Consider the following 55,959-nt stretch of genomic DNA (forward strand, 5'->3'; position numbering starts at 1 on the left):
GCCAAGTACCGCAAGGTCCAGAGGTGGAACCGGATCGACGGCCAGGTGCAGGCTACGATGCGCAACGGCAAATTGGACGTGTTGCGGCAGGGCCAGGACGGCACGTACTTCGCCTTTGTCCCCTGGTCGCAGGTCGTCAAGCTGACCACGCCCGAGGCGATCTCCGCGTGGCTCGAGCATCCCGAGGGCGGCGTGACGGCGGCGCCCGACGCGCTGGCCGGCCAGTACGTGCTGCCGCCCGAGGTCAAGGCGGCCATCTTCCGCTACCTCGCCCAGCAGCCGGGCATGAAGGTCAACCCGGACGCGGTCAACCTCGACGGGCATCCGGCGATCGGACTGGGCCGGTTGATGGAGGGTTACCTGTCGCAGGAACTGCTCTTCGACAAACAGACGTACACGCTGATCGGCGAGCGTCTGATCGCGGTCAAGGACGAGCGCGGCACCGGCGACGGGCGCAAGGGCGACCTGTACCGGCAGGTGATCTATCGCAAGATGGCCATCGTCGACCGCCCGGGCGAGACCGGGTGAGCCCCGGGGCGCCGGCTGCGCGGGACTCAGCCGACGTCGGTGACGGTCAGCCGGCCGTCCTTCGTGCCGCAGATCAGGGTGTCCGCGACGGCCGTACAGCCCTGCGGGCCGACGGCCTCGACGATGCCGCGCAGCTGCAATCCGCCGGTGGCCAGGTCGATCCGGTCGGCCGCGACCCGGCGTCCGTCCGGGTTGACCGGGCGCAGGTAGTACTCCGGGACGGAGCCCACGGCGTCCCGCACGGCGGTGCCCGCGCCGAGGGACAGCACGACCGCGCCCGTGGCGGTGTCGATCAGCGCAAACCCGCCGTGGTCACCGCTGTGGGCCAGCACCCGGTTCTGCCCGGTGACCGGTACGGCGTCGACGAAGCCCGCCGCACGCCAGCGGACGGCGCCGGTGTCCGGGTCGAGCCCGACGGTGGCGGTGCCGTCGGCGAAGCACAGCACGATGCCGCACGCACGGGCCGCGGGTCCGGTCACGATCTCGTCGGTCGCCGACTGCGCGTACCGCCAGCGCTCCCGCAGCGTGTCCAGGTCGTACGCGGTCACCACCGCCCGGTCGGTCTCCATCCGGTTGACGAACAGGAAGCCGGACTCGGCCACGAGGCCGTTGCGGACGGGTACGCCGTTGCCGTTCTCCACGCGGCCCTGGGAGAGCAGAGCTCCGTCACTCAGGCGCAGCACCTGGACCCGGCCGTCCGGAGTGGCGGCCACGATCCGCTGCCGTTCGGGACCGACGACCGCCCAGGACTCGTCACCCTCGATCGCCCGCGACCAGATCCGGCTGCCGTCGGCCATCCGTACCAGGATCAGCGTCCGGTCCGGCTGCCTGAGCAGGGCGGTCCCGGGCGTCGCGGACACGATGTCGCCGGGCAGCCGCCACATCTCTGCCCCCGTACGCGGATCGAGCGCGACCGTCCCCTGCAGCAGGATCGGGACCAGCACCGCACCGGGCACCCGGGCCGTCATCCGGCCGCGCGGCATCGGCAGCCCCTTCGACCAGCGGACCGCCCCGCTGCCCAGCTCGTACGCCGTGACCTGGGAGCCCACGTTGATGGACTGGACGAACACCGTGTCGCGGGCCGCGTCGGCGAGGCTGGTCGGACTGAAAGCGACGCTCCACCGGGGCCGGATCACGGCAGACCCGGAGACGGCCGAGCCGGTGAGTGTCACCGCGCAGAGGACCGCCACGGCGGCCGCGGCCCAGCGCACGACGACGCGGTGATCAAGACGGCGTCGTGCGGGTGCCGGTGCCGTCGCGGGGGAGCCGGGATCACCCAGCTCGATGATGGTCATGACGAGCCCATTCCCTCATCCAACACCCGGTATCCACGGACCGGTACCCCGCCGATGTGCATGGTCAGGGCAGCCGGCGCCGCCCGGCGAAGCCCAGGCTCTAGCCGAGGCCGAGGTGCCTGGCCAGGATGGCCACCTGGTCGGCGAACCGGTTGAGGAATTCGGGCGAGCGCGGGTCGGTGCCGCTGGTGCCCTCGATGACGTGCGGCAGCGTGGTGGGTGCCATGGTCATCGCCATCAGCATGACGACCAGGCAGGCCGGGTCGAGATCGGCGGGCAGGTCACCGGCCTCCTGACGCTTGCGTAGCTCGTTGATGGTCTCGGCGAACATGTCGGTCGACGGGCGCGCCTCGGATCCGGCGTACTCGAGCCCGGTCCAGGCCAGCAGGCGGACCCCGTCCGGGTTGTGCACTGCCTCCAACGCGAAGCGGCGCAGCTGCTCCGGCAACGGCATGCCCGCCGGCGCCAACTGGGCCTGCCGCTCCTGCCACTGCCGCGAAATGGCCTGGTACAGGCCCTCTTTGCCATCGAAGTAGTACGAGATCAGCTGGACGTTCACCCCGGCGCGGGCGGCGATCGCGCTGACCCGGGCGCCCGCGTATCCATGCGCCCCGAACTCGGCCGTCGCGGCGTCCAGGATCAGCGCGCGGCTGCGTTCGGAATCGCGGTGCCGCTCTTGCGCCTTGGGCGACCTTCGGGGTGTCGACGCGGACATGGGCGTGATCATACCTTCGCTCGGCTGTGTTACGCATACACATGAGTTAGTCAAACGAACGCTTGACAGCGTCATCGCTCCGGCCCACCATGGGGGCATCGCAGGCAAACCAAGGAGGATGTATGCCGGACAGCTCAAGGATTCTCATCGCCGGTGGCGGTGTCGGCGGCCTGGCGCTCGCGCAGGCACTGCACCACGCGGGGCTCGATGTCGTCGTCTACGAACAGGACCCGACACCCCGTACCCGGAAGCAGGGTTACCGGATCCACCTCGACCCGACCGGCAACGCCGCGCTGGCCGATTGCGTCCCGCCGGAGGTCCTGGCTGTGCTGCGCCGCACCAGCGGCCGCAACGGCGATCTGGTGACGACCTTCACGACCGAACTGCGGCAGGTGTTCACGCAGCACTTCCCCGGCATTCCCGCCGATCAGCTCACCGCCGTCGACCGCAACACCTTCCGCCAGGGCCTGCTCACCGGCCTCGACGACGTCGTCCGGTTCGGGCACACGGTGTCCGGCTATCAGGTGACCGGCTCGGGACGGGTGCGGGTCGAGTTCGCCGAAGGCGGCAGCGACGAGGGGGATCTGTTGATCGGCGCGGACGGCGTCGGGTCGGCCGTCCGGCGCCGGTTGCTCCCCGAAGCGGTGCTGCACGACTTCGGCCTACGGTGTGTGTACGGCCGGATGCCCCTGACCGCCTCGTTGTCTCCCGAGGAATTCGAGCGTGGTCTGTGCTGGGTTTCGGCCGGCAGCACGTGCGGCGCCGGGTTCGGCACCGTCCGGTTCCGCACCCCCGTGGACGAGACGCCGGACTACCTGATGGTCACCCTGGTCGCGACCCCGGATCATCTCGGCGTTACGGACGACAGGTTGTTCCGCATGTCGTCGGAAGAACTGTGGGAACTCTCGACGACCACCGTCGCCGACTGGCATCCGGCCATTCGCGACATCTACGCCCACGCCGACATCGAATCGTTCTTCCCGATCACGTTCCGGATCAGTGAATCGATGCCGGCGTGGGCGCCTGGCCCAGTCACCCTGCTCGGCGACGCAGTCCACACCATGCCGCCCACCGCAGGTGCCGGAGCGAACACCGCGCTGGCCGACGGCGCCACGCTGGCAGCTGAGATCATTTCTGCGGCACGAGGCGCGAAATCGTTGGTGGAAGCGGTCGCGGCTTACCAGGCCGTCATGCTGCCGCGTGGTTTCGCTGCCATCGACCGCTCGCGGCACCTGGCGGCGCAGATGTTCGCGGCGACCTGATCAACCGCTGATCAGCCCGTTCTGTGCGGTCAGGATCCGAGCTGGATCCAGTGGGCGATGGACGGCACGCCGGTCTGGTCGGTCAGGAAGAGCATGTACCAGCCGGGCGGCGCGAGGTTCGGGTTGCCGACGACGGTCGCGAACAGGCCGGTCGCGTCCCGCGCCCCGATGTCGAGGTCGACGAGGCGCTGGCCGCTGTCGAAGGAGTGGGTGGTGACCCCGCAGGAGACGAGGCTGGCCCACTTGATCCGCCCGGCGTCCGGGGTGCTGATGCGGATCTGGTCGCCGTAGCGGCAGGCGTCCGGCGCGGCGATGATCGTCGGGCGTGGACCCCGGAAGAGGTACGGCGGACTGAACACCTCCACCCGCATCTCCTCCTCCGGATCCGGCGGCAGGAACTTCACCTGACTGCCACCCTCCGGGTTGCCGCCGGCGGCGACGACCCGGCCGTCCGCCATCAGCACCGCCGTCGAGTGGTACAGGCGCGGGACCGTGGCGGTCGCCGCCACCCGCCAGGAATCGGTGGCCGGGTCGTAGATCTCCGACTGCAGGCGGGCGAGTGGCTCGTCCTCCTGCTTGAGCGAGCCACCGCTGACGAACACCGTGTGGTCGGGCAGCACGACGGCGTTCAGGTGGATCCGGCCGAGGCCCATCGGGGTCGCCTCGGCGTACTGGGGATCGTCCGCCTTCAGGTCCACAATGCTGACCCGGTCAGTGGCGTGCGTCTTGTCGGCCTTACCCTCCGGCCCGCCGCCGCAGATCAGCACCCGCTGGTCCTGGGCCGGGGGCAGCAGAACGCTGGCGGCCTGGTTGCGCAGCTCCGGTTCCAGCAGATCGGGCACCGGCCGCATCGGGTTCTGGGGACGGCCGGGGTCGAAGACGAACGGCTCGACGGGCAGGCCGTCGTCCATCCGGCCACCGGAGAAGAAGATCTGCCCGTCCGCCAGCAGGAACAGGTGGGCGTAGAGCGGCAGGCCGAGGAAGCCTTGCGGGAACGCGATCTCGGTCCACGTGTCGGCGTCCGGATCGTAGATCTCCATGACGGCCCGGGACCCGCCGCCGCCGTGCTCGTCGAGGCCGGTGGCAGCGAGGACCCGGCCGTCGCCCAGCGTGATGAGCGTCGGGTACCAACGCCCATGTTTCATGGGCGCCGCGAACGACCAGGTCCCGGCGGCGGGGTCGAAGACGGCGACGTCCTTGCGGCCGGTGAACGGCCCGTAGTTCGCGGTGCCACCCGCGGCCAGCATCCGCCCGTCCGGCAGGAACGAATCGCCCCCGCAGAACAGGTCGAACGGTCGCCCGCCGGCGGTACGCAGGGTGGGCGGGTGGACGAAGGTGTCGTCCGGCGGCGTCCAGCGGGCGGAGACCGGCACGCCCTTCGCCTCGTCGCCGAAGTCGGGCGAGTCGAAACGAACCCTGCTGCTCCCGGAGCCGGCGAAGAACAGCACGTCACCGCCGGGCAGCAGCGCGGTGTGCACGGCGAGGACACCGGAGAGGAAGGTCTTGACGTCCCAGCGCCCGCACTCGGCCGGGTCCTCGTCGAGGTCCAGCACCATGTACTGGCCCGCGTTCTGGCCGGGCGGGGCGTCGACATTGAGAGCGAACAGCTTGCGGGCCCCGTCGAGCGTGGCGACCGCGATGCCACCGCCCTGGTTCTCCCAGGAGAACCAGTTCGGGACGCCGAGCCAGTCCGGGCCCCACTCGGTCACTCCGCCGTTGTCGTCGAAGCCGCGCCCGATCCGGAACAGCGCCTGGTTCTGGCCGCTGACCCCGGGCAGCGCCGGGGCGTCGTCGACCTGGAAGACGACGAGCTCCGCGGCGCCGTTGCCGGTGACGTCGGCGACTGCCACGCCGGCACCCTGATTCTCCCAGGAGAACCACCCGGGGACGTCGATCCACGGGCTCCAGCCGCCGGTGATCCGGCCGTCGCGGTCGATCCCGCGGCCGATCCGGTAGACGCCGCGGTTGGCTTGCGGCCCGTCGTCCACCATGAAGACGACAAGGTTGCGCCGGCCGGCCCCGTCCGGCGGCGTGACGGCGATCCCGGCCCCCTGGTTCTCCCAGGAGAACCAGTCGGGGACGTCGATCCACGGGGTCCAGCCGCCGGTGGCCTGGCCGTCGCGGTCGAGCCCGCGGCCGATCCGGTAGAGGCCACGGTTGGCCTGCGGCCCGTCGTCGACCATGAGAACAACCAGGTCGCGGCCGCCGCCGAGGTCGGTGACGGCCACATCGGCGCCCTGGTTCTGCCAGGAGAACCAGTCGGGGACGTCGACCCACGGGGACCAGCCGCCGGTCACCACGCCGTCCGCGTCCAGCGTACGGCCGATGCGGTACATGCCGCGGTTCTCCTGCGGTCCGTTGTCGACCAGGAAAACCACCAGGTCGCGAGCGCCGTTCGGATCCGCTGCGACGGCGATGCCCGCGCCCTGGTTCTCCCACGAGAACCAGCCGGGGACGGAATGGAATGTCTGCGGCATGAGTCGGCCCTCCTAGGGCTGCTCGGCGAATCGAATCAGCTGCGCCATGTCGAAGCTGCCGTCGTCGCCGGCCAGCGGCGCGACGGGGCGGAAGTCGGGTCGGCCGGGGTGAGCGGCTCGATGCCCGTGACCCGGGCGACCGTGGTGCCGGCGGGCAGCTCTGGCCGCAGGCCGCGCTGCAGGTTGCTTCGGGGGCCCGGATCATGGAATGGCCGAACCGGTACGCCGCCGCCGAGGCAACCATCCCGATGACCTTTGTTGTGGAATTGCAGTATGGTCAGGTGCAAATGCGAAATGAGATGTTCTCATCGTTGCGCGGGCTGCCGATCAATGCCGTGCCGAAGAAGACCTTTGGCCGTGCGGCATCCGTCTGAAGCGTCCGGCTGGGAGTGATGCTTCGGCTCGGTCGGGGTGGTCATGGCCGGACGACCTCACTCGGCCGGCCGATATCTCGGCATCCCGGATATCCAGCTGATCAACCATGATCGTCTCCGCTCATCACGGGTTGCCAGAAGCCGACCGGACTCCGCCGGCGGAGATCAGAAAATGCTGACCGGCGAAGCACGGGAATCGGTCATCGAATTACTCCCGCTCGCTGATAATTTGATCTCCGGGTGCGGTAGGGACCGTGCTGGGGGCAACCGGCGGCATAAGAACATCGTCACCCTACGACCGTTTCCCGCGATCATTTATCCTGTGTCCCGCAGCTGACAGGCGCCCGCGCGGGACCTGCCCGACAATGGTCGGCATCGCCCCAATTCACATTTTCTTTTTGGCACATGGCGCCGGAGCGAGGGGTCAGTCGATCAGCGCGGTCGCCAAACGCGGTAGCCGGCTACCGCCGTCTGGGTGGCGGTGGCGGTGGCGGTGGCGACAAATTACGCCGCCGCGGTCACCGTGGCCCTCGATCGCCCGTATGGCGTCGTCGTGCGGCGCCGGCTCTTCCAGCTGATGGTCGTGTTGTCAGGCGGGCTGAAGCTGCAGGGTCGCGGATCGAGGACCGTCCTGAATGAGGTGGTCGACAATGCCGGCGTACTGGCTGTACTTGCGTCGGTAGGCCGTGTCGACGGTGGGCAGGTCGGCTTCGGTGGCTTCGGTGAAGGTCACGTCGGTGGCCTTGCCGCCGGAGATGATCTGACCCGTGCCGGTCGCGGTCGCGCCACGGAACCAGGCGGCGGTACGTCCGTTGGTGGACCGGATGAACACGCGGCCGCCGTCACGCACGATCCAGATGGTTGTGGGGCGCCGCAGCGAGCCGTCCTGCCGGCGGGTGATCACCTGCACCTCTTGAGGCCCGGCGATCTGCGCTGCTTGTTGGTCGGTCCAGTCCGTCATGGTCGTGCACTCCTTGTGCTGCTCTGCATCAGCGGGTGTTGGTGCGCGGGCCGTGGTACTGCTCGTCGGTGACCGGCTCCTGCCAGGCGGTTTCCGGGGTGCCGTCGCCGGTTCCTTCCCACATGGCCAGGTGTGCCATGAAGGTGTCGGGGGCGGCGCCGTGCCAGTGGTCTTCGCCGGGTGGGCAGGTGACGGTCTCGCCGGGGTGGGTCTCGATGATGGTGCCGTCCCGGGTGCCGATCAGGGCGGTGCCGGACACCACGTGCAGGGCCTGGCCGAGGACGTGGGAGTGCCAGTTGGTGCGGGCGCCGGGGGAGAAGCGGACGAGGTTGACGCGCATCCGCGACGGTTGCTGGCCGGCGTGGATGACGTCCCACCAGACGTCGCCGGTGAACCAGTCTGCCGGTGCCTTGCTGGTGTTGCTCTGCTTGACGAGTTCCATCGTGGTCTCCAGTCGGGGGTTCAGCGGCGGCGGGCGGTGGGCTGCAGTGACGGGCTGACCCAGCCGTTGTCGGCCGGGTTCAGGGTGACGCCGGGCGCCACGATCTGATCGATGCGGTCCAGCACGTCGGTGGTGAGCTCGATGTCGGCGGCCGCCAGCTGGGACTCGAGGTGGTCCGTGGTGCGCGGGCCGATGATCGCTGAGGTGATGCCGGGGTGGCGCAGGACGAACGCGATGGCCATCTCGACCAGACTGATCCCGGCCTCGTCGGCGAGCCGGCCCAGCGCGTCGGCGGCGTCGAGCTTGCGCTGGTTCTCCGGCAGCGCCATGTCGAAGCGGTTCGCCAGCCGCTGACGAGCGACCGACATGGGGCCGGTGCTGTCGGCGTCCTTGCGGTAGCGGCCGGAGAGCCAGCCGCCGGCCAGCGGGCTGTACGACAGCACGCCCATCCCGTACCTCTGGGTCAGCGTCAGGATCTCGTTCTCGATGCCGCGGGTGAGGATGGAGTACGTCGGCTGCTCGGTGACGAACCGTTCGCGGCCGCGGTCCCGGGCGACGTACTGGGCCTCGACGAGCGCTGAGGCGGGAAAGGTCGAGTGGCCGAGGTAGCGGACCTTGCCGGCCCGGACGAGGTCCGTCAGCGCACCGAGGGTCTCGTCGAGGTCGACGGCGGGGTCGTAGCGGTGCATCTGGTACAGGTCGAGGTAGTCGGTGCCGAGCCGGCGCAGGGAGTTTTCGACCGACTGCATGATCCACCGGCGCGAGCCGCCGCGGTGGTTGGGGTCGTCGTCGAACGGCATGAAGAACTTCGTGGCCAGGACGACCTCGTCGCGGCGCCCCGCGAGGGCCTTGCCGACGATCTCCTCCGATTCACCCTGGGAGTACACGTCGGCGGTGTCGACGAAGTTGATCCCGGCGTCCAGCGCCCGGTGGATGATCTTGATGCTCTCCTGGTGGTCCTTGGTGCCCCACTCACCGAACATCATCGTGCCGAGGCACATCTTGCTGACCTGGACGCCGGTGCGCCCCAGCGGACGGAATTCCATTTCGGGTCCTTTCAGTCGGCGATCACGGGCGGACGAGGACTTTGAGGGCCTGCCGTTGGTCCATGGCGCGGTAGCCGTCCGGGGTCTGGTCGAGGGAGAGGGTGCGGTCGAAGACCCGGCCGGGCTGCAGCCGGCCGTCGAGGATGTCGGGCATCAGTTCCTCGATGTACGCCCGTACGGGTGCCGGGCCGCCGGTGAGGGTGAGGTTGCGGCCGAACAGGCTGGCGAAGCCGATCGGGGCCTCGTCGTACTGCGGAACGCCGACCCGGCTGATGACACCGCCGGCGCGCACGACGCCGAGGGCCTGCTCGTACGCGGGCAGGTGGCCCACGCATTCCAGCACGGTGTGGGTGCCGTCGCCGCCGGTCAGGTCGCGGACCCGGGCGATGCCTTCCTCGCCGCGCTCGCCGACGACGTCGGTGGCGCCGAACTCGCGGCCCAGGTCGGTGCGGTCCTTGTGCCGGCCCATCAGGACGATCTGTTCGGCGCCGAGCCGCTTGGCGGCCATCACGGCGAGCAGCCCGACGGCGCCGTCACCGATGACGGTCACGCTGGTGCGCGGGTTGACGCCGGCGCGGACGGCGGCGTGGTGGCCGGTGCCGAACACGTCGGACAGCGTCAGCAGAGACGGCAGCAGGTCCGAGTCGGCGGCGACGGGCAGCTTGACGAGGGTGCCGGCGGCCTGCGGGACGCGGACGGCTTCCGCCTGCCCGCCGCCGGTGGCGTCGGCGGGGATGAATCCGCCGTGCCGGCAGGAGGTCTGGACCCCTTCGCGACAGAAGTCGCAGGTGTTGTCCTGGAAGGCGAACGGGGCTACCACCAGGTCACCGCGCCGCAGACCGGCGACGTCGCGGCCGAGTTCCTCGACGACGCCGAGGAACTCGTGGCCCATCGGTGTGCCCTGGTCGGAAGCGGGCAGGCTGTGGTACGGGTGCAGGTCGCTGCCGCAGATGCAGGACAGCACGACCCGGACGACGGCGTCGGTGGGTTCCTTGATCACCGGGTCCGCGACGGTGTCCACACGGACGTCGCCGGCGCCGTACATGAAGGTGGCACGCATGGTGATTTCCTTTCCGACCTGCACAGCTGCGGTGCGCTGACGTCGTAGCGGGCGGCGATGTCGGCGATCTCGGGGTGGTTGACGATCAGGCCGTGGGCGAAGGGGGAGTAGGCCTCGACGACGATGTCGTGAACTTCTCCATGGCCTTTCAGATCTGCCGGTTCTCCTCGCGGCAGTCCTTGCCCATCTGATCCCACGGCCAGGGCGCGTGGATCAGGTAGAGGTCGAGGTAGACCTGCTCGCGGGGGATGCCGGAGTCGCGCACCGCCCGGCCGACGTCGATGTGGCGGTAGCCGAGCCGCAGGCGTCGGCGACGGCGTGGTAGCACTCGTCACCCTCCTTGAGCAGCCAGGTGCCGAAACCGACCCGCGGGATCCGGTCGCCGTTGCTGAGGGCGAAAGTGTCGGTGAGGGCGCTCATCAGTGCTCCTGGGTTTCGGTGGGTGACGTGGCCGGGTCGGCGGTGGCAGCCCAGCTGGCAATCAGGTTGAGGGCGTCCTGGTCGGGTGAGCCGGGTTGCGCGCTGTAGGCGTTGAGCCGCAGCCCCTGGTCGGCGGTGAGGTCCATCGACTCGTAGGTGAGGGTGAGGTCGCCGACCAGCGGGTGGTGCAGGCGTTTGACGCCGGAGCGGTGCAGCCGGACATCGTGGGCGGCCCACCAGGCCCGGAACCGGTCGCTGCGGGTGGACAGCTCACCGATCAGGTCGGTCAGGTCCTTCTCGTACGGGTGACGACCGGCCTCGCCCCGCAGCAGCGCGACGACGTCCTCGGCCAGTTGTTCCCAGTCGCGGTAGAAGTCCTGGGAGGCGGGGTCGAGGAAGACGAACCGGGCCAGGTTCGGCCGGCCGGTGGCCCGGAAGACGGGCGCGAACACCGCGCGGGCGAGGTGGTTGGCGCCGAGGATGTCGAGGCGCCCGTTGCGGACGTACGCCGGTGCGCTGGTCATCGCATCCAGCAGCTGTTGCACGGCCGGCCGGACCGTGGCCGTCGGGCGGCGCCGCATGGCCCGCGCCCGCGGGCTTGCGTTGGCCTGCCGGGCCAGGTCGTACAGATGGTCGCGTTCGGCCTCGTCCAGGCGCAGCGCCCGGACCAGGGCGTCGAGGACGCTGTCGGACACGCCGGAGAGGTTGCCGCGTTCGAGGCGGGTGTAGTAGTCGACGCTGACCCCGGCGAGCATGGCGGCTTCCTCGCGGCGCAGCCCGGGCACCCGACGGCTGGTGCCGTAGGCGGGCAGCCCGGCCTGCTCGGGAGTGATGCGGGCCCGGCGGGAGGTGAGGAAGTCGCGGGTCTCGGCGCGGTGGTCCATGGTCATCGGTTGGTCATGCTTTCAGCCTGTTCCGAGTACCGCCCGCCCTGGATGTCGACCTGCGCGGTGGCGGTGTTGATCTCGGCGAGGTCGTCGCTGGTGAGTTCCACGTCGGCGGCGCCGAGGTTCTCTTCCAGGCGGTCGAGGCGGCGGGTGCCGGGGATCGGGACGATCCACGGCTGCTGGGCGAGCAGCCAGGCCAGGGCGATCTGCGCGAGGGTGGCGTTCTTACGGGCGGCGATGGTGCCGAGCAGCTCGACCAGGGCCTGGTTGGCTCGGCGGGCGCCGGCGTCGAAGCGGGGGATGGTGGTGCGGATGTCGCCGGGCGTGAAGGCGGTGTCGGTGGTGATGGTGCCGGTGAGGAAGCCCTTGCCGAGCGGGCTGTAGGGGACCAGGCCGATGCCGAGCTCGGCGCAGAGCGGGATGATCTCGGCTTCGGGGCGCTTCCACCACAGCGAGTACTCGTTCTGCAGGGCGGTGACCGGCTGCACGGCGTGCGCGCGGCGCACCGTCGCGGCGGCCGCCTCGGACATGCCGAAGTGCCGGACCTTGCCGGCCGCGATGAGTTCCTTGACGGCGCCGGCGACGTCCTCGATGGGCACGTCGGGGTTGACGCGGTGCTGGTAGAACAGGTCGATGTGGTCGGTGCGCAGCCGCTTGAGGGAAGCGTCGGCGACCTGCTTGATGTGCTCGGGGCGGCTGGACAGGCCGGTCTGCTTGCCGTCGGCGTCGAACGCGAAGCCGAACTTGGTGGCGATGACGACCTGGTCACGGACCGGCTGCAACGCCTCGCCGACGAGCTCTTCGTTGACGAACGGGCCGTAGACCTCGGCGGTGTCGAAGAACGTGACGCCGCGCTCGACCGCGGCGCGCAGCAGGGCGATGTTGGCGTCGCGGTCGGGGCCGGGGCCGTAGCTCTGGCTCATGCCCATCGCACCGAAGCCGATCGCCGAGACGTGCAGGTCCTTGCCCAGGGTGCGGGTCTTCACAACAAACTCCTTACCGGGTGATCTCGTCGAGGGCGCGTAGCGCGTTCAGGGTGCGGGGGTAGCCGACGAACGGGAGCAGCTGGGTGATGACGGCGAGCATGGTGGCGCGGTCGTTGCCGACGTTGAGGTTGGCCTGGACGTGGCCTTTGACCTGCGGGTCGGCGCCGCCGAGGGAGATCAGCATGGCCAGGGTGAGCAGCTCCCGCGTCTGCAGATCGAGGCCGCCGCGGGTGTAGTGGTCGCCGAAGCAGTTGGCCGACAGCAGCCGCTGGATGTGCTGCTCGTCGTCGGGTGCGTTCGCGTACAGGGCGTCGACGGTCTCGGCGCCGACGATCTCCTTCTGCACGGCCAGGCCCTTCTCGGCCCGGGTCCCGGGGCTGGTGGTCGACTGGCCGGGCAACGGCAGGTCGATCCCGCGCTCGGTGAGGACCTCGTTGGTGGCGTGCAGGAAGTCGAAGACCTTGCCCATGCCGGCGTACGGGATGGCCTGGTAGACGATCTCCTTGGCCTCGACCGGGGTGACGCCGGCGGTCAGCGCGGCACCGAGCATGACCCGGTACTCACGCAGCGCCTGCCCGGCGATCAGCGCGGCCAGCTGCGTCATCAGCCGGGTCCGCGGGTCGAGGTCGCTGTGCCGCAGAACCTCGTCGAAGGCGAAGTTGTCGAAATACTCGATCAGCTCCGGATCGGTGACCGCGAGCGTCGACACGTGGCCGGGAAACAACTCGTCGTGGTTCTTGCGCGCCGTGTCGCTGATGGCCATGGCCAACCCCTCTCGTGGTCGTCGAGCAAACGGTAGAGCCAACCTGAGCAGGCCTGGCAGGTTCTGGCATTACCTGTCTGCCGCCGGCGAAACGGCCGGAGGGAGGTAACACCAGAACCTCCCTGGACCGCGGTCGGGGTGCATATCGTCGTCGACGGCGGTATCCACGGTGACGTACCAGTTCGGGGGGACGATGCTGATTCCGGCATCGGCGCTCTTCTGGGGGCTGCAGTTCGCCTTCCTCAACCCGGCGCTGGCGCTGCTGCTGGTCACGGTCTTCCACGCGAGCCCGGGCGAGGTCGGCTGGGCCTTGGCGATCTACAACACCGGCGGATTCGTCGCCTCGCTGCTGGTTCCCGCGTACGCCGATCGGGCCCGCGACTACGTGCGGCCGATGCTGGCCTGCGGAGTGCTGACGCTCGCCCTGGCCGGCGTGCTCGCCACGACCACGTCGCTGCCGGTCGCGGTCACCGGCCTGGTCCTGCTCGGCGGGCCGGCCGGCGTGGGCAGCTCGCTGCTGTTCGCCCACCTGAAGCACACCGGCGCCGCACCGGGCGACGTGGTGCGTACCCGGGCATTGGTGTCGGTCGCCTGGGTCGCCGGGCCGCCGCTGGCTGCCGCCCTCATCGGCGGGTTCGGTCCGCGGTCGATCCTGGTGGCCATCGCCGCGGTCGCCGTCCTCAACATCGCGACGACCGCGGCGATGCGCGGCTCCGTCTCGTCTGCGAGCGACGCGCCCGCGGAGGAGGGGCGGGTGCCGCGGGGACATGTCGCCGCGGTGGTTGTGGTCTTCATCGCGCTGCAGGCCACCAACAGCGCGACCGTCTCGGTGATGAGCCTGTTCGTGACCGACCGGCTGGGCCTCGATGTGGCCTGGGCGGGCGTCGCGCTCGGCGTCGCCGCGGGGCTGGAGATCCCGGCGTTGCTGTTGATCGGCAAGCTCACCGGTCGCGTACCCGGGCCGTTGCTCCTGCTGTCCGGATGCGTGGCCGGGATGGGCTATTACGCCGCCATGGCGTTCGCTCACGGGCCGGCGCTGTTGCTGGCTCTGCAGGTGCTCAACGCCTGGTTCTTCGCCACCGTCGCCGGCGTCGGGCTGACGCTGTTCCAGCAGATCATCCCGCGCCCCGGCGTGGCCGCCGGCCTGTACGCCAACACCCGCCGGCTGGGCGCCATCGCCGCCGGCCCGCTGATCGGGCTCGGCTCGGCGACCAGGCTCGGCTACGGCGGGGTGTTCGCCGCCAGCGCCGTGATCACCGTGGCTGCTCTGGTCGGCCTGCGATTGGCGTCCACCGAAAAACGGTCGTCGACGCCACCATCTGGGGCAGCCGCGGCACCTGGAACCTGCAACTGACCACCACCTACGAGCTCCGCGGCGAGGCGTGGACCGCTGTGCGGACCGTCGCGACGACGTTCTGATGACGTTACGACCGGCCGGGCCGTCCTGCCGCAAGGCCTGGCTGCGCCGGGTCGGCTTGCTCTGGGGGTGTCTGGCAGTACCCGGTACAGCCGTCACTGCCGGCCGGCCCGGCTTCGCGGTTGCCTGGGGAGGTAACCGGCGAACACCGACTGGGAAGGGGCGCCTGCGGTGCCTGCGTCACGCCACACCAGGATGATCCTGGCGATCATCTGCCTCAGCTACTTCATGGTCATCCTCGACAACTCCATCATTTTCACCGGACTGCCCCGCATCGAGGCGGCCATGCACTTCACCCCCACCGGCTTGACCTGGGTGCAGGACGCCTACACCCTCGTCTTCGGCGGTCTGCTGCTGCTCGGCGCCCGCTCCGGCGACATCGTGGGGCGGCGGCGGATGTTCATCATCGGCCTGGTGCTGTTCGCGTTGGCGTCACTGCTGGTCGGCCTCGCCCCGTACACCTGGTGGTTGATCGCCGCCCGGGCCTTCCAGGGCATCGGCGCCGCCATCCTGGCGCCGTCGTCGCTGTCGCTGCTGACCGCAAGTTTCGCTGAGGGCCGGGAACGGGCGAAGGCAGTGGCCGCGTACAGCGCGGTGGCAGGGATCGGCGCCAGCGCCGGCCTGGTCGTCGGTGGTGTGCTGGCTGACCTGATCTCGTGGCGGGCCGGGTTCTTCCTCAACGTACCCATCGGGGTCACGATGGTTTTCGCCGCCCGCCGGTTCATCGGCGAGACGGAACGCCGCCAGGGCCGTTTCGATCTGGTCGGCGCATTGTGCGCGACGCTGGGCATGACCGCGCTGGTGTTCGGCATCGTCGACGCCGCCGAGGCCGGCTGGACCGCGCCGAGCACCGTGATCGCGATCTCGCTGGGGGTGGTGCTGCTGGCGGCGCTGGTGATCAACGAGGCCCGGGTCGAGCAGCCGATCATGCCGCTGCGGTTGTTCGCCGACCGCCGCCGCACCGGCGCCTATCTGGTCCGGATGCTGTATCTGGGCGCGATGATCGGATTTTTCTTCTTCACCTCGCAGTACCTGCAAGGGGTCCTCGGTTTCAGCCCGCTCGCGGCCGGGATCGCGTTCCTTCCGATGTCCGCTGTCAACTTCGCTGTGGCGGTGCTGGTCAACCGGGTCATCGGGCGGTTCGGGGCCGTGCCCGTACTGATCGCCGGGGTCGCCGCCACCCTGGCCGGCATGGCCTGGCTCAGCCGGGCCGGCGCCGGCAGCGACTACCTGCTCGAGGTCGCCCTGCCCATGGTGCTCATCGGCGCCGGACAGGGACTCGCGTTCGCCCCGATGACCTCCGCCGGCCTTGCCGGTGTCAGCCCCGCGGACGCGGGCGCCGCTTCCGGGCTGATCAACACGTTCCACCAGCTCGGTAGTGCGCTCGGCCTGGCTGTCCTGGCCGCGATCGGCTCGGCCGCCGTCCCGGCCGGAACCGGCGGCTCCGCGGCGCTCGTCAACCGGGTCCACGCCGCGCTGACCGGTAGCAGCGTCCTGCTCGTCATTGCCCTGGCGCTGGTCATCGGCCTCATCGCCACCCGGCCGGGGCGCCCGTACGCCGCAGGGATGCATTCCGAGCCTCGGCCGAGGCGCGAGTACACCGGCGTCTCAGTGGAGTGACCAGCGCCGAAGGGGTGTACTGACAGCCCACCGCTTGCCGGCGCGATCCGGCCTAGCCTGGGCAGTATGGACAACCGTGACGAGGTCAAGGCTTTCCTCAGCTCCCGCCGGGCCAAGATCACCCCGGAGCAGGCCGGGCTGACCAGTTACAACCGCAACCGCCGGGTTCCCGGGCTGCGCCGGAGTGAGGTCGCGGACCTGGCCGGGGTCAGCGTCGAGTACTACGCCCAGCTCGAGCGGGGCAACCTCGCCGGTGCCTCGGACAGTGTCCTGGAGGCCCTGGCCCGTGCGCTGCACCTTGACGAGGCCGAGCAGCTGCACCTGGCCGCCCTGGCCCGCGCGGCCGGACCCGGCCCGCGAGCGCGCCGGAAGCCGTCGGCGCCGCAGGTTCGTCCCAGTGTGGCGCGTGTCCTGGAGCTGATGAGCGACGTGCCGGCGTTCGTCAACAACGGCCGCGGCGACGTCATCGCCGCGAATCCGCTGGCCCGGGCCTTGTATGCGCCGATGTTCGACGATGCCGCCGGCCCGGTGAACCATGCGCGTTTCGCGTTTCTGAACCTGCGGGCGCGGGACTTCTGGCGGGACTGGGAGCGCATCGCCACCACGACCGTGGCGATGCTGCGGGCCGAGGCCGGCCGGGACCCGTACGACAAGGCGTTGACCGATCTCGTGGGGGAGTTGTGCACGCGCAGCGAGGAGTTCCGGGCCCGCTGGGCCGCCCACGACGTACGGCTGCACAGCACCGGGATCAAGCAGTTCCGCCACCCGGTCGTCGGCGAGCTCGACCTGAACTTCGAGACCATGGACCTGACCGCCGACCCGGGTCTGTCCATGACCCTGCTCAGCGCCCCGGCCGGATCCGCTGCCGACGACGCCCTGCGGCTGCTGGCCAGCTGGGCCGCCGCGCGCGTCCGGGCACCGGCGAGTTCCGAGCCCCGCTAGCCGGCACGAGAGGTGGGCTGCCAGTACACCTGCCAGCAGCAACTTCTCCCCGCCTCCGATCGGCGGTTTCCTGAAGCACATGAAGATCGCCCACCTCGGAAGCCTGAACGTGTCCCGCATCGGCCTCGGCGCGATGACCATGGCCGGCACCTATACCAGCGAAGGCCGCCTCGACAACGCCGAGTCGATCCGTACGATCCACCGCGCCCTCGACCTCGGCGTCACCCACCTCGACACCGCGGAGATCTACGGCCCGTTCCTCAGCGAGGAGATCGTCGGCGAAGCCGTCCGGGGCCGTCGCGACCAGGTGAAGATCGCCACGAAGTTCGGTCTGGTCTCGCACGCCGGCGGCGGCCCCGGCGTGACCGACAGCAGCGCCGCGAACGTGCGGGCGGCCGTCGACGGTTCCCTGAAGCGACTGGGCACCGACCACATCGACCTGTACTACCAGCATCGCGTCGACCGCAGCACCCCGATCGAGGAGACCGCGGGCGCTGTGGCGGATCTGATCAAGCAGGGCAAGGTGCTGCACTTCGGGCTGTCCGAGGCGTCGCCGGACACCATCCGCCGCGCCCACGCCGTGCAGCCGGTGACGGCTTTGCAGACGGAGTACTCGCTCTGGACCCGGGACGTGGAGGCCGAGATCCTGCCGCTGCTGCGCGAGCTCGGCATCGGCTTCGTGCCGTACTCCCCGCTCGGGCACGGCCTGCTGACCGGGCAGATCCGTACTGTCGACGACTTCGCCGACGACGACTGGCGCAAGACCAACCCGAGGTTCACCGGCGAGAACTTCCGACGCAACCTCGCCATCGTCGACGAGGTCAAGGCGATCGGCGCCGAGATCGGGGCCACCCCGGCGCAGACCGCGCTCGCCTGGATCCTCACCCGTGGCGACGACATCGCCCCCATCCCCGGCACCCGCCGGGTGCCCCGGGTCGAGGAGAACACCGCCGCGGACGCCGTCGAACTCACCTCCGGGCAGCTCGCCCGCCTCGACGCGCTGCGGCCGGCGGCCGGAGCGCGCCACGACGAGGCGAACATGACCTCGATCGACCAGTGAGTCACCGCTCGCCGGTGCAGCAGCCGTCGTCGCAGTCCGCGGTCTTGCCTGCCGCGGTGGCGGCCTGTGGGACGGGTGCGCAGCAGGCGTCGCCGCGCCAGGCTTCGCGGCCTTCCTTGACGGCGACGGCGGCGATGATCAGCGCGGCGACGGGGTCGGCCCAGCTCCAGCCGAACAGGCTGTTGAGCAGCAGTCCAACGAGCAGGACCGCGGACAGGTAGGTGCACAGCAGGGTCTGCTTGGAGTCGGCGACCGCGGTGCGGGAGCCGAGCTCTCGTCCGGCGCGGCGCTGGGCGTAGGACAGGCCGGGCATGACCGCGAGGGAGACCGCGGCCAGGGCGATGCCGACGGTGGAGTGCTCGGCCTCGGCGCCGCCCAGCAGGGATCGTGCTGATTCGACCGTGACGTAGGCGGCGAGGGCGAAGAACGAGAACGCGATGATCCGCAGCGCGGTCTTCTCCCGGGCTTCGGGGTCGTGGCCGGCGAACTGCCAGGCGACCGCGGCGGCGGAGGAGACCTCGATGACCGAGTCGAGGCCGAAGCCGATCAGGGCGGTGGAGTCCGCGGCTTTGCCGGCGCTGATCGCGATGACGGCCTCGATCACGTTGTAGGTGATCGTGGCGGCGACCAGCCACCGGATCCGGCGGGCCAGCACGCCGCGGCGCCGCGAGTCCGGACCGGCTGGGGTGATCGGCAGGAGGGGCAGGCTCATCAGCAGCAGTCCTGGTCGGCGGCGTCGGGGCAGGCGGCCGGGTCGACGGCCAGGATCAGGCCGAGCAGGTCGTCCAGGGCGTGCCGGATGCGGGTGTCAGCGAGCTCGTAGCGGGTGCGCCGGCCCTCGGGAGCGGCGACGACCAGGCCGCAGCCGCGCAGGCAGGCGAGATGGTTGGACAGGTTCTGCCGGGTGGCCCCGAGCAGGTCGGCCAGTTCGGCCGGATAGCCGGGGCCGTCGCGCAGCGCGAGCAGTAGCCGGGCCCGGGTCGGATCCGACAGGGCGTGGCCGAAGCGGGCGAGGACTTCGCCGTGCGTCACCGTCTCCATGCCGCCGACCATACAGCCAGCGCTGTATTCAGCGGAAGATGTATCAAGCGATGTCGTACGATCTTGGAGTGCTGCTGACCGATCATGTCATCGCCGTTCCGCTCGACCACGACCGTCCGGACGGGCGAACCATCGAGGTGTACGCGCGGGAGATTATGGCCGCGGACGGACGCGATCTGCCGTATCTCGTCTACCTCCAGGGCGGACCGGGCCACGAGGCGCCGCGACCGTCGTCCCGGCCGATGTCGCCGTCCTGGCTCGAGCGGGCACTGCGCAGTTTCCGGGTCATCATGCTCGACCAGCGGGGCACCGGACGTTCCACGCCCTATGGTGCTCCTGGCCCGGACGCGGCCGCAGACGCCGAATGGCTGACCCATTTCCGGGCGGATGCGATCGTGCGGGACGCTGAATGCCTGCGGGAGCATCTGGGCGCCCGGCAGTGGAGTCTGCTCGGCCAGTCCTTCGGGGGATATTGCTCGCTGCACTATCTCTGCGAGGCACCGGACAGTCTTCGCGAGGTGTTCTTCACCGGCGGCCTGCCGCCGGTCGGGCGTCCGGTCGACGAGGTCTACTCGGCCACCTTCGACACGATGCGCATGCTGAACCGTCGCTACCACCGCAGGTTCCCGCAGGACGCCGTCCGGCTTCGGGAGCTGCTCGACCGCTGCGACGCGGGTGACGTACGGGCTCCCGACGGTGCCCCGATCTCCCGCCGCCTGATGCGCACGATCGGCCACCACCTGGGCATGGACGGCGGCGCGGACAAGGTCCATCAAGTGCTCGAGCTGGACTTCGCTTCTTCCGCGTTCCGGCATGACGTCGCCGCGATGCTGCCGTTCGACGCCCGCAATCCCCTGTACGCGGTCCTGCACGAGTCGAGCTATGCCGACGGCGGGGCTACGCGGTGGTCGGCCGAACGGGTTCAACCCGACGACTTCGCCGGCGAGTCCCTGCTGCTCACCGGCGAACACCTTTACTCGTGGCATTTCGAGGACACGCCGGGCCTGCGGCCGTACCGCGATGTCGCCGCGGCCATCGCGGAGCACGAGTGGCCACGTCTCTTCGACGCCGAGCGGTTGGCTCAGGTCGACGTGCCGTGCGCTGCCGTGATCTACGCGGACGACCCGTACGTCCTCCGGCAGTTCTCCGAAGAGACGGCCGACCTCCTGCCCGGCATGCACCGGTGGCTCACCGACGAGTACCTGCACAACGGGCTGCGCACTGACGGCGGTCGCGTGCTCGACAGACTGATCGCGCTGGCCCGGGATCTTCCTGGAGGTCGATGACCGCGCTACGCGGGCCCGGGATCGTCTCTCAGGCGGCTGTAGAGGTAGCCGTCACACCATCGGCCGTCGCGGAACTCGCAGGCTCGCACCACGCCTTCCAGGTGGAATCCGGCTTTCACCAGCGACTTCTGTTCAGCGATGTTCTCCGGATGGGTGCCGGCCTGGATTCGCTGGAAGGGCGTGTGCCGAAAGAGGTAGTCGCACAGCATCGCCTGGGCCCGCCAGCCGATGCCGCGTCCACGCCACTCCGGCAGCAGCGCGATTCCGATCTCCCAGTGTTTCGTCGGTCCACCGAAATCGCGCAGCGCCCAGCTCACGAACCCGGCCGCGACCTCGTCCGGCTCGACTTCGACCAGCAGGCGGCTGTCTTGCGTCCCGAGGTAGCCGTCGGCGGCGAACCGCCGCGCCGGCGCCTGCGCGTCCCGGAATCCCGTCCAGTCCAGTCCGATGAGACCGGGCTCCGTCGCGAATCGACGGAACATGACCAGATCGTCCTCGGCCACCGGGCGCAGCCGGACAGAAAGCTCGCTCACATTGCCTCCGTCGCATAGCTCGTGGCTGCTCAGCGACCGTGCCGTACGTCGTTGGGTGGGTGCTCACGCAGGTAATCGTCAAGCCGCCCGCCGCGCAGCGCGGCGAACAGTTCTCGGCAGCGCGCCGAGTCGGGCACCATCACCGAGCCGATTCCGGGTACGTCCCGGTTCTCGGCGATCGGCAACGTCATGAACGTCAGATCCTTGGCGCGCAGGTGGCGAAGCGTGAACGCGAGGCGTTGCACCGGCATCCGCCGGTCCACGGTCAGCATGCCGGCCGCGGTACGCACCAGCCGGTCCAGTTTCCGCGGGTCGGTGAGCAGGTTCTGGTCGGCCGCCTTCTCGGCCAGCGCCCGCAGGTACTGCTGGTGTCGCCGGGACCGGTCGAGGTCGTCGCTGGGCAGGCCGCGGCGCTGACGCACGTAGTACTCGGCGAGTTTGCCGTCGAGGTGCACCTTGCCCGCGGGGAAGGCGACGCAGCGCCGGGACCGGCCCTGCGGGTCGGTGCACGGTGCCGACGGGTACGGGCTGTTCGCGGGCAGGAAGCGGTAGGCGTCGACGCTCTTCTTGTCGATGGTGACGTCGACGCCACCGACCAGGTCAGTGATCTTGCGTATGCCGGCGAAGTCCACGATGACCGGCCAGTCGATGGTGATACCGCCGAATCTGTTGAGCGTCTGGACGAGCCGGGGCGCGCCACCCCAGGCGAAGGCCGCGTTGACCTTGTTCCGGGACCCGCGCTCGCCGTCGGCCGTGGCGATCGGCAGGTACGTGTCACGCGGGATGGAAATGACGTAGGCCCGGCCGGTCGACGCGGGGATGTGGACGAGGATGACGACGTCGCTGCGCCCGTCACCCGGTTCGCCTTTCGTGCGGCTGTCCGATCCGATGAGCAGCAGGTTCATCGGTCCCCGCACCTTGGGCGGCTCGGTCGGAGCGCCCGCGGACCGGGCCGGTGCGGGAGGCAGCAGGTCGGCTCGATCGACCGCGTCCTCGTAGCGGCCGGAGAGCTTTCGCAGCCCGATGACGCCGGCCACCGACCCGGTGACGAGCACGGCGAGAACTACGGCGAGCACCAAACCCCAGCGGCGTCTGGCCATCGCTCACACCCCCACGAATCGGTAGCCGGTGTTGATGAGTACGGGCAGAACGCTACGCAGCGCCCGTACGGTCTGCGACCGGTCGCCGCCGCCGTCGTGGGTGAGCACGATCGAGCGGTTGCCGACCTGGTCCAGGATCTTCGCCCGGATCCGGGCGGCACCGGGGTTGTCCCAGTCCCGCGGGTCGACGTCCCACGCGATCGAGGTCTGCCCGAGCGTCGCGCACACCTCGAAGACCGTGCGCGACCAACTTCCGTACGGGGCTCGGAACAGCGCAGGTATCCGGCCGACTGTCGTGGCGACGGTGTCCACGGCCCGGCCCACCTCGGTTCGTACGCGTCCGGCAGGCAACCGGCTGAGGTCCGCGTGCGACCAGCTGTGCGTACCGACCGTGTGTCCGTCGTCGACAATGGACCGCACCAGGCCGGGGTGAGCCGAGGCCTGCTGCCCGATCACGAAGAAGGTGGCCTTGACGTGGTGCTTGCGCAGGAGCCGGAGCACCTGCGGCGTGTACGCCGGATCCGGGCCGTCATCGAAGGTGAGCGCCACGACCCGCGAGCCCTTGTCTGCGGACCTGACCGGTACGACGTACCGGGGTTTCTTCTGCACCGGGGTGCGAGGCAGTCCCGTCGCGGAGGGTGATGGTGGTTTCGGCGAGGGCCGAACCGCGACCGGAGGGAGCGCGCGCGGTTCCGGCTGCGGCTCGGCGCAGGCGCTGAGCAGGGACAGACCGCCGAGGGCGAGAAACGCCCGCCTGCCTCCGGTTATCCGTTGTTGCGTCATCGACATCACCTCCGGCCCGCGTGGCCGTCGCAGTGGGAGCGGCGGTTCGTTCGCGGCGTATCGAGTGTGCTGACGAGATGTCAGGAACTGATGAGGGCACGAATGTCCGGTTCGAACCGGTTGCCCGGTGCCCCGATCATGGCGTGGTGGAATACCTCGACCTGACGCCGTACGAGTATCTGAGTTCCGCACTGCCCGCGACCGCGATCGGTTGGCTCGGCACTGAACACGGCGTGCAGGGCGGCACCGCGAACCCACTGACTGCCGCCGAGTTCAGGATGCTCCGGGCTGCTTCACCGCGCGTCGGCAGGGTGACTATGGGCTGGCACGCGTGTGAGTTCTGCGAAAACGCCGAAGGCAACGGCGAATACCGATACTACCTGCCGGACGGTCGCATCTTCGCCGCGCCGACGCTGTTCCTGCATTACGTCGAATGGCATTGTTACCGGCCGCCGGCGCAGTTGCTCGACGCCTTGGCCGACCCGGCACCGCTGCACTGGGATTGGCGTGCCGAACGCCTGTCCTCGGTGCTGCTCGACAAGAACGCCGACATCGCCGTACGCGCGGAAGCAGCCGTCGGCCTGGCGTGCTGGGACGACCGCCGGGCCTATGCGGCGCTGTGGAAATCCATGCGGGACGAGGACCTGCTCGACTGCGCGGGCGACGAGATCGGGCGCTCGCTCGCGGCATTCTCCGGACGCGCGTACGGGAAGGAGCTGGCCGCCGTGACGCTGCATTCGATGGTGCAGTACGGCATCGAGAAAGCAGCGCAGGATGACTATCAGATCTTCCTGCGAACGTTCAGCTGATGCGGTACGGGTCGTCCGGTGGCACCCAGGCGTCGGGGCTGTCGAGGCCGCACCCGTCCACCGAGCGGGTCAGCGCCGCGACGAGCGCTCGCACCGTGGGCCGCTGCTCGGTGCGGCGGGAGACCAGCGACCACGTCCAGTACGGCGCCGGCCGCGTGATCGGGCGGGCCACCAGATCGGCCGGCACCGGAGTGGTCTGGCCCTTGGGGCAGTTCACCACCGGCCGGCGCAGGCGGCGTACGTGGTCGAAGAACGCCGGACCGGTGATGCCGCCGTCCGAGATGGCCACCGTCCGGGCGCCGGTCTCCTCGGCCAGCGCCTCGGCCCAGCGGTTCCACGACGACCAGCTGACCTCGTCGGCGTCGATGAGCACCACGGTGTCACGGGCGCGGACCGGTTCGGCCGAGGTGCCGGTGCTCACCGCGTACAGGCGGTCGGCGCCGAGCAGGTGGGCGTCGAGGTCGTTGTCGTGCACCGTCGTGGTGGGCACCCAGCAGATCGCGAGGTCGATGCTGCCGTCGACGACCCGGGCCGCCTGCGCGTGCGACGGCAGGACCCAGGCGTCGACCAGGAGCTGGGCGGTGCCGGCGGCGCGTTGTTCCAGGTCGGGCGGGCGCCAGTTGACGTAGCCGAGCCGCACCGGCTCGGACGAGGCCAGTCCTGACGCCGTACGCCTGAGGTCGTCGGCCTGCTCGAGCAGCGCCCGGGTCCGCGGAAGCAGCACCGTGCCCGCCGCGGTCAGCGCGACCGACCGCCGGTCCCGGTCGAACAGCCGCGTGCCCAAATCCCGCTCCAGCGCCTTGATCTGCTGCGACAGCGACGGTCCGGCGATCCGCAACCGGTCCGCGGCCCGGGCGAAGCTGAGCTCCTCGGCGACCGCGACGAAGTAGCGAAGCTGACGAAGCTCCATCCGGGCAGCATAAACGCCTGATAGGCGCAGCCTCCCAGACAGGAGGAAGTCAGTCGTGGCAACCGGCGGATCGCGACCGATGCTTCAGCCAGATCCGGTTCACCTCAGCCGGATCAGGTTCACCTCAGCCGGATCACGTTCACATCAGTCTGAAGGAGCATCATGACCAAGGTTGCTGTCGTCACCGGAGCCTCCCAGGGCATCGGCGCCGCCACCGTCTCCGCCTACCGCAAGCTCGGCTACCACGTGGTCGCCAACTCACGCGGGATCACGCCGTCCGGTGATCCGGGGGTGCTCGCCGTGCCGGGTGACATCGCCGATCCGGCGGTCGGCGCCCGGGTCGTCGAGGCCGGCCTGGCCGAGTTCGGCCGCATCGACACGCTGGTCAACAACGCCGGCATCTTCATCGCCAAGCCGTTCGCCGACTACACGGCCGAGGACTTCGACCAGATCGTCGGGATCAACCTGCGCGGCTTCGTCGCCATCACCCAGCGCGCCGTCGCGGCGATGCTGGACCAGGGCGGCGGGCACGTCGTCACGGTCACCACCAGCCTGACCGACCACGCCAACAGCAGCCTGCCGGCCGCGCTCGCCTCGCTCACCAAGGGTGGCCTCAACTCGGCGACCAAGGCACTGGCCATCGAGTACGCGACCCGCGGCATCCGCTTCAACGCGGTCTCGCCCGGCGTCATCGCGACCCCCATGCACCCGGCCGAGACCCACGAGTTCCTGGCCGGTCTGCACCCGGTCGGCCGGCTCGGCGCGATCAGCGACGTCACCGACGCCATCGTCTTCCTCGAGAACGCCCCGTTCGTCACCGGCGAGATCCTGCACGTCGACGGCGGCCAGAGTGCGGGGCACTGACATGACGGTCCTGCCGAACCTGCTCGACGCCTGGCAGCAGGCGATCGACGGCCACCACCCCGAGCAGGTGGCCGCCCTCTTCACCGAGGACGCCGTCTTCCAGGGGCTGCATCCGTACAGCATCGGGCGGGCCGGGGTGCAGGAGTACTACGCCGGGCAGCCGGCCGGGATGACCGTGGCCTACCGGATCCGGCAGACCCGCGAGCTGGCCGAGGACGTCGTGCTGGGCTGGGTCGAGGCCGAGTTCACGTTCGTCGACCGGCCGCCGATCGCGGTCAATCTCACCGTCGTGGCGCGCCGGGCCGACGGCGCCTGGCGGATCGCCCACTACCACGTCTCACCACGGACCCCCGCGAAGGAGAGCACCCCGTCATGACCCGCATCGGCATCATCCTCGGCAGCACCCGACCCAACCGCAACGGCGAGCAGGTCGCCCGCTGGGTGCTCGACGTCGCCAAGCAGCGCACCGACGCCGAGTTCGAACTGGTCGACCTGCGTGACTACCCGCTGCCGCACCTCGACGAGCCGGTCCCGCCGTCGATGGGCCAGTACCGCAACGACCACACCAAGCAGTGGGCGGCGAAGATCGCCTCGTTCGACGGCTTCGTCTTCGTCACCCCGGAGTACAACCACAGCACCTCGGGCGTACTGAAGAACGCCATCGACTACCTGTACGCCGAGTGGAACAACAAGGCCGCCGGCTTCGTCTCCTACGGCTCGGTCGGCGGCGCCCGGGCCGCGGAACACCTGCGGCTGATCGCCGGCGAGCTGCAGATCGCCGACGTACGGCAGCAGGTCGCCCTCTCGCTGTCCACCGAGTTCGAGAACTACACCGTCTTCAAGCCCCGGCCCAATCAGGAGCCTCAGCTCACCACCTTGCTGGACCAGGTGGTGGCCTGGAGCACCGCCCTCGAGCCGCTGCGCAAGTAGGGCGGCGCGGGTCGGCGTTCACGGCGCCGACCCGCGGGCTGCGGCCGGTGTCTACTGTGTCGGGGGCCTACCACGAGGCGATCCGGGAAGAGTGAGCACCGCGACGTACGGGGGAGGACGCCTTGGCCAGTGAGACGGATGACCGCCGGCCACGCCGTGCGCTGGTGGCGCCGGCGTGGGTGGCTGGAAATCTCGTGATCGGCTACTTCATGATCCTGCCGCTCGGGACGGCCGACACCCTCGCCTACTATCTGCGGGCGGTCCACGGCGACGACGTCGTCGCGCCGTACGGGTCGGACGGGGCGACGTTCGCCGTGGTCGAGATCCTGGTACTGGCCGGGAGTCTGCTGACGATCTCGGTCTTCTTCAACCGGCGGCACTGGCGGCGGTTCCTGGCGGCTCAGGAGCGGCCGTTGCCACGCAAGGCCGCGTTCCTCACTGCGCTGGTGCTGGGAGCCGCCACCTTGTACGGGCTGCCGTTCCTCCTGTTCATGATGGCTACGAACAGGACCGCCCCGCCGCTTTTCCCCGGCTCCTGGTCCTGACGCTTATCGGGGTGTGGCGTGTCGGGGGCTGGGGCCGGTTGGCGGGCGGGGTTGGGTTCCGGCAGCGGCGACCGGGCCGGTGTTGACCGGCGGGGCCTGGGTGACCAATGCCGTTGCGACGGCCAGACCCGCACCGAGCAGGCGCGGAGATCGGGGCGGCTGCCAGGTCCGTCGGGCGGTCACGGCGCCGATCGCGGGGCCACGGCCGGCCCGCGCTTCGCCCGCTGGATCTGCTCGTAGACATGGGTCCGCAGTTGCGTGAACCGCGGCAGGGCCCGCGTGGTGAGCTGATCCCGCTCCGCCGGGAGGTCGATCACGAGGTCCTCCTGCACCCGGGTCGGTGAGTTCGACAGCACGAGGACGCGCTGGCCCAGATACACCGACTCGTCGATGTCGTGCGTCACGAAGACCGTCGAGATCCCGCGGGTCGAATGCAGCTCGCGTACGAGATCCTCGAGGTCTGCCCGGGTCTGAGCGTCCACCGCCGCGAACGGCTCGTCCATGATCAGCACCTCGGGCTGGTACGCGATGGCGCGGGCGATCGCCACGCGTTGCTGCATTCCGCCGGAGAGCTGCCACGGATGGCTACGCGTCGCCTCTGGCAGCCCGACCGCCTCGATGGCGTCGGTGACTATCCGGTCGCGTACGGCGCGGGAGAGCTTCTTGTGGCGCAGTGGAAGTTCGACGTTGCCCCGGACCGTCAGCCACGGGTAGAGGCTGCGGCCGTACTCCTGAAAGACCACGGCCATGGCCGGGCTCGGGCCCGTCACCGGCGATCCGTCCATCTCCATGCGGCCGCTCGTCGGCCGGAGCAGTCCGGCCAGGCATTTCAGGAGCGTGGTCTTTCCGCATCCGGAGGGCCCGACGATGCACACCAACTCGCCGTGACTCATCGTGAAACTGAGGTCCCCGATCGCCTCGACGTCGCCCGTGGTGGTGGCATAGACCTTCCGCAGGTGCTCGACCCTCAGCAGGGGGCTCCGGTCAGGCACGGGTGATCTCCTTCATTCCGTGGTACCAGCGCAGCAGGTGGCGCTCGGCGAGACCGAAGAGCACGGCGAGGGCGACGCCGATGAGGCCGAGCAGGAGGATGCCGCTCCACATCTCGGCGATGAGGTAGTTCCGCTGGAAGTAGGCGATCCGGTAACCGAGACCGGAGGACGACGCGAACATCTCCGAGATGACCATGAGGATCAGGGCCACCGAGAGCGCTTGCCGTACGCCGGTCATGATGCGCGGACTCGCCGCCGGGAGCACCAGCAACCACAGCCGTTCCCACCGGGAGATCCGGAACGAGTCCGCCGTTTCCACCATCACGCTGTCGGTTGATCGGACGCCCTCGATCGTGTTCAACAGGATCGGCCAGATCGCACCGGACACGATGACGACCACCTTCATCGTGTCAGTGATGCCGAGCAGGAGTAGCGCCACCGGGATCAGCACCGGCGGCGGAATCGCCCGGAAGAACTCCAGCAGGGGTTCGAGGGTTTCGCGCAGCCGGCGGAACCGGCCGATCGTGACGCCGGCGGCGACGCCGAGAACGATCGACGCGACGATGCCGAGGGCGAGGCGGTACAGGCTCGGCAGGACGTCGTCGGCGAACGCCGGCCCGATCCAGACCTGCCGGAACGCGTCAAGGATCGTGAGCGGACCGACGAAGAACCGGTTAGTCGAGGTGGTCGACCAGACGCCCCAGAGCACCACGGTCAGGAACGGGAGCCCGAGGGCGAACAGCAAGTTCGCGGCGATCCTGGCCCCGGGGCCGCGTGGACGCGTGGTCATCGGGTCTCCTCCGAGCGCACCGACTGGTGCCAGGCCAACGATCGGCGTTCGATGAAGCGGAACACGACGTTCACCAGGAGACCGAGAATCCCGGTGACCACGACCAGGCCGTACAGGCCGACAGCGTCTCCCGCGGAGCGGGAGAGCTCGATCGCGCGCCCGAGGCCGGGATTGCCGATCACCATCTCCGCGGTGACGGCCAGGATGAGGGCGACCGCCGCGGCGAGCCGCAGACCTGTCATCAGGTACGGCAGAGCGGTCGGCAGGACGAGATATCTCAGACGCTCGCGACGGGTGAGGCCGAAACTGCGCGCTGTGTCCCGCGCCACGGTGTCGATGTCGGCGACACCGTAGATGACCTGCACGAAAACCTGCCAGAACGCGGCGTAGACGATGATGACGAGCGCGGCGCGCATCTGCAGGCCGAACATCAGGACGGCCAGGGGGATCAGCGCGACCGACGGTACGGGTCGCAGGAACTCGACCATCGTGTGCGTCGCGCGACGCAGGAACGGCACCATCCCGACCGCCGTACCCAGGACGACCGCGGCGAGCGTCGCTATCGCCAGGCCGACCACCCACGAGGTCATGGTGAGTCTGAGTCGCCGCCAGAACGCCAGGTCACGGGTCTCCTGGAAGAGCCAGGCGAACACGTCCGTCGGGTACGGCAGGTACTGCGGGTCGACCAGCCCCAGCATCGGGATCAGTTGCCAGACGACGGCGAACCCGAGCAGGCCGGTGGCGCCCAGCAGAACCTTGCGCACTGCCGGCTACTGCTGCTGGATGAGGCGGTCGAAGTCGGGCTGCCGTTCGAGGACGCCGTACTTCTGGGCCAGCGTTGCCAGTTGCTCCAGACCGGCCCGGTCGAGCTCCCACCCGAAGGCCGGCAGCCGTACGGAATCCGCGACCGCGTCCGGCAGCTTGAGGTTGTCCTTGATGGCCTGACGAAGGCTCGCCTCGTTGGCCGGGTCCTTGGCCCAGGTGAGCGTTTCCTTCATGGCCGTGGAGAACTTCGCGACCAGCGCCGCGTCGGAATCTCGCAGTTTGCTCGACGTGATCGTTGTGAGGGTCGCGAGGCCGGGGATCGTGGCTTGATACGGCGCGACCACCACTTTGTCGCCGCGCTCGCGGAGCTGGGTGATGAACGGTTCGGTCACCCAGGCGGCGTCGATGTTGCCGGCCTCGAGCTGGGCCGGGGCGTCCGGGAAAGCAACCTCGACAAACTTGACCTTGGCGGGGTCGCCGCCGTCCTTCTCGACTGCTGCCATGATCGTGACATCGCCGGCCGCACCGAGGCTGTTGACGGACACCTTGCGCCCCGCGAGCTGGGCCGGCCGGGTGATGCCGGATTTCGCCGAGGCCACCACCGCATTGATGTCGTCACCGTCGGCGTAGGACGACGCATAGTTGCCGACGATCACGACACCGAGGTTCTGCAGATCGGCCCGGAACGGACCGAACGGCTGACCGATGGCGAAATCGATGTCACCGTTGATCAGCGCCGGAATGGCCTGCGCGCCACCCTGGGCGGGCAGGACCTCCACCTCGAGTCCTTGCTTGCGGAAGGTGCCCGCCTTGATGCCCGCCCACAGCGCGGCGGTCTCACTGATGGGCAGGGCCGCCACACGGACCTTGCGCAGTCCGGCGCTGGCATCGGAAGACGGAGTGGTGGCATCGGAATCCGTGCACCCGGTCAGGGCGATCACGGTGCCGGCGAGGACAGCAAGGGCGGTGATCTTCTTCATGACGAGCCCTTCCGTGGGCGACGTTGGCACACCCGGAGAAGTCGACGTGGCCGGCGCGGCGATGGCGCCGGGGGATCGCGCTGATCAGCGTCAGGCAGAAGACATAGATTGTCAAGAATGTAATTCGGTCTCGGGCATTGCGATTCCGGTAGCGCCGACTTTGTTGCCGGAAACCCTTGACGCGGCGACACTTTTGTCACAAAACTGTGCCATTGGTGGGTGTGGCGAAAGGAGCGACGACGTGGCGATCGTGATCGCGGGCGCCGGTATCGGTGGCCTCACCGCCGCGCTCAGCCTGCACCGGGCCGGATTTCGTGACATCGCCGTCTATGAGCGCGCGGCCGCGCTGGGCCCGCTCGGCGTCGGGATCAATCTGCTTCCGCACGCCGTCCGTGAGCTCACTGAGCTGGGCCTGGGCGAACGCGTGGAAAGGCTGGGCGTCGCGCCCGGCACGCTGGCCTACTACAACCGGCACGGTCAGCCGATCTGGAGCGAGCCGCGCGGACTGGCCGCCGGATACCGCTGGCCGCAGCTGTCCGTGCACCGCGGCCGGTTCCAGATGGAACTTCTCGCGGTGGTGCGGGAACGGCTGGGTGCCGACGCGGTGCGCACCGGGTACCGACTCGTCGGCGTCGGCAACGGCGTCGCGCGTTTCGAGACGGCAGCCGGAGAGGTCAGCGTCGAGGGCGATCTGATCGTCGGGGCGGACGGCATCCACTCGGCGCTGCGCCGGCAACAGCAGCCCGGCGAAGGACCGCCGGTCTGGAACGGGCTCACCCTGTGGCGAGGGACGGCGCGGGCGCCCGGATTCCTGGACGGGCGAACCATGATCATGGCGGGGGACGGGGAACAGAAGTTCGTCGCGTACCCGATCGGTCCTGATCTGATCAATGTCGTCGCGGAGCGACGCGGTCCCGGTTCTGCCGGGACGGACGCGGACTGGAATCAGCCGGTCGATCCCGCACCCATCATCTCGCTCTTCCAGGAGTGGCGTTTCCCGTGGCTCGATGTGCCGGCGCTGCTGGGCGCCACCGACGAGATCCTCGAATACCCCATGGTGGACCGGGATCCGATCGACAGGTGGACCCACGAGAACACGACGCTGCTCGGGGACGCGGCACACCCGATGTATCCGAACGGCTCCAACGGGGCGTCGCAGGCGATCCTGGACGCCCGGACGCTCGCCTTCCACCTCGCCACCGCGCCGACGGTCCGGCAGGCGCTCGACGCTTACGAGGCCGACCGGCGTCCGGCGACCACCGCGCTGGTGCTGAGCAACCGGCGGCAGGGCCCGGAACACGTGATGGTGCTCGCCCACGAACGCGCGCCGGCCGGCTTCGAGCACATCCACGACGTCATCCCGCCGGACGAGCTCACCGAGATCGCCACCGGGTACAAGAAAGCGGCGGGATTTCTCCCCTCCGCGCTCAACGAACGCGCTTCCCTGACGCCGACAGAGTTCTCGGGCATCCTGCCGTGACCTCCCCGGAAGCGACCGAACTGGACGCGGCCCGGCTGGCGTCGGTGATCTCGCCGCTGCGCCGGACGCTGCTCGCCGCCGCCCGGGCCGCCGAGCACCTGCCGGAGATCCCGGATGCGCAGATCGAGATCATCCGGGCCCTGCCCCGGGGTACGGTGGCCGCTCCCGGCGAGCTCGCCGAACGACTCCGCCTGAGCCGCTCGACGGTCAGCAATCTGCTCACCGCCATGGAGGCCAACGGTCTCGTCGAGCGCCGCCCCCGTCCCGACAGCAACCGTCACGTCGACGTCGTCGCCACCGCGAAGGCTCTCGACCTGTTCGACCGCTTCGATCTCGCCAGCGGAGACTTGGTCGCCCGCGCGGTGGCCACCCTGCCGGAAGGGGACAGGGCAGCCCTGGCCGCCGCGGTGCCCGCACTGGAACGCCTGCGCGACGCCCTCACCCAAACCAAGGACGTGTCATGAGTGCGCCGGCGGTTCCTGGTCTGGAGCCGGCGTTCGAGGTGGAGGCCCGGCTCGGCGCGCTGGAGGACCACGGGGTGACCCGCGCCGGTCACCGGCGCGTCGTACCGATCACCGGCGGCCGGGTCACCGGCCTCTTCGCGGCCGACATCCTCCCCGGCGGCGCCGACTGGCAGCTGGTCCGCCCCGACGGCGCGATCGAGATCGACACCCGCTATTCGGCGCGCACCGCCGACGGCGGCCACGTCTACATCCGTACGTTCGGCGTCCGCAGCGGCCGGCCGGAGGTCCTAGAAGCGTTGGTACGTGGCGACGCGGTTGACCCGTCCGACTACTACTTCCGCCTGTGCGTACGGCTGGAGACCTCGGTGCCGGCGCTGGCCGCCCTGGAGCAGAGCGTCTTCGTCGCGTCCGCGATCCGCGAGGCCGACCGGGTGCGCTACGCCGCCTACCGCGTCACGTAGCCGTTCCCAGGGATGGCTCCGCCCCTCATGCGGTCGTGCGGCGGCGAACCATCCAGATGGCAGCGGCGAGGAATGCGGCGGCGAGGGCGAGGAAGGACGCCGACTCGATGGCTTGGAAGGCCCAGAAACTGCTGTCGGGATGGTATTCGGTGTAGTGCCGGAGGCCGTGGTCGATCATGAAGCTCTCGACCCGTGCGCCGGAGCCGTAGAGCGTGTCGCTGCCGCCGTAGACCTGGCGGATGACCGCCGCCTCCTCACTGTCGGACAGCAGGTGCCCGGTCCGGTCGACCCACCCGTTGTGAATGATCCAGTCGGTGCCCGGCAGCCGGTCCGAGCCGATCTCGAGCTGTGGATCGGTGATCCGCACGAGGGGCTCCCGGTAGTGGGGCCGGGCGTACTCCTCCAGCGGGAGCCGGACGGCGAGGAACGTGGTGAGCGTGGCCGCCATGGCGACGATGGTGCGCCGCAGCACGGCCCCGGCGAAGATGCCCACAGCGAACGCGAACAGGGCGGCGGTGGTGAGGCTCGGCACCGCGATGATGAAGGCGGTGGCTCGCATGCGTCCGCCGATCTCGGCCAGTGGTGTGCGCCACCAGGTGAACAGCACGGCGAACGCGACGGCGAAGACAGCCACCGTGGTGCCGACAAGGGCCAGCTTCGTCATGAGCCAGCGGGTGCGGGACACGCTCTGGCTGAACGCCAGCTTCCAGGTGCCGTGCTCGAACTCGCGGGCGAGCAGTGGCGCGCCGACGAAGACACCGGCCAGAACGGGCAGGAAGGCGCCCCAGAGCAGCCGGTTGCCCCATTGGTCGTACCGGCTGACGAACTGGTCGACCAGCGGCGCGCAGCCGGCCCGGGCGGCGGGGTCGGCGACGCAGGCGGCGATGCCTCCGGTGCGGTACTCGTCGTGCATCGCCATGCCGGTGATGATCAGCGGCAGGGCGGCGAGGGTCAGCAGCGCGGTCGCGACGAGAAGTTCGGCGCGGTGCTGGCGCCAGGTCAGCCACAACATGGCCCTCCCTACCTTTCGTTCGGGTTCGACAGGGCGCCGGAGCCCGACGCTGCGGCTCCGGGACCGGCCAGATAGGCCAGGACGAGGTCTTCCAGGCTGATCGGGTGGGTTTCCCACCGTGGGTGGGCCGGCATACCGGCGGGCTGGCGTATCAGCAGGTTGCTGTGTCGCTGGCCGTGGGTGGCGGCGATGACTCCCTCGACGCTGGAGTCCTCGGCGCCGGTGCGCGGGCCGGTGAGCAACCGGTGCTCGGCGAGCAGGTCGTCGATGTCGCCGGCCAGGCGCACCCGTCCCTCGTGCAGCAGGACCAGGTGATCGCAGACCCGTTCGAGTTCGCCGACCATGTGGGAGGAGAGCAGGACGGTCAGGTCGGCCTCGGTGACCGCGTCGACGAGCGTTCTCATGACGCCGCGCCGAGCAAGGGGATCGAGGCTCGCCACCGGCTCGTCCAGGACGAGAACGCGGGGCTGTTTGGCGAGAGCGAGGGTCAGCGCCACCTGAGCCTGTTGCCCGCCGGAAAGCGCGCCGGCTTTGCGGCCGAGCGGGATGTCGAGATCTCGCAGGCGACGTTCGGCGCCGGGCTGGTCGAAACGCGGGTTCAGCGAGCGTCCGAAACGGATCATGTCCGCGACGGTGAAGCCGCGGTACAGCGGGTGGTCCTGAGCGACGAACCCCACCTGGGCCAGCCCGGTCGGCTGGTCCATCCGGATCGGCCGGCCGAACATCGACACCGTGCCCTCGGTCGGCTTCAGCAGTCCGATCGCCAGGTGCAGCAGGGTGGTCTTGCCGGCGCCGTTGGCCCCGACGAGCCCGATGATCCGGCCCCGGGGCAGCTCCAGAGTGCAGTTGCGCAGGGCCCAGGTGCGGCGGCCGTACCGTCGGCCCAAGCTCTCGGTGCGCAGCGCGGGCTCGTCGCTCACGCCACGCCCGCCTGGGCCTGATCGTCGTCCAGGGTCGCGGCCACCAGGGCGCGGACCTGCTCATGGTCCAGGCCGGCGTCGTGGGCCGTGTGCAGCCAGCCACGCAGACCACGCGACAGCCGGGCGTAGGTGGCGGCCGGCACCTGGTCGATGCTGCCGACGACGAAGGTGCCCTGGCCCGCCCTCGGCGTGGCCAGCCCGGCCCGTTCGAGCTCCCGGTACGCCTTGGCGACGGTGTTGGGGTTGACCACCAGCGCCGCGGCCACCTCCCGCACGGTCGGAAGCCGGTCACCGTCGAGCAGATAGCCGAGCAGAAGCCCGCGCCGAACCTGCTCGACGAGTTGCAGATAGGTCGGCACCCCGGAACGGGCGTCCAACCGGAACGCGAACACTCGCATCCACCTCCGTCGTCTGTCTATGTGTACTAGTAAGATAGTACACACGGGCGACGGCCTCGGACACGCCGTCGCGGCGTGGTGGCGGGCGGTAGTGTTGGGAGGGTGCCAGCCATCAAAATGACCACCTCAGACGTGGACGAGGCCCGCACCATGTTGGGCAAGCATTTCTACTCGAACTCTCTCGAGGTCCTGTCGCCGAATTCCTGGACCGCTGCCTTCGACATCACCTCCGCCGGGGTGATCACCCTCGGGGATCTGCGGTTCGGAGCCGATGTACGGATCAAGTTCGGTGAGCTCGGGGCCTACCACGTCGACGCGCCGCTCGCCGGCGAGCTGGCGTGGCGCCAAGGGCAGGGCGATGCGATGGTGGCCACCCCGGGCAGCGCCGCGGTGTTCCAGCCCGCGGGCGACACCACGCTGGAGCGTTGGCAGGGCGACTGCCGCCTGCTGGCAGTGAAGATCGACCGCGGAGCCCTGGAGAGCGAACTGGCCCGGATGCTCGACGAGCCGGTCGGCCCACCCGTGCGGCTGGCCCCGGAGCTGGACATCTCCCGTGGGCCCGGGGCGACCTGGCTGCGGCTGGCCCGTCTGCTCGCCGCCGACGCCGCCGAGGAGCAGGGCCTCCTCCGGCACCCGGTCCTGGGCCGGCAGTTGATGGAGAGCCTGGTCAGCGGGCTCCTGCTCGCGGCGCCGCACAACTACCGCGACGCGCTGGACAACCACCGCTCCGGCCTGGCTGCCCCTCGGGCCGTACGGCGTGCGGTGGAGGCTGTGCGCGCCGACGCCGCTCAGTCGTTCACGGTCGCCGACCTCGCGCAGATCGCCGGGGTCAGCTCGCGCTCCTTGCAGGACGGCTTCCAGCGTTACCTGGGCACGTCGCCCATGGCTTATCTGCGTGAGGTCCGGCTGTCCCTCGCGCACCAGCAACTGGGAGAGGCCGGACCCGAGCAGACCACGGTCACCGAGATCGCCTACCGGTGCGGCTTTGTGCACCTGGGCCGGTTCGCCGCCGTGTACCGCCGCCGGTACGGCGTATCCCCGTCCCAGACCCTGCGCAGCTGACCCGTCAGTAACGGAACTGGCCGACCAGTGTGCGCAGCTCCGTGGACATCCGTCCCATCTCATCGGAGGCCTGCTGCGATTGGGCGACCCCCTCGCTGGTCAGCCGGGCCGACTCGGCGACACTGGTGATGGTCGAGGCGATGTCACCGGTGCCGGTGGCGGCCTCGGTGACGCTGCGGTTCATCTCGGCGGTTGTGGCGGTCTGTTCCTCGACCGCGGAGGCGATCGTGGTCTGGAAATCGCTGATCCGGGCGATGACCCGGGTGATCTCCTCGATGGAGGCGACCGCGCCGCTGGTGTCGGCCTGGATGGCTTCGACGCGGCGGGAGATGTCCTCGGTGGCCCGGGAGGTTTCCTGGGCGAGGTCTTTGACCTCGGAGGCGACGACAGCGAAGCCTTTGCCCAGCTCGCCGGCCCGGGCGGCCTCGATGGTGGCGTTGAGGGCGAGCAGGTTGGTCTGTTCCGCGATCGAGGTGATGACCTTGATGACGTTGCCGATCTCCGCGGAGGACTCGCCGAGCTTGCCCATGGTGGCTGACGTCGCCGCGGCTGCCGCGACCGCCTCGGCCGCGACGCCGGCTGCTTCCGTGGCGTTGTGGGAGATCTCGCGGATGGAGGCGCCCATCTCCTCGCTGCCCGAGGACACCGTATCGACGCTGCGCGCGATCTGCTCCGCCGCGGCCGAGACGGTCTCCGCCTTCGCGGAGGTCTCCTGGGCGGAGGCGAGGACGTGCGCCGCGACGGTGTTCATCTCCTCTGACGCGCCGGCGAGCGAGGTGGCGGAACCGTCGATGGTGGTGACGGTCCGGCGCAGCCGAACCAGCGCGGCATCGAGCGCCTGACCCATCCGGCCGGGCTCGTCGGTGGTGTGCAGCCCGGTGGTGCCGGTCAGATCCCCGGCTGCCAGGCCGTCGCAGACCTCGCGGACCCGGTTGAGCGATTGCACGATCCGCTGCGCCACCCACAGCCCGAGCCCCAGCGCGAGCATGAGCCCCACCACCAGGAGCACGATCGACTGCGTGCGGCTGGAGTGGTAGCCGGCCCGGGCTGCTGCGGCCGCCCGGGCCGCGTCGGCCGACTCCGCGGCGCCCAGTTCGCTGGTCGTCCGGGCGAGGTCAGCGATCAGTGGTCCGATCTCGGTGTCGCGGGTCTGCTGCCAGGCGGCGACGTCGTGACGCTCCCCGGCGGGGATCTGCTTGCCCTGTGCCACCTCGACGTACGACGCCCAGGACGCCTCCAGTTCGGCGATCACGGCGGGATCGCCGGCTGGATTGCTGTCGCGATATGCCGCGAGCGCCGCGGTCATCGCTTCGAGGTCCGCCTCGAACGCCGTCCGGTACTTTGCCCGGGTCGCGTCGTCCTGCGAGATGATGTGGTTGGCGAGGTCGATCCTGGCCTGCCGGGTCGCGCCCCGCACATCACTGATGGCGGTCACGCTCGCCACGTTGCTGCGGTAGATCGAGTCGGCCGCACCGGCGGCGGCGCTGAGCGACCGCAACCCCAGCAGCCCGACCATCATCGCCACGAGCATCGCGATCAGGATGGCGAGCAGGATCTTCACCCGTACGCCGAGGTTCGCGAAGGATTGCCACCCCGCTCCGGGTGTCGCTGTCGTCGTGCTCAAGGAAATCGCCTCCGGCTGGGAACGGGCTCTCGGGGTTCCCATGACACCAGCAACTCGCGATGTGCCCGTCCTGACCGGGAGTAACGCCGGCGAATAGCTGCCGGAAAGGGACTTCAGCAGCGGTTTCCGGCCAGCCGGCCGATCCGGCGCGGCCTAGATTGACGCGGCGGACCAAGCGGACGGGGTACGGCAGTGGAGATCACCACAGTGGCCACGCGCGACAGACCGCGAGTGGTGCGGGTCGCGGTGCACGGCGATATCGACGCCGCCACCGCCCCGCTGCTGGAAGTCGCCCTGCTGCAGGCGCTGGACCAGGGGCAGGACCGGCTGGAGGTCGACCTGGCCGGAGTGACCCACTTCTCCTGCGCCGGGCTCGTCGTGCTGCTGCAGACCGCCGAACGGTGCCGCGGCGACTTGGTGGTGGTGCGGACGGCCGTTGCGGTGCGCCGGCTCCTGCGCGTACTGGAACCGCCGCTGCTGCTCACTCCCGCAGGCGAAGCCGACGCTGCAGCCGATCTCCGCATCTAGGGCTGTGGTGCCCGATGACCTGGACCGGCTGCTCCTGCGCGCGGTGCGGGCCGGGCAGCGGCTGGTGCGACGCCCCGTGGCCGGGCGGTCAAGAGGCTCCCCGGGCGACGAAGACGTCCCGGGCGGCGTGGTACGCGCCGACGATCCGGGCGAGCACGGCCTCGGTGTCGGCGTCGGGTTCGGTGGTGGCGGGATGCTCCCGTCGCCACTGGATCATCCGTGACGCCGCGCGGTGGAAGGTCAGCCCGGGGGAGAAGCCCGGTACGAAGGTACGGATCTTTGTGGTGTCGAAGATCGCGCTGTGTCCGATGTCGCCGACCATCTCACCCGACCAGAACCACCCGGGGGCGACCAGGGGGTACATCTCCGAGGCGACGTGGACCAGCCGGGGTGCCACGCCCAGCGCCTCGGCGATGATCGTGTAGATCTGATCCCAGGTGTAGACGTCGGCGCTCGTGATGTTGAACGTCTCGCCGATCGCCCGCGGGTTGCCGAGCAGGCCGACCAGCCCCTGCGCGAAGTCGTCGGCGTGCGTGAGGGTCCACAGCGAGGTGCCGTCGCCGTGCACCGGAATCTCCTCGCCGCGGGCGATCCGGTCGACGACGGTCCAGCCGCCGGGCAACGGCGGGCTGGCGTCGTCGTAGGTGTGCGACGGCCGGACCACGGTGAGCGGAAAGCCCTGTGTGACGTGCGCGTCCTGGAGCGCCTGCTCGGTGCGCCATTTGGCGGTGGCGTACTCGAGGGCCGGGTTCGGGGCGGTCGGTGTCGACTCGGAGATCGGTAGCTGCCGCACCGGCTTGGCGTAGATCGAGCCGGAGCTGATGTGTACGTACTGACGGGTCCGGCGGCCGAACAACGTCACCATCCGGCGTGCGTCGTCGGCGTCGTAGGACAGGAAGTTGACGACGGCGTCGAAGGTGCGGTCGCCGATCGCCGCGAGCAGCGCGTCGTCGTCGGTGACGTCGGCGATCAGCGTCTCGACTCCCTCGGGCAGTCCTCGCTCCTGGCTGTTACGGCCGCGGTTGACCACCGTGACGCGCATGCCGGTCTCGACCGCCAGGCGAACGCAGGACGTGCTGATCGTTCCGGTTCCGCCGAGGTACAACACGCGCAGATCTGCGGAGTCCTGATGCACCATGGTTTCTCCCCTCGGCATCGGCAACGATGCCAGTCGACGTCGACACGGAGAAACGGTAGTCCTGTGTGGGTGTTCGAGCCGTTCCTCGCCTCGACCCCACCGACGCCGGACGACGGCGCCGGTGGGGATCCGCGTTTCCCGGGGTGGCCGATCCGCTCGGTCAGGCGACGACGCGCGTGTGCTGGACGGCGGCGGGCCCGGCGACGTACCGGCCGATCGCCGCGCGCCACTTGGCGAACTCCTCGGTGCCCCGGTAACGCTCGTGCGCCGCGAGGTCGGTCCATTCCACGAGAAGGACGAAGTTCGTCGGGGTCTCGACCCCCTGGGTGAGGCGTGCCGAGAGCATTCCCTCGGCCGGCCCGATCGCCGCAATGGTCGTGGCGTGTGCTTCCGCGAAGTCCTTCTCGCTGCCCGGCTTCGCGGTCAACTCGGCGATTTCGAGAATCATGGTCATCGCTCCAAATCCTGGGAGGCTTCGGCGCCCGGAGGTGAGGGCGGGCGTCGACTGGATGTCCCGAACTCTACACGGTGATGTCACGCCGCGACATCAATTGTGACGCCCGTCCCCGCGGTTGTTGTGAACCGGATGGACGACCGTCGATGTCTGCGGTACTTTGGCTGGTACATCAACAAAGAAGTCGCACGTTAAAGGCCCCGAGACCGCACGAGAGGGACGTCCATGAGTTCGAAAGCAAGGAAGGCCGGGCTCGCACTCCTTGCCGCCACGCTGGCCTTCGCCGGCACGGTGTACGGCGTGACGAGGCCGGCCTCGGCCGACGTCGTGGCCCAGCTGAACGGTTCACAGCTGGTCGCCGACATGGGTGCCGGCTGGAATCTGGGCAATGCGCTCGAGGCCAACAACAACGGCATCCCCAGCGAGACGGCGTGGGGAAACCCGGTCGTGACGCAAGCCCTCATCGACCGGGTGCGGGCGTCGGGATTCAAGACGATCCGGATCCCGGTCTCCTACCTCGGAAACATCGGGGCCGGACCGAACTACACGGTCAACGCCGCCTGGCTGAACCGCATCCAGGAGGTCGTCGACTACGCACACAAGCGGGGCCTGTACGTGCTGATCAACATGCACGGCGACGGGTACAAGTCCGTCACCGGGTCCTGGCTGATCTGCGATGCGGCCGACCAGACCACGGTCAAGGACAAGTACCAGAAGGTCTGGCAGCAGGTCGCGACCAGGTTCCAGAGCTACAACGACCACCTGATCTTCGAGTCCATGAACGAGAACTTCGACGGGCAGTACGGCAACCCGACCCAGCCGTGCTACTCGAACATCAACGCGTACAACCAGATCTTCGTGGACACCGTGCGCCGTACCGGTGGGACCAACGCCTCCCGGTGGCTGCTGGTGCCCGGCTGGAACACCAACATCGACCACACCGTGGGCAGCGGCTTCGTGCTCCCCACCGACCAGAACCGGTCGTCGTCCATCCCGGCCAACGAGCAGCGCATCATGATCTCGGTGCACTACTACGACCCGTGGGACTTCGCGGGGCAGGAAGACGGCACCATCACGCAGTGGGGCGCCGGCGCGACGAACCCCGCGAAGAAGTCGACCTGGGGACAGGAGGACTTCCTGGACGGGCAGCTGAAGAAGACGTACGACAAGTTCGTCACGCGCGGATACCCGGTGTTCGTCGGTGAGTACGGCTCGATCGACAAGACGACCTACGACTCCACCAACAACCGCTACCGCGCGGACTACGCCCGCGCCGTGGTGGCCACCGCCAAGAAGTACGGCGCAGCCACCGCCTACTGGGACAACGGTTGGAACGGCCAGCACGGCTTCGGACTGTTCGACCGCAGCGCCGTCACGGTGACCCAGCAGGGCATCATCAACGCCATCATGAGCGCCGTCGGCGGCAGCCAGCCCACCACCCCGCCGCCGACCACACCGCCCACCTCCACACCGCCCACCACGCCACCCACCACCCCGCCGACCACCAGCCCGGGCGGCACCGGCGCTTGCCGGGTCACCAGCACGGTGAACGCGTGGAACACCGGCCTGACGACCAGCATCGCCATCACCAACACCGGTACGGCTGCCATCAACGGCTGGACCCTGGCCTTCACCCTGGCCGCCGGACAGAGCATCGTCTCCGGCTGGAGCGCGAGCTTCGCTCCGGCCACCGGCCGGGTGACCGCGACCAACGCCGGCTACAACGGCACCCTGGCGCCGGGGGCGTCGACCTCCATCGGCTTCCAGGCGAACCACACCGGCAACGCCGCCGCCCCCACCGGCTTCGCCCTCAACGGCACCACCTGCAGCTGACCCAACCACGACGGGCCGGCGCCGCTCTTGCGGCCCCGGCCCGTCGTGCGTTCGCCTGCGAGCCCGCTGGAGCCGCGCCACCAACGACCGATCTTGGCATCGAGATCGAGGGGCGGGGGAGTAGAACCGCACCAGCCGACCACGCCGACGGCTGACAGCGCTGCGCGTACTCGACACTCGTATTATATCGAGTATAATACCCGGCATGATATCCAGTGAGTCGACGCTATGAGCATCCGGCACTCGCTGCTGGCGCTGCTCAGCGAGGGGCCCAAGTACGGGCTGCAGCTGCGCGAGGAGTTCGAGGCGCGCACCGGCGAAGTCTGGCCCCTCAACGTCGGGCAGGTCTACACCACGCTGCAGCGGCTTGAGCGCGACCTGCTCGTCGAGTCCGACGACGACGCCGACCCGGGCCCGCAGAAGAGCTTCCGGATCACCGCCGACGGCGCCGAGGAGTTGGCCGGCTGGCTTCGCACGCCACCCGACCTGGCTTCGCCGCCGCGCGACGAGTTGGTCATCAAGGTGCTCGTCGCGGTCCGGCTGCCCGGCGTCGACGTGCACGAGGTCATTCAGGCGCACCGCCGCTACATCGTGGAGCTCATGCAGCAGTGGACCCGGCTCAAGGACGAGGAGGGCGACCTCGACCTCAGCCTGGCGCTGGTGGTCGACGCGGAGCTGTACCGCCTCGACTCCGTCGTGCAGTGGCTGGACACCGCCGACGGGCGGCTCAAGCGGGCCGCCCTCGAGCCGCCGGCCGCGCCGCGGGCCGCCGCACCGCTGATCCGGCGCCGGGCGGGGGTGCGTCGATGAGCGGGGTGCTGCAGCTGCGCGGGGTGTCCAAGACCTACCTGGACGGCGCCGACGAGGTGCACGCGCTGCACGAGGTCGACCTGATCGTCGAGGCCGGCAAAATGGTCGCCGTCATGGGGCCCAGCGGCTCGGGCAAGAGCACGCTGCTCACCATCGCCGGCGCCCTCGAGACACCGACCTCCGGTGAGGTGCTTGTTGCGGGCCTGCCGCTGACGGCGATGTCCCGCGACGATCGGGCCCGGCTGCGCCGGCGGGCCATCGGCTATGTGTTCCAGGACTTCAACCTGCTGCCCGGCCTGACCGCCGCCGAGAATGTGGCCCTGCCCCTCGAGCTCGACGGCATGAGCGCCGGCAAGGCCCGCGCCACCGGGCTGCGCGCCCTCGATGAGCTGGGCCTCGCCGAGCGGGCGGCCCGCTTCCCGGACCAGCTCTCCGGCGGCGAGCGGCAACGGGTGGCGATCGCCCGGGCCGTCGTCGGCGACCGTCGGCTGCTGCTGGCCGACGAGCCGACCGGCGCGCTGGACTCCGAGAACGGCGAGGCCGTCATGCGCATGATCCTGACCGCCTGCAAGCACGGCGTCGCCGCCGTCGTCGTCACGCACGACGCGCAGCTCGCCTCCTGGGCCGACCGGGTGCTGTTCATCCGCGACGGGCGCGTCGTCGACCGCACCGCACCGCGTCCCGGACCGGACTCGCTGTTGGCCGAAGAAGCGGCCTGATGAGCGTCGCCGCGCAGGACCGGCCGCTCACCCTGGGCACCGGCAACGGTGGGATGCCGGCCCGCCGCGCCGTGGTGCGCTGGGCCTGGCGGCTGTTCCGCCGCGAGTGGCGCCAGCAGGCGATCGTGCTCGCCCTGCTGCTGCTTGCCGTCGCCGCCACCACCATCGGGCTCGCCATGGCCGGCAACGCCCCGAACGACGCCTGGATGTTCGGCACCGCGGACCACATCGTCACCGTCAACGGCACCGACGCGCAGAACGACGCCGAACTCGCCCAACTGCGCAGCGACTACGGCACGGTCGAGGTCATCGAGCACGCCAAGAAGGTCGCGGTACCCGGCAGCGCCAACGGCGTCGACCTGCGCGCGCAGGACCCCAACGGGCCGTACGGCCGCTCGATGCTGCGCCTGGACCGGGGCCGGTGGCCGCAAGGCTCCGGCGAGATCGCGGTCACCGACCGCGTGCTGCAGCTGGCCGGCCTGCACGTAGGTGGCACCTGGAACGCCGCCGGCCGGCCGTGGACCGTCGTCGGGGTGGTGGAGAACCCGCTCAACCTCAACGAGCCGTTCGCCCTCGTCGCGCCCGGCCAGCTCGGCGCCGCGGTCAACCGCGTTGACGCCCTGCTGCAGGTGCCGCACGCGCAGTTCATCGCCAAGCCCCGCCCCGACGGCGTGTCGACCCAGCGCCGCAACGAGGAGACGGACCCGGCCACCACTCTCGTGCTCGTGCTCGCCACGATCGGGCTGGTTTTTGTCGGCCTGCTGTCCGTGGCCGGGTTCCACGTCATGGCCCAGCGACGGCTGCGCGCGCTCGGCATGCTCGGCGCCATCGGCGCCGGCCACCGGCACATCCGGCTGGTGCTGCTGGCCAACGGACTGGTCGTCGGCGGCGGCGGCGCGCTGGCCGGCGCGTTCGTCGGCGTCGTCGGCTGGGTGGTGTTGAGCCCCGTCTTCGAGCCGCTGCTCGGCCACCGCATCGACCGTTTCGACCTGCCCTGGGGGCCGCTACTGCTCGCCGTGGCGCTGGCCGCCGTGACCGCGGTGGTCGCTGCCTGGTGGCCGGCCCGGGCCGCCGCCCGTATCCCGGTCGTCGCCGCCCTCTCCGCCCGGCCGGCCCCGCCGCGCCCCGCCCACCGGTTCGCGGCAGTCGGCGTGCTGCTGCTCGCCGTCGGACTGACCGGGCTGTACCTGTCGCAGCAGTCAAAGGCGCCGTACATCGTCAGCGGCGTGCTCATCACGGCGCTCGCGCTGCTGCTGCTCGCCCCGGTCGGCGTGGCCACCATCGGCGCCGCCGCCCGCCACGCGCCCCTCGCGACCCGCCTCGCCATGCGCGACCTGGCCCGCTACCGGGCCCGCTCCGGCGCCGCGCTGGCCGCGATCGCCCTGGCCGTCGGCATCGCCGCCATGGTCGCCCTAGGCACGGCCGTCACCGTGGCCAAGACCGCGGCACCCACGGGCGGCGCCATTCCGGCCGACCAGATGATCGTCTGGCTCTCGCCGCAGCGGATGACCGGACCCGTGCCGATCGTCACGACCTCTCAGCTGGACGGCATGCGCCGGCAGGCGGACGCGATCGTCGCCGAGTTGCACGCCACGGTCGTGTCGCTGGCCGGCGGCGTCGACCCGAACCAGCCGATCGAGCGCGAGAGCGGCGGCCGCCCGCCGACGGTGCTGGGCATCCGCGACGCCGCTCCGGGCGAGCGGGGCGAAGTGTCGTACCGCGACGTCGACATGGTTCCGGTCTACGTCGCGACCCCCGAACTGCTCGCCCACTACGGCATCGATCGGGCGAGCGTCGGCGCCGACACCGACGTGCTCACGCCGCGGGCGAGCATCGACGGCTATGACATCATCCCCGGCGGCCGGATCCGCGGCCCGCAGCCGGTCCTGCAGCACGTGACGCTGCCCGGCTACCAGTCACTGCCGAACGTCCTGCTCACCCGGCACGGCATGGACAAGCTCCACTTGACCGAGGTGCCGGTGGGCTTCCTCATCGACGCGCCGGTCAAGCTCACCGCGGCCCAGGTCGACCGCGCGCAGCAGCTCGCGTCCGCCGCCGGCCTCTACGTCGAGTCCCGTCCGACCGGCGCCGACGAGACCCGTCTGGCCGCCTGGTTCACCGCCGCCGGTATCGCCGTCGCCCTCGGCGTGCTCGCCATGACGGTCGGACTCATCCGCAGCGAGACGGCCCGCGATCTGCGAACCCTCGCGGCGGCCGGAGCGCGCCGGCGCACCCGCCGCGCCCTGACTGCCGCGACCGCGGGCTCGCTCGCGCTGACCGGCGCGATCATCGGCACCGCCTGCACGTATCTGGCGGTGCTGGCCTGGTACCACAACGAGCTGCACTGGCTGGCCCACCCGCCGCTGGTCAACCTGGCGGCTATCCTGATCGGCCTGCCCGTCGTCGCCTCCATCGGCGGGTGGGCGCTCACCGGACGGGAGGCGAGCACGATCGCCCGCCAGCCCCTGGACTGACAGGGCTTTGTCATGGTCCTCGTCCCGCGCGGCGGTCGGCTGACGCCGCAAGCTGGCATCAAAGATCCACCCGGCTCAAGGAGCCCTTGGCGACCAGGTCACCGGGCGCGCATGCGGTTGTTGCGGGCGTCGTGCGTCAACTCGGCCAGGCCGAGGTGCTCGAGCAGTGGCGGCAGGTACATGCCGAACCGGCCTCGATAGCCCTTGCGGAGCCCGTACCAGCCGTCGACCGGATTGTCCGGGGAGCGGCCCCAGGCTTCGACGGTGCCGTCGGCGGCGGGTTTGTTCTCGTCGGCGGCGCCGAGCGGCACCCAGCCGTCCTGTTCGCGTAGCCAGGCGTGCAGGTCATCGATGGCGCGGGCCTGGTAGGTCAGCTTCGTCGACCCGACCTGACAGACGAGCGTGGCCGGGTCGGTGGTCTCGTCGCGGTAGATGGTGTACTGCGACGATCCGGGCGGTGTCTGCAACAACCACGGATCGTCCTTCGTCCCCGCCGCCATGGCCGGCCCCTTTCGGCGTGTTGTTCCTCCGACTGTAGACAGGCCGCGTCGTCGCCGGGCCGGATTCTCTCGAGGCGGACATCGGTCCCCTTGCCTGGATACAGGCAGCGGCCACATCTTTTCAGAGTTGGCGTCCCGGTCGCAGCCCGCCGGCGCCGCGTCCCTGGTGCGGGGACTGTCTGGTTTAGGCATTGCCGCCATGTGAAGCGGGGTCGCCGCGCGCTCGCCCGAAGCGGACCCTGGCCGCACGACAACATCGGTTGTATTGAATGCATGGGGGCATTCCATGATCGTGCTGGCTCGTGCGTGGCGTACCCGGCCCGGATTTCCGGTGCTCGCGGCTCTCGTCCTCCTTCTTCTGATCTCCTCGGCCGCATTCGGGCCGCCACCCGCCCAGGCCGCACCGGCCCGGCCGGCGCCTGTTGCGCCACCCGGCCCGGGACCCGTCGACCGCCCACTGCCCGCTGACACCGTCGCCAACCATGGGCTGAAGCCCGGCGCGCGGCCACCTGTCGTGCCACCCGGCCTGAAAGCGGCCGGCGCACAGCGGAAGATCTCGCCGAGCGCGCTGGCGGAGGCGCGTGACGAGCCACCCACTTCGGACGATGGGGCGACCAACGTATTGCTGCGCCCCGGTTTCGCCTTCGAGGACACCTCGCTGGTGGTCTACTTCGACGCCGCTGCGCCGGGGGTCTCGAGCTGGACCTCCTGGAAGGCCACCGTCTACGACCCGGAATCGGGAACCGCCCAGGAATCCGTGGCGCTCACCGCGGCCGACGTGTCGACCTGCACCAAGCCCCGCAAGTACTGCAAGACCTTCGGGGCCGACCAGGGCTGGGTGCTGACCGGCGACCACCCGTACTTCGTGACCGTATCGGTGACGCTCGCCGACGGGACCGTCGCCTTGTCCGGGCCGTCCGGCAACGCCAAGGCCCGCAAGACGGCGAATCCTCCGGCGGTCCCCGCCCAGCAGGCGGCCGGCTGCGGCTGCGGCAACGCGCTCGCACCGACCACCATCGGGCAGGCGCTCCGCGGCGCCGGGGTGAGCACCGGCACCGGCGCGTTCAGCCTGGCCTGGACCGACCTGCAGATGGCGGGGTACGGCGTGCCGTTCCAGGCCACCCGCAAGTACTCCTCGGCCAGCCCGACCGCCGGCTCGATGGGCATCGGCTGGTCCTGGACCTACGACCTGAAGGTGATCCCGCCGGCCGCCGGCGAAACCGCCGTGACGGTCCGCGCCGAGGACGGCGCGCAGGTCGTCTACCAGGCGGCGGCCGACGGCGCCTACACACGGCCGCCGGGCGTGCGCTCGCAGCTGCGTTCGGCCGCGGACGGCTGGACGCTGACCACGCCCGCCCAGACGGTCTACACCTTTGATGCGAGCGGGCGGCTCACGGCGATCCGGGACCCGCGCGGCGCCGGCCCGACCCTGACCTACACGGCGACGGCCTGGACGATCACCGACCCGACCGGCCGCAAGGTCACCGTCGAGGTGGGCTCCGACGGTCTCGTTCGTAAGATCACGCTGCCGGACGGCCGGTTCACCAAGTACGCCTACAGCAACAGGCTGCTCGTCTCGGCGACCGACGCCGAGGGCGCGACCTGGACCTTCGGCTACAGCGGCGGCCTGCTCGCCAAGGTCGTCGACCCGCGGGGCCGGGCTCAGGCCACCAACACCTACGTGGCCGGCCGGGTGGTCAAGCAGGTCGACGCGGCCGGCGCGGTCACCACGTTCGACTGGAACGCAGCCGAGCAGGAGGCCACCACCGTCGACGCCGACGGCGTGCACTACTTCGACGGCTACCGCGGCAACGTGCTGGTCTACTCGCAGAACGGCAACGGGGACACCGTCAACCACCGGTACGACGAGCAGATCGACCCGAACCTGCTGGTCGACGCGCAGGGCAACCAGACCGCGAGCGTGTACGACGGTTCCGGCAACCTCACCTCGATGGCCGCACCCGACCCGTTCTCCTACGCGGTCAGCAACACCTACGACGCGCGCAACAACCTGACCTCGCACACCGACGCGCTCGGGCACACCGCCCGGTTCGGCTACTCGGCCTTCGACGAGCTGGTCAGCATCACCGACGCCGGCGGCGACCAGACGGTGCTCAAGACCGACGAGCACGGCCTGGTGACCGAGCTGATCGATCCGCGCGGCAAGGTCACCAAGATGGCGTACGACGCCGCCGGCAATCTGATCTCGCAGGTCACGCCGCTCGGTGAGAAGAACGTCCTGGCCTACGACAAGACCGGCCGGCTGATCAGGTCGACCAACCCGCGCGGGTTCAGCACCGGTTACGGCTACGACAAGCTGGACCGGCTGCGCCAGTACCAGGAACCGGCCAAGGACCGGCCGTTCGAGTACGTCTACGACGAGGTCGGGCAGCTCACCAAGACGATCGACCCGGTGAAGAACACGCACTCCTTCACCTATTTCACCGTCACCGGCCGAACCGCCACCGAGACCGACGCGAACGGGAACACGACCAGCACCGCGTACACCAAGGCCGGCCGGCGGGCGTCGATCACCGACCCGTCGGGGGCGAAGACCACCTTCGGATACGACAACCGGGGCAACCTGTCGACCGTGGTGTCGCCGCGCGGCAACGTCAAGGGCGCCAACCCGGCGAACTTCACCACCACCTACACCTACGACTTCAACAGCAACCGGGTCCGGGTCACCCACCCCTACCCGAGCGGCGGGTTCGTCAGCCAGGACACCAGGTTCGACGAGCTGAACCGCGCGGTGGCGAGCATCGACCCGTTCGGGCAGCAGAGCACGACGAACTACGACGACAACGGCAACGTGCTCTCCACAGTGGATCCGCTCGGCCAGGAGACGACGTTCGACTACGACGTCAACGGCCGGCCGAAGGCGGTCACCACCCCGGCCGGCGGCGGCACCACGACCGAGTTCGACCCGGCCGGCAACCCGGTCAAGCAGACCGCGCCGGACGGTGGGGTGACCACGTTGGCGTACAACGACAACGGTGACCTGATCTCGGTGACCGACCCGCGGGGCAACGTCGCGGGCGCCGAGCCGAAGGACTACACGTCCACCTACGCCTACGACGCCACCCGGAACCTGACGGCGATCACCGATCAGCTGGGCGGCCGGACCGCGTTCACCTACGACGCGTCCGACCGGGTCACGGCGGCCACCGACGCGCTCAAGCACACCACCACCTACCGCTACGACGACGCCGACCGGATGACCCGGATCGTCGCCGCCGACTCGGGCGTGTTCGCCGGGCCCAGCCTGGACACCTCGGACCGCCAGGTGACCGCGTACGCCTACGACGGGGCCGGGCACGTGGTCAAGCGGACCGACCCGAACGGCAACGTCCGTTCGTACGACTACGACAAGGTGGGCCGGCTCGCCTCGGTGACCGACGCGCTCGGCCGGCAGACCGCGTACACCTATGACGCCGAGGACAACCTGCAGAAGGTCGTCACACCCGGCGAGCACGACGACGCCGCCGCGCGCAGCATCGTCAACACGTACGACATCCTCGGCCGGCACGTCGGCCAGGACCTCGGGGCCGGCTCGCTGATCTACGCCTGGGGCTATGACGCCAAGAACCGGATCACCAGCCTCGCCGACCAGGCTGGGCTGCGGACCCAGCGGTACGACGCGGCGGGGCGGCTCACCTCGATCGGCCGTGGCGACGGGCAGAACTTCAGCTACGGCTACGACGCGAACGGCAACGTCACCTCGCGGACCTGGCCGGACGGCACCAAGGTCGGCGCGGCGTACGACACCTCGGACCGGATGGTCTCGCTGACCGCACAGGGCGGCGCGGCGGGCACGGCGGCGGCGGAGTACGCCTTCGCCTACGACATCTCCGGGCGGATCTCCCGGACCACCTATCCGGGCGGCACCGCGGTCACCGACCGGGCGTACGACCGCGCGGGCCGGCTGTCCGACCTCAACAGCCACGACGCCGACGGGGTGATCGCCCGGTTCCAGGCCGACCGGGACGCCAACGGCAATCCGACGGCGGTCACCACCACCCGGGGCGACCGCAGCCAGCGGGTCGGGTACAGCTACGACGTGACCGACCGGTTGACGGCCGCCTGTGTCGGGGACGGGTGTGCCACCGGGAAGACCGAGTACGCGTACGACCAGGTCGGCAACCGGCTCAGCCAGAAGGTCGTGGCGGGTGACGAGACGGTGTCGACGAAGTACCGGTACGACGCGGCGGACCAGCTGACCAAGGCGACGCTGACCACGCCGCAGCGCATCGCCACCACCGAGTACGAGTACGACCCGTCCGGCAACCAGGTCAAAGCCGGAGCGGACAGGTTCACCTACAACCTGGACCACACCCTCGCCTCCGCGACCGTGGGCGCGGTGCGGACCAGCTACACGTACGACGCGCAGGGCGTCCAGCTCTCCGCGGTGTCGAACCTGGCCGACGGGGTGCAGAGCCGCAGCTGGCAGAACGACCACAACTCCACGCTGCCCCGGCTGAGCATGGAACGGACCGAGACGACCACCAGCGGCTCGGCCCGGGGCTTCCTGACCGGCCCGTCCGGCACCCCGATCGGGCTGATGAACGGCGGGAAGGTCGACTCCTTCGTGCCGGACTTCCTCGGCGGCGTGGCGGACGTGGTCTCCACCAGCGGCGACTCGAAGGCGTCCTACGACTACGACCCCTTCGGCAATGCGCGCACCAACGGCACGGCGACCGGCTCCCCGTCGGTCGACAACCCGATCGGGTTCACCGGCTACTACCAGGACTCGACGCTCGGTGACCGGTACTCGACCCTGGCCCGCGCCTACGACCCGGCGACCGGCCGGTTCGGTGGCGTGGACCCGGCGGCCTCGCCGCTGAACTCGCCGGCGTCCAGCAGCTACGCCTACGTGGGCAACAAGCCGACGACCTACACCGACCCGTCCGGGGCGGTGGTCTGCTCCGGGAGGGGCGGGAACAACGATCACGGCGACGCGGTCGAGCTGTCCCTGCGCCAGCTCGATGTCCAGTACGGGCCGTTCAACGTGTACGGGGAGTGCCCGGAGCACCGCCGTACCCTGCATGGTGTCCCCGGCTCGGTGCCGGCGCCGGGCCGCAAGGCCAGCCCGTCCAACTACTACTGCTTCGCCACGACCGAGCCGAACTCGTGCGTGGACGTCCTGGTCTCCACCCCGGCCGCGACCTATCTGTACGAGGTCAAGCCGGGCACCGACCAGCAGTACGAGTACGGTCCGGACAACGGCAAGAAGGGCGTGAACAACGCTTCGCAGGTGCAGCGGTATCTCTGGGCGCTCGCCTACGCCGGGTATCCCAACCCGGCGGCCGGGCCGGACATCGTGCCGGACGCCCGGACCTACGAGGACGGCAGCATCCTGACCATCTTCGCGGGTTCGGACTGGAGCCAGTACGCCCCGAAGGGGGCCCGCCAGGCGGACAACAGCTCGGGGATCATCTACTACCACCGCACGAAGCCGCCGAAGGTGCCGACCGGTCCGCCCTCGAACCCGAAGCGGCCGCCGAACACCGGGCAGAACGAGGAGCCCAAGCAGGAGCCGACGAAGGTACCCACCCAGGGGCCGGTCAGCGATCCGGGCGTGGTCAGCAGCGGCGTGGTCGAGGACGTGATCCTCGTGGCCGCGGTGGTTGTGGCCGTGGTGGTCGTGGTGGTGTTCTGGCCCGAGATCGTCGCAGCGACCGCGATCGGAGGTCTGATCGGCTGGGCGACCAGCTGAGCCGATGATCGGTGCTGGGCCCCGGGCGTGGGATCGCCCGGGGCCCCACTTCTGCGAGAGGATGACCGGATGGACCCCGACGAGATGCGGGCGCGGGAACGGGCCGCCGATCCGCTGTACGACCAGCGCGCCGAAATGCCCAGCCACGAGTTCGACGGCGTCCACCGCTTCGTCGGCGAGCCCCGCCGCTCGCCGGCGCCCCGCCCGTCCGTGCTGGCCTACTTCGACTCGCTGCTGACCCTCGCGGCCTTCGCCGACCGGATCGACGAGGTGACCGCCGGGATGGCGGCGGCGGTGGCCGACACCAGCGCGCTGCCGGTGACGATCCGGCAGGTCGCGTGGTCCACCGCCGGATCGGGGGAGCAGCGCGACTGGAGCCCGGCGGCCCGGGAGGCGCTGCTGGCCGCCCTGCGGTCCGGGCGGCCGGATGTCTTCACCGTGAACCTCGGCACCCGCGACGACGACAAGCGCTGGCATTTCGAGGCGTGGCGCGACCCGTTCCAGCCGGCAGCGGCCCTGAGCCTGTCGCTGACGCCGGTCGGGGAGTTGTGGGAGCCGGACGAGACCGACGACGCCGCCGAACGGGTGGCCGAGCTCCTGCTGGCGTGGCAGCAGCCGCTGGAGCTGTGCACCGGCGGGGTCACCTACGACCGCACCGGGCCGCACCTGTCGCCGTGGGACGCCTGGTACACCATGGACCACCGGACCTCGGCGACGCTGACCCGGCAGCGGGTGCGCGGCTACTACTGGTGGAATCTGCTGACCGGCGGCCACCTGGCCCGGCTCGGTGGCCCGGAAGCCTTCAGCGCGCGGGCCGCGGCACTGGGTCTCGCCGTGCTGCCGGCCGGACCGGCGACTGTGCTGCGCTTCCCGGGGCCGATCACGGCGTTCGCCGACGACCGGCTGGCGGCGGTCAAGGAGGTGCTCACGCCGGTGCTGATCCCGCGCCGCTACACCGTCTACTCCGGATACCCGCTGCGCATGATCCCCGACCCCGGGACGGCCTTCCGTCAAGTGCCGCCGGGTGATCCTTACCCGCGCCTGACCGCCGGCGGCGGCCCGATGCCCGCCCCGGAGGACTGAGGCTCACGGGCCGTGAGCGCCAGGCCGTCCAGCGGTCCCGGTTGGCCGAACAGGAAACCTTGACCGAGCGGGCAGCCCAGCTCGATCAGCATTTCCGCCTGGGTCGGATCCTCGACGCCCTCGGCCACCGCGGTCAGCCCGATCGCGTGGAACAGTTGCCACAGTGTGCCCACGATCCGCAGGGCCGCCGGGTCGCGGGTGATGTCCTGCACGTACGTGCGGTCGATCTTGACGATGTCGGCGGGGAAGCGGTGCAGGTATCGCAGCGACGCATACCCGGTCCCGAAGTCGTCGATCGCCACCCGCACGCCGGTGGCTCGCAGCTGCACCAGCGTGCCGATCACCTCGGACTCGTCGGCCAGCGCGTTCTCGGTGATCTCGAGGACGAGTTGCTGCGGTCGTAGCCCGCTCTCGGCCAGCGTGGCCGCCACCCGGCCGCAGAACTGCGGGCTGAGCATCTGCAGCGGCGAGACGTTGACCGACAGGTACGCCTCAGCAGCACCGGGCCAGGCCGCGAACTCCGCGCACGCCCGCCGCAGGACGAACATCCCGAGCTCGCCGATCAGTGCGGCCCGCTCAGCCACCGGGATGAACAGGTCCGGTGCCACCGAGCCCAGGACGGGATGGTCCCAGCGGGCCAGCGCCTCCACTCCGACGACCCGGCGATCACCGATCCCGACGATCGGCTGATAGGCGACGTGCAACGCCTCGTCGGTCAGCGCCTGGTGCAGCTCGGCGCGCCACATCAGCTCGCGGTCGAAGTCGTGTCGCATGGACGGTGTGAACAAGGCGTACCTGTTCTTGCCCTGCGCCTTGGCCGCGTACATCGCCAGGTCGACGTTCTTGCGCAGGTCCTCGGGACGCGTGGGGCGGCCGTCGCTGATCGCGATGCCGACACTGGCGCTGACCCGAACGGTGCGAGCGCCCACCTGGAGCGGTTCGCCCAGCATGGTCAGCAGGCGCTGCGCCTGCGCCGGCAGCCCGTCGACCCGGAAGGTGAGCACGGCGAACTCGTCACCGCCGAGCCGGACGACGGTGTCCGGCTGCGCGAAGCAGCTCTGCAGACGGTCGGCGACCGCGCGCAGCACGGCGTCGCCGGCGTCGTGGCCGAGCGAGTCGTTGATCACCTTGAAGTCGTCGAGGTCGAGATATACGACCGCGGTCGGTGTGGCCGAGGTCAGCGCGCTCTGCAGCTTCTCGGTGAACAGCCCGCGGTTGCCCAGCCCGGTGAGCGGGTCGTGGTACGCCTGATGCTGCAGCCGTCTCGCGAGTCTCGAGTTGTGCAGCAGCGTGGACAGCTGCCGCAGCAGGATCATGATGAGCCCGGCCAGCAGCGGCAGCGCCTCGGCCGCGTCCACCTGACCGCCGGTCAGGACCTGCCCGGCGCTGACGCAGCCGGCCAGCCCGAACGGCAGGTACGGCAGCATGATCTGCCATCGGGTCATCACGCCGTCGCCGTCGAACACCATCGGCCGCCGGGTCGCCGCCCAGCCGGCTGCTCCGAAGGCCGCGAAGCAGATGAAGAAGCCGGCGTCCGAGGCCTGCCCGGTGGCGTACGTGCCGGCCGAGGTGTCCAGCGCGAACATCACGTCCGAGGTCGCCATCCCAACCAGACCCAGCACCAGCAGCAAGCCGACGCCACGCCCACCGCGCCGCATCCGGCCGGCCACCAGCACCGCCATGGTGGCCAGCACGATGTCGCCGACCGGATAGGCCAGCGAGACCACGAACGCGAACGCCGAGTCGCCGCCGGCCTGCCAGACCGACCGTACGGTGACCACCCAGCCCACCACGAACAGCGCGCATCCGGCGATCAGGCCGTCGAGCAGCACGGTGAGGCGCGAGCCGGCCGACGCCCAGCCTGAAACCAGCATCAGCCCGGCCGTGCCGAACAGCGGGAACAGGAGGTAGCCGGCGTCGGCGGGCGAGGGGAACAGCACCTCGGCGTGGACGACCAGCTCACTCCACGACCAGTAGAAGTTGCCCAGACCCCAGCACAAGCAACCGGCTGCGAGCAGCACCCAGCCACCGCGCACCATGCCGGTGGCGCGGCGCGCCGCCGTGCCGCAGAGGGCGGCCGCCAGGCAGGCGAGCGTGCTGCTGGCCAGCTGCGTGTACGGGGCGAAGGGTCCGCCGGACAGCACGATGACGGGCACGCCGGTCGCCAGGCACAACGCGACCAGCGCGATCATCTGCCGCTGTCGACCCATCACGGGTGATTCATCGGCCACCGGGTCGATGACATGAGCCGGGGCGAGCACGACCCGAGCCGGTGGCGACCCGCGTGTGCCAGTCTGGTGCGATGGGAGACGACAAGCAGTGGCCGCGGCTGCGGGTGGGGGACTGGACCGAAACCCGGGACACCCTGCACATGTGGCTGCAGATCGTCGGGAAGATCCGGATGGCGCACGCGCCCGCGGTCAACCACTGGTGGCACGTCACGCTGTACCCGAGCGCTCGCGGGCTGACCACGTCGCTGGTGCCGTACCGGGACGGCGGGTTCGAGATCGAGTTCGACTTCCTCGACCACCAGCTGCACCTGCGCACCACCGACGGCCGACACCGGGCCGTCGCCTTGGAGCCGAAATCCGTCGCCGTGTTCTTCCGCCAGACCATGGCCGCGCTGGCCGAGCTGGACGTGGCGACGACCATCCACGCCGTGCCCAACGAGGTCGAGCGGGCCATCCCGTTCGCCGAGGA

General features: G+C 70.2%; 54 protein-coding genes and 1 pseudogene (2 of these 55 only partly in view). 26 read left to right on the plus strand and 29 right to left on the minus strand.

Translation table 11 applies throughout. The annotated features are described in order from the left end of the window. On the plus strand, positions 1-528 hold the 3' portion of the coding sequence (locus tag ACQP2Y_RS14580) for a hypothetical protein (protein ID WP_433728291.1). Its footprint begins 450 nt before the window's first position; only the last 528 of its 978 coding nucleotides appear in the window; its start codon lies off the left edge, out of view; its stop codon occupies positions 526-528. Between the two features lie 26 nt (positions 529-554). Here the strand turns inward: ACQP2Y_RS14580 and ACQP2Y_RS14585 are convergent, their stop codons facing one another. After that, positions 555-1,823 (minus strand): PQQ-binding-like beta-propeller repeat protein, encoded by a 1,269-nt coding sequence (locus tag ACQP2Y_RS14585; protein WP_433728293.1) that lies wholly within the window; start codon positions 1,821-1,823, stop codon positions 555-557. Between the two features lie 100 nt (positions 1,824-1,923). Beyond that, positions 1,924-2,538 carry a TetR/AcrR family transcriptional regulator gene (locus ACQP2Y_RS14590; protein ID WP_433728295.1) on the minus strand — a complete coding sequence of 205 codons (615 nt, stop codon included), beginning with the start codon at positions 2,536-2,538 and terminating at the stop codon, positions 1,924-1,926. 122 nt (positions 2,539-2,660) lie between these two features. On the opposite strand from ACQP2Y_RS14590, the pseudogene ACQP2Y_RS14595 reads away from it, so the two are divergent. After that, a pseudogene (locus tag ACQP2Y_RS14595) lies at positions 2,661-2,735 on the plus strand (hypothetical protein); the annotation flags it as partial. 129 nt (positions 2,736-2,864) lie between these two features. Further along, positions 2,865-3,800: an FAD-dependent oxidoreductase gene (locus ACQP2Y_RS14600; protein WP_433731945.1), complete on the plus strand. Its 936-nt coding sequence runs from the start codon at positions 2,865-2,867 to the stop codon at positions 3,798-3,800. Positions 3,801-3,829: 29 nt separating this feature from the next. Here the strand turns inward: ACQP2Y_RS14600 and ACQP2Y_RS14605 are convergent, their stop codons facing one another. After that, positions 3,830-6,277, minus strand: a complete 2,448-nt coding sequence (locus ACQP2Y_RS14605) for a galactose oxidase-like domain-containing protein (RefSeq protein WP_433728297.1) — start codon at positions 6,275-6,277, stop codon at positions 3,830-3,832. Positions 6,278-6,480: 203 nt separating this feature from the next. Between ACQP2Y_RS14605 and ACQP2Y_RS14610 the strand changes: the two genes are divergently transcribed. Continuing rightward, entirely contained in the window at positions 6,481-6,651 is a 171-nt protein-coding gene (locus ACQP2Y_RS14610) for a hypothetical protein (protein ID WP_433728299.1), read from the plus strand. Positions 6,652-7,240: 589 nt separating this feature from the next. Here ACQP2Y_RS14610 and ACQP2Y_RS14615 read toward each other — a convergent pair. The 8 genes from ACQP2Y_RS14615 to ACQP2Y_RS14650 form a co-directional block, all read right to left on the minus strand. Further along, positions 7,241-7,612: a DUF2255 family protein gene (locus ACQP2Y_RS14615; RefSeq protein ID WP_433728302.1), complete on the minus strand. Its 372-nt coding sequence runs from the start codon at positions 7,610-7,612 to the stop codon at positions 7,241-7,243. 28 nt (positions 7,613-7,640) lie between these two features. Then, positions 7,641-8,054: a (R)-mandelonitrile lyase gene (locus ACQP2Y_RS14620; protein WP_433728304.1), complete on the minus strand. Its 414-nt coding sequence runs from the start codon at positions 8,052-8,054 to the stop codon at positions 7,641-7,643. A 20-nt stretch (positions 8,055-8,074) separates the two neighbouring features. Then, entirely contained in the window at positions 8,075-9,100 is a 1,026-nt protein-coding gene (locus ACQP2Y_RS14625) for an aldo/keto reductase (RefSeq protein WP_433728307.1), read from the minus strand. Between the two features lie 22 nt (positions 9,101-9,122). Next, positions 9,123-10,160: a zinc-binding dehydrogenase gene (locus tag ACQP2Y_RS14630; RefSeq protein ID WP_433728309.1), complete on the minus strand. Its 1,038-nt coding sequence runs from the start codon at positions 10,158-10,160 to the stop codon at positions 9,123-9,125. Positions 10,161-10,308: 148 nt separating this feature from the next. Then, the gene (locus tag ACQP2Y_RS14635) at positions 10,309-10,488 is read right to left on the minus strand and encodes a hypothetical protein (RefSeq protein WP_433728311.1); all 180 of its coding nucleotides are present in this window, start codon (positions 10,486-10,488) and stop codon (positions 10,309-10,311) included. A gap of 91 nt (positions 10,489-10,579) precedes the next feature. Beyond that, a complete protein-coding gene (locus tag ACQP2Y_RS14640; protein WP_433728313.1) occupies positions 10,580-11,470 on the minus strand; it encodes a helix-turn-helix transcriptional regulator in 891 nt (296 codons plus the stop codon). After that, the gene (locus ACQP2Y_RS14645) at positions 11,467-12,453 is read right to left on the minus strand and encodes an aldo/keto reductase (RefSeq protein ID WP_433728315.1); all 987 of its coding nucleotides are present in this window, start codon (positions 12,451-12,453) and stop codon (positions 11,467-11,469) included. The genes ACQP2Y_RS14640 and ACQP2Y_RS14645 overlap by 4 nt, the downstream gene beginning before the upstream one ends. Before the next feature lie 10 nt (positions 12,454-12,463). Beyond that, entirely contained in the window at positions 12,464-13,216 is a 753-nt protein-coding gene (locus tag ACQP2Y_RS14650; RefSeq protein WP_433728317.1) for a carboxymuconolactone decarboxylase family protein, read from the minus strand. 169 nt (positions 13,217-13,385) lie between these two features. Between ACQP2Y_RS14650 and ACQP2Y_RS14655 the strand changes: the two genes are divergently transcribed. The 4 genes from ACQP2Y_RS14655 (at position 13,386) to ACQP2Y_RS14670 (ending at position 18,255) form a co-directional block, all read left to right on the plus strand. Continuing rightward, positions 13,386-14,570 carry an MFS transporter gene (locus ACQP2Y_RS14655; protein WP_433728319.1) on the plus strand — a complete coding sequence of 395 codons (1,185 nt, stop codon included), beginning with the start codon at positions 13,386-13,388 and terminating at the stop codon, positions 14,568-14,570. Between the two features lie 234 nt (positions 14,571-14,804). Beyond that, positions 14,805-16,253, plus strand: coding sequence for an MFS transporter (locus ACQP2Y_RS14660; protein ID WP_433728321.1), 1,449 nt, complete (start codon positions 14,805-14,807; stop codon positions 16,251-16,253). A gap of 66 nt (positions 16,254-16,319) precedes the next feature. Then, a complete protein-coding gene (locus ACQP2Y_RS14665) occupies positions 16,320-17,195 on the plus strand; it encodes a helix-turn-helix domain-containing protein (RefSeq protein ID WP_433728323.1) in 876 nt (291 codons plus the stop codon). A 79-nt stretch (positions 17,196-17,274) separates the two neighbouring features. Beyond that, positions 17,275-18,255 (plus strand): aldo/keto reductase, encoded by a 981-nt coding sequence (locus ACQP2Y_RS14670; RefSeq protein WP_433728325.1) that lies wholly within the window; start codon positions 17,275-17,277, stop codon positions 18,253-18,255. Between the two features lies 1 nt (position 18,256). On the opposite strand, the gene ACQP2Y_RS14675 is transcribed toward ACQP2Y_RS14670, so the two are convergent. Next, positions 18,257-18,967, minus strand: a complete 711-nt coding sequence (locus ACQP2Y_RS14675; protein WP_433728328.1) for a cation transporter — start codon at positions 18,965-18,967, stop codon at positions 18,257-18,259. Next, positions 18,967-19,296: an ArsR/SmtB family transcription factor gene (locus ACQP2Y_RS14680; RefSeq protein ID WP_433728330.1), complete on the minus strand. Its 330-nt coding sequence runs from the start codon at positions 19,294-19,296 to the stop codon at positions 18,967-18,969. Before ACQP2Y_RS14680 ends, ACQP2Y_RS14675 begins: the two co-directional genes overlap by 1 nt. Before the next feature lie 50 nt (positions 19,297-19,346). Between ACQP2Y_RS14680 and ACQP2Y_RS14685 the strand changes: the two genes are divergently transcribed. Further along, positions 19,347-20,582, plus strand: a complete 1,236-nt coding sequence (locus tag ACQP2Y_RS14685; protein ID WP_433728332.1) for an alpha/beta fold hydrolase — start codon at positions 19,347-19,349, stop codon at positions 20,580-20,582. 5 nt (positions 20,583-20,587) lie between these two features. Here the strand turns inward: ACQP2Y_RS14685 and ACQP2Y_RS14690 are convergent, their stop codons facing one another. The 3 genes from ACQP2Y_RS14690 to ACQP2Y_RS14700 are packed head-to-tail and all read right to left on the minus strand — an operon-like array spanning position 20,588 to position 22,824. After that, positions 20,588-21,115, minus strand: coding sequence for a GNAT family N-acetyltransferase (locus ACQP2Y_RS14690; protein WP_433728335.1), 528 nt, complete (start codon positions 21,113-21,115; stop codon positions 20,588-20,590). A 29-nt stretch (positions 21,116-21,144) separates the two neighbouring features. Continuing rightward, on the minus strand, positions 21,145-22,215 hold the full coding sequence (locus ACQP2Y_RS14695) for an LCP family protein (RefSeq protein WP_433728338.1): 1,071 nt from the start codon (positions 22,213-22,215) through the stop codon (positions 21,145-21,147). Positions 22,216-22,218: 3 nt separating this feature from the next. Then, on the minus strand, positions 22,219-22,824 hold the full coding sequence (locus ACQP2Y_RS14700) for a polysaccharide deacetylase family protein (protein ID WP_433728340.1): 606 nt from the start codon (positions 22,822-22,824) through the stop codon (positions 22,219-22,221). 320 nt (positions 22,825-23,144) lie between these two features. On the opposite strand from ACQP2Y_RS14700, the gene ACQP2Y_RS14705 reads away from it, so the two are divergent. Further along, on the plus strand, positions 23,145-23,807 hold the full coding sequence (locus ACQP2Y_RS14705) for a hypothetical protein (protein ID WP_433728342.1): 663 nt from the start codon (positions 23,145-23,147) through the stop codon (positions 23,805-23,807). Here ACQP2Y_RS14705 and ACQP2Y_RS14710 read toward each other — a convergent pair. Next, the gene (locus tag ACQP2Y_RS14710) at positions 23,800-24,717 is read right to left on the minus strand and encodes a LysR family transcriptional regulator (RefSeq protein WP_433728345.1); all 918 of its coding nucleotides are present in this window, start codon (positions 24,715-24,717) and stop codon (positions 23,800-23,802) included. The genes ACQP2Y_RS14705 and ACQP2Y_RS14710 overlap by 8 nt on opposite strands. A 162-nt stretch (positions 24,718-24,879) precedes the next feature. Between ACQP2Y_RS14710 and ACQP2Y_RS14715 the strand changes: the two genes are divergently transcribed. From ACQP2Y_RS14715 to ACQP2Y_RS14730, 4 genes are all read left to right on the plus strand, one after another. Then, the gene (locus ACQP2Y_RS14715; RefSeq protein WP_433728347.1) at positions 24,880-25,581 is read left to right on the plus strand and encodes an SDR family NAD(P)-dependent oxidoreductase; all 702 of its coding nucleotides are present in this window, start codon (positions 24,880-24,882) and stop codon (positions 25,579-25,581) included. Position 25,582: 1 nt separating this feature from the next. Next, entirely contained in the window at positions 25,583-25,957 is a 375-nt protein-coding gene (locus ACQP2Y_RS14720; RefSeq protein ID WP_433728349.1) for an SgcJ/EcaC family oxidoreductase, read from the plus strand. Then, positions 25,954-26,511, plus strand: coding sequence for an NADPH-dependent FMN reductase (locus tag ACQP2Y_RS14725; protein WP_433728351.1), 558 nt, complete (start codon positions 25,954-25,956; stop codon positions 26,509-26,511). Before ACQP2Y_RS14720 ends, ACQP2Y_RS14725 begins: the two co-directional genes overlap by 4 nt. A 122-nt stretch (positions 26,512-26,633) precedes the next feature. Further along, positions 26,634-27,056, plus strand: a complete 423-nt coding sequence (locus ACQP2Y_RS14730; protein WP_433728354.1) for a hypothetical protein — start codon at positions 26,634-26,636, stop codon at positions 27,054-27,056. A gap of 179 nt (positions 27,057-27,235) precedes the next feature. Here ACQP2Y_RS14730 and ACQP2Y_RS14735 read toward each other — a convergent pair whose 3' ends face one another. From ACQP2Y_RS14735 to ACQP2Y_RS14750, 4 genes are read right to left on the minus strand one after another with little or no spacing between them, the layout of a single operon-like run. Next, the gene (locus ACQP2Y_RS14735; RefSeq protein ID WP_433728356.1) at positions 27,236-28,048 is read right to left on the minus strand and encodes an ABC transporter ATP-binding protein; all 813 of its coding nucleotides are present in this window, start codon (positions 28,046-28,048) and stop codon (positions 27,236-27,238) included. Beyond that, positions 28,041-28,838, minus strand: coding sequence for an ABC transporter permease (locus tag ACQP2Y_RS14740; RefSeq protein ID WP_433728359.1), 798 nt, complete (start codon positions 28,836-28,838; stop codon positions 28,041-28,043). Before ACQP2Y_RS14740 ends, ACQP2Y_RS14735 begins: the two co-directional genes overlap by 8 nt. Further along, positions 28,835-29,602, minus strand: coding sequence for an ABC transporter permease (locus ACQP2Y_RS14745; RefSeq protein ID WP_433728361.1), 768 nt, complete (start codon positions 29,600-29,602; stop codon positions 28,835-28,837). The genes ACQP2Y_RS14740 and ACQP2Y_RS14745 overlap by 4 nt, the downstream gene beginning before the upstream one ends. A gap of 6 nt (positions 29,603-29,608) precedes the next feature. Beyond that, entirely contained in the window at positions 29,609-30,544 is a 936-nt protein-coding gene (locus ACQP2Y_RS14750) for an ABC transporter substrate-binding protein (RefSeq protein ID WP_433728363.1), read from the minus strand. A gap of 25 nt (positions 30,545-30,569) precedes the next feature. Between ACQP2Y_RS14750 and ACQP2Y_RS14755 the strand changes: the two genes are divergently transcribed. The 3 genes from ACQP2Y_RS14755 to ACQP2Y_RS14765 are packed head-to-tail and all read left to right on the plus strand — an operon-like array spanning position 30,570 to position 32,988. Beyond that, positions 30,570-32,063: a flavin-dependent oxidoreductase gene (locus ACQP2Y_RS14755; RefSeq protein WP_433728365.1), complete on the plus strand. Its 1,494-nt coding sequence runs from the start codon at positions 30,570-30,572 to the stop codon at positions 32,061-32,063. Beyond that, complete coding sequence (locus ACQP2Y_RS14760; RefSeq protein ID WP_433728368.1) at positions 32,060-32,527, plus strand: MarR family winged helix-turn-helix transcriptional regulator; 468 nt, start codon at positions 32,060-32,062, stop codon at positions 32,525-32,527. The genes ACQP2Y_RS14755 and ACQP2Y_RS14760 overlap by 4 nt, the downstream gene beginning before the upstream one ends. Beyond that, entirely contained in the window at positions 32,524-32,988 is a 465-nt protein-coding gene (locus ACQP2Y_RS14765) for a DUF3237 domain-containing protein (RefSeq protein ID WP_433728370.1), read from the plus strand. The genes ACQP2Y_RS14760 and ACQP2Y_RS14765 overlap by 4 nt, the downstream gene beginning before the upstream one ends. A gap of 25 nt (positions 32,989-33,013) precedes the next feature. Here the strand turns inward: ACQP2Y_RS14765 and ACQP2Y_RS14770 are convergent, their stop codons facing one another. The 3 genes from ACQP2Y_RS14770 to ACQP2Y_RS14780 are packed head-to-tail and all read right to left on the minus strand — an operon-like array spanning position 33,014 to position 35,312. Then, entirely contained in the window at positions 33,014-34,000 is a 987-nt protein-coding gene (locus ACQP2Y_RS14770) for an ABC transporter permease subunit (protein ID WP_433728372.1), read from the minus strand. Positions 34,001-34,008: 8 nt separating this feature from the next. After that, positions 34,009-34,920, minus strand: a complete 912-nt coding sequence (locus ACQP2Y_RS14775; RefSeq protein WP_433728374.1) for an ABC transporter ATP-binding protein — start codon at positions 34,918-34,920, stop codon at positions 34,009-34,011. Next, positions 34,917-35,312, minus strand: coding sequence for a GntR family transcriptional regulator (locus ACQP2Y_RS14780; RefSeq protein WP_433731947.1), 396 nt, complete (start codon positions 35,310-35,312; stop codon positions 34,917-34,919). The genes ACQP2Y_RS14775 and ACQP2Y_RS14780 overlap by 4 nt, the downstream gene beginning before the upstream one ends. A 123-nt stretch (positions 35,313-35,435) precedes the next feature. Between ACQP2Y_RS14780 and ACQP2Y_RS14785 the strand changes: the two genes are divergently transcribed. After that, positions 35,436-36,380, plus strand: a complete 945-nt coding sequence (locus ACQP2Y_RS14785) for an AraC family transcriptional regulator (RefSeq protein ID WP_433728376.1) — start codon at positions 35,436-35,438, stop codon at positions 36,378-36,380. 4 nt (positions 36,381-36,384) lie between these two features. Here ACQP2Y_RS14785 and ACQP2Y_RS14790 read toward each other — a convergent pair whose 3' ends face one another. After that, positions 36,385-38,004 carry a methyl-accepting chemotaxis protein gene (locus ACQP2Y_RS14790; protein WP_433728378.1) on the minus strand — a complete coding sequence of 540 codons (1,620 nt, stop codon included), beginning with the start codon at positions 38,002-38,004 and terminating at the stop codon, positions 36,385-36,387. A gap of 192 nt (positions 38,005-38,196) precedes the next feature. Here ACQP2Y_RS14790 and ACQP2Y_RS14795 point away from each other — a divergent pair, with 192 nt between their 5' ends. After that, positions 38,197-38,532 carry an STAS domain-containing protein gene (locus ACQP2Y_RS14795; protein ID WP_433728380.1) on the plus strand — a complete coding sequence of 112 codons (336 nt, stop codon included), beginning with the start codon at positions 38,197-38,199 and terminating at the stop codon, positions 38,530-38,532. Between the two features lie 88 nt (positions 38,533-38,620). Here ACQP2Y_RS14795 and ACQP2Y_RS14800 read toward each other — a convergent pair whose 3' ends face one another. After that, on the minus strand, positions 38,621-39,670 hold the full coding sequence (locus tag ACQP2Y_RS14800) for an NAD-dependent epimerase/dehydratase family protein (protein WP_433728382.1): 1,050 nt from the start codon (positions 39,668-39,670) through the stop codon (positions 38,621-38,623). Between the two features lie 160 nt (positions 39,671-39,830). After that, positions 39,831-40,124 (minus strand): putative quinol monooxygenase, encoded by a 294-nt coding sequence (locus ACQP2Y_RS14805; protein WP_433728384.1) that lies wholly within the window; start codon positions 40,122-40,124, stop codon positions 39,831-39,833. Positions 40,125-40,349: 225 nt separating this feature from the next. Here ACQP2Y_RS14805 and ACQP2Y_RS14810 point away from each other — a divergent pair, with 225 nt between their 5' ends. The 4 genes from ACQP2Y_RS14810 (at position 40,350) to ACQP2Y_RS14825 (ending at position 45,960) form a co-directional block, all read left to right on the plus strand. Beyond that, complete coding sequence (locus ACQP2Y_RS14810; RefSeq protein WP_433728386.1) at positions 40,350-41,957, plus strand: cellulase family glycosylhydrolase; 1,608 nt, start codon at positions 40,350-40,352, stop codon at positions 41,955-41,957. 228 nt (positions 41,958-42,185) lie between these two features. Then, positions 42,186-42,767, plus strand: a complete 582-nt coding sequence (locus ACQP2Y_RS14815) for a PadR family transcriptional regulator (RefSeq protein ID WP_433728388.1) — start codon at positions 42,186-42,188, stop codon at positions 42,765-42,767. Further along, positions 42,764-43,486, plus strand: a complete 723-nt coding sequence (locus tag ACQP2Y_RS14820; protein ID WP_433728390.1) for an ABC transporter ATP-binding protein — start codon at positions 42,764-42,766, stop codon at positions 43,484-43,486. The genes ACQP2Y_RS14815 and ACQP2Y_RS14820 overlap by 4 nt, the downstream gene beginning before the upstream one ends. Next, positions 43,486-45,960: an FtsX-like permease family protein gene (locus tag ACQP2Y_RS14825; protein WP_433728392.1), complete on the plus strand. Its 2,475-nt coding sequence runs from the start codon at positions 43,486-43,488 to the stop codon at positions 45,958-45,960. Before ACQP2Y_RS14820 ends, ACQP2Y_RS14825 begins: the two co-directional genes overlap by 1 nt. 98 nt (positions 45,961-46,058) lie before the next feature. On the opposite strand, the gene ACQP2Y_RS14830 is transcribed toward ACQP2Y_RS14825, so the two are convergent. Next, positions 46,059-46,460 carry a DUF6855 family protein gene (locus ACQP2Y_RS14830; RefSeq protein ID WP_433728394.1) on the minus strand — a complete coding sequence of 134 codons (402 nt, stop codon included), beginning with the start codon at positions 46,458-46,460 and terminating at the stop codon, positions 46,059-46,061. A 286-nt stretch (positions 46,461-46,746) separates the two neighbouring features. Between ACQP2Y_RS14830 and ACQP2Y_RS14835 the strand changes: the two genes are divergently transcribed. Then, a complete protein-coding gene (locus ACQP2Y_RS14835) occupies positions 46,747-52,176 on the plus strand; it encodes an RHS repeat-associated core domain-containing protein (RefSeq protein WP_433728396.1) in 5,430 nt (1,809 codons plus the stop codon). A gap of 69 nt (positions 52,177-52,245) precedes the next feature. Further along, complete coding sequence (locus ACQP2Y_RS14840) at positions 52,246-53,259, plus strand: hypothetical protein (RefSeq protein WP_433728398.1); 1,014 nt, start codon at positions 52,246-52,248, stop codon at positions 53,257-53,259. Here ACQP2Y_RS14840 and ACQP2Y_RS14845 read toward each other — a convergent pair. After that, complete coding sequence (locus ACQP2Y_RS14845; RefSeq protein ID WP_433731949.1) at positions 53,208-55,469, minus strand: putative bifunctional diguanylate cyclase/phosphodiesterase; 2,262 nt, start codon at positions 55,467-55,469, stop codon at positions 53,208-53,210. The genes ACQP2Y_RS14840 and ACQP2Y_RS14845 overlap by 52 nt on opposite strands. A 92-nt stretch (positions 55,470-55,561) precedes the next feature. On the opposite strand from ACQP2Y_RS14845, the gene ACQP2Y_RS14850 reads away from it, so the two are divergent. Continuing rightward, positions 55,562-55,959, plus strand: partial view of a DUF5996 family protein gene (locus ACQP2Y_RS14850; protein ID WP_433728400.1) — the 5' end (the start) only. The gene runs 508 nt beyond the window's last position; 398 of the gene's 906 nt are visible here — the first part of the coding sequence; its start codon is at positions 55,562-55,564; its stop codon lies beyond the right edge, outside the window.

The sequence above is a fragment of the Actinoplanes sp. CA-051413 genome (assembly GCF_050955795.1).
Lineage (GTDB): Bacteria > Actinomycetota > Actinomycetes > Mycobacteriales > Micromonosporaceae > Actinoplanes.

Coding starts and splice junctions, on each gene's coding strand:
- ACQP2Y_RS14585 (WP_433728293.1), bottom strand. CDS start 1,823: ATGACCATCATCGAGCTGGGTGATCCCGGCTCCCCCGCGACGGCACCG.
- ACQP2Y_RS14590 (WP_433728295.1), bottom strand. CDS start 2,538: ATGTCCGCGTCGACACCCCGAAGGTCGCCCAAGGCGCAAGAGCGGCAC.
- ACQP2Y_RS14605 (WP_433728297.1), bottom strand. CDS start 6,277: ATGCCGCAGACATTCCATTCCGTCCCCGGCTGGTTCTCGTGGGAGAAC.
- ACQP2Y_RS14610 (WP_433728299.1), top strand. CDS start 6,481: ATGGAATGGCCGAACCGGTACGCCGCCGCCGAGGCAACCATCCCGATG.
- ACQP2Y_RS14615 (WP_433728302.1), bottom strand. CDS start 7,612: ATGACGGACTGGACCGACCAACAAGCAGCGCAGATCGCCGGGCCTCAA.
- ACQP2Y_RS14620 (WP_433728304.1), bottom strand. CDS start 8,054: ATGGAACTCGTCAAGCAGAGCAACACCAGCAAGGCACCGGCAGACTGG.
- ACQP2Y_RS14625 (WP_433728307.1), bottom strand. CDS start 9,100: ATGGAATTCCGTCCGCTGGGGCGCACCGGCGTCCAGGTCAGCAAGATG.
- ACQP2Y_RS14630 (WP_433728309.1), bottom strand. CDS start 10,160: ATGCGTGCCACCTTCATGTACGGCGCCGGCGACGTCCGTGTGGACACC.
- ACQP2Y_RS14640 (WP_433728313.1), bottom strand. CDS start 11,470: ATGACCATGGACCACCGCGCCGAGACCCGCGACTTCCTCACCTCCCGC.
- ACQP2Y_RS14650 (WP_433728317.1), bottom strand. CDS start 13,216: ATGGCCATCAGCGACACGGCGCGCAAGAACCACGACGAGTTGTTTCCC.
- ACQP2Y_RS14665 (WP_433728323.1), top strand. CDS start 16,320: ATGGACAACCGTGACGAGGTCAAGGCTTTCCTCAGCTCCCGCCGGGCC.
- ACQP2Y_RS14670 (WP_433728325.1), top strand. CDS start 17,275: ATGAAGATCGCCCACCTCGGAAGCCTGAACGTGTCCCGCATCGGCCTC.
- ACQP2Y_RS14675 (WP_433728328.1), bottom strand. CDS start 18,967: ATGAGCCTGCCCCTCCTGCCGATCACCCCAGCCGGTCCGGACTCGCGG.
- ACQP2Y_RS14680 (WP_433728330.1), bottom strand. CDS start 19,296: ATGGAGACGGTGACGCACGGCGAAGTCCTCGCCCGCTTCGGCCACGCC.
- ACQP2Y_RS14685 (WP_433728332.1), top strand. CDS start 19,347: ATGTCGTACGATCTTGGAGTGCTGCTGACCGATCATGTCATCGCCGTT.
- ACQP2Y_RS14695 (WP_433728338.1), bottom strand. CDS start 22,215: ATGGCCAGACGCCGCTGGGGTTTGGTGCTCGCCGTAGTTCTCGCCGTG.
- ACQP2Y_RS14710 (WP_433728345.1), bottom strand. CDS start 24,717: ATGGAGCTTCGTCAGCTTCGCTACTTCGTCGCGGTCGCCGAGGAGCTC.
- ACQP2Y_RS14715 (WP_433728347.1), top strand. CDS start 24,880: ATGACCAAGGTTGCTGTCGTCACCGGAGCCTCCCAGGGCATCGGCGCC.
- ACQP2Y_RS14720 (WP_433728349.1), top strand. CDS start 25,583: ATGACGGTCCTGCCGAACCTGCTCGACGCCTGGCAGCAGGCGATCGAC.
- ACQP2Y_RS14725 (WP_433728351.1), top strand. CDS start 25,954: ATGACCCGCATCGGCATCATCCTCGGCAGCACCCGACCCAACCGCAAC.
- ACQP2Y_RS14740 (WP_433728359.1), bottom strand. CDS start 28,838: ATGACCACGCGTCCACGCGGCCCCGGGGCCAGGATCGCCGCGAACTTG.
- ACQP2Y_RS14765 (WP_433728370.1), top strand. CDS start 32,524: ATGAGTGCGCCGGCGGTTCCTGGTCTGGAGCCGGCGTTCGAGGTGGAG.
- ACQP2Y_RS14770 (WP_433728372.1), bottom strand. CDS start 34,000: ATGTTGTGGCTGACCTGGCGCCAGCACCGCGCCGAACTTCTCGTCGCG.
- ACQP2Y_RS14785 (WP_433728376.1), top strand. CDS start 35,436: ATGACCACCTCAGACGTGGACGAGGCCCGCACCATGTTGGGCAAGCAT.
- ACQP2Y_RS14800 (WP_433728382.1), bottom strand. CDS start 39,670: ATGGTGCATCAGGACTCCGCAGATCTGCGCGTGTTGTACCTCGGCGGA.
- ACQP2Y_RS14805 (WP_433728384.1), bottom strand. CDS start 40,124: ATGACCATGATTCTCGAAATCGCCGAGTTGACCGCGAAGCCGGGCAGC.
- ACQP2Y_RS14810 (WP_433728386.1), top strand. CDS start 40,350: ATGAGTTCGAAAGCAAGGAAGGCCGGGCTCGCACTCCTTGCCGCCACG.
- ACQP2Y_RS14815 (WP_433728388.1), top strand. CDS start 42,186: ATGAGCATCCGGCACTCGCTGCTGGCGCTGCTCAGCGAGGGGCCCAAG.
- ACQP2Y_RS14820 (WP_433728390.1), top strand. CDS start 42,764: ATGAGCGGGGTGCTGCAGCTGCGCGGGGTGTCCAAGACCTACCTGGAC.
- ACQP2Y_RS14825 (WP_433728392.1), top strand. CDS start 43,486: ATGAGCGTCGCCGCGCAGGACCGGCCGCTCACCCTGGGCACCGGCAAC.
- ACQP2Y_RS14830 (WP_433728394.1), bottom strand. CDS start 46,460: ATGGCGGCGGGGACGAAGGACGATCCGTGGTTGTTGCAGACACCGCCC.
- ACQP2Y_RS14835 (WP_433728396.1), top strand. CDS start 46,747: ATGATCGTGCTGGCTCGTGCGTGGCGTACCCGGCCCGGATTTCCGGTG.
- ACQP2Y_RS14840 (WP_433728398.1), top strand. CDS start 52,246: ATGGACCCCGACGAGATGCGGGCGCGGGAACGGGCCGCCGATCCGCTG.
- ACQP2Y_RS14845 (WP_433731949.1), bottom strand. CDS start 55,469: ATGGGTCGACAGCGGCAGATGATCGCGCTGGTCGCGTTGTGCCTGGCG.